A 55182-nucleotide genomic window follows, 5' to 3' on the forward strand; every position below is an offset into this window, starting at 1 on the left:
CGCGGCGCGTCGGTGTGGGCGCTCAGCCAGATCGGCAGCAGCAGGGAGACGGTCTGGTACTGGAAGCCCATGGCGCTGTAGAGCGCGACGAAGGACACGTACGGCCGGTCCGCCAGGACGGACCACCGGCGGTGCTCCGCGGGCCGGGGCAGCGGCGGGTAGTCCGGGACGCCCAGGAGGCCGATCAGCCCGGCACCGGCGAAGCTGGCGGCGTTGGCGAGGATCAGCACGGTGTAGGCGGCGCGGGTGTCGATCTGGATGGCGACGGCCGCGCCCAGGGTCCCCGCGACCACGCCGAGGTTGACGTAGGTGCGCAGCCTGGCCCGGAAAGCGGCCGGGCGCTCACCGCCCGCCCGCGCGACGAGCCCACCGCCCGCCGCGCCGCTCGCCGTGGCGGCCAGCCGGTCCAGTGTGGCGACGAGCGTGAACGCCGCCCAGCCGTCGATCAGGACGAAGGCCGCCATGGTCACGGCCTGCAGTGCCAAGCTCACCAGCCAGACGGTGCGCGGGCCGTGACGGTCCGCCAGGTTGCCCGCCGGTATGCCCGCGGCCAGCCCGCACAGGCCCGCGATCGTCAGCCCCGCGCCGACCTGGACGGCGGGCAGGTGCACCACGAGCGTGAAGTAGAGCATGGCCGCGGTGTTGAACAGGCCGTTGCCGACCCTGCTGACGAAACTCGCCGCGATCAGGGCCCGTTGCGGCCCCGCGGTCGCACCGTCATCGGTCCGCTTTCCTGATCTCCTCATGATCATGCCGATCAGGCTAACAGCGGCGTTCCGCGGCGTCGCCCGGCCCCCGAACGGGCGCCGCTGGAAAAGCACTTGCCCGAACGAGCCGCCGGTGCAAGCATCTGAGCCATGATCAGGAGAATCGAGCCGGCCACCCGCCGGTGAGCGCCGTGCCCGGCCACCCGTCGCCCGACCACCGCCCCGGCCGAGGACTCCGGGTGCACCGAGGCCCAACGCGCCTCCCTCCTCGACCGCGAGGACTGGCACCGCGCCACCTGCGTACTGCCGGAGGAGGGCCACGACCGGGTGCACTGGTTCGCCGGCGGGGCCGTGACGGCGGCCTGACCGGTCGGGCATCATGGCGCGATGCCCGAACTGATCACTCCGACCGTACGGCTGCAGGCCTCGTTCCTGGCCGCGGTGGCCGAGTTCCACGCCGAACCCGGCCAGGCCGTCCCCTGGTTCGTCAAGGATGTCGACCCGGCCGCGCTGACCGACCCCGGTCCGAACGCCTTCGCCGCGTACGTCGCACGCGTCCTCGCCGAGCGGACCAAGGCGGGGATGCGCGTGGACGCCGGGGTGCCGATGACCACCCTGTGGTGGGCCGAGGGTGACCAGTTGCTGGGGCGCCTGGCGATCCGCCACCGCCTCACCCCGAACCTGGAGCGCATCGGCGGCCACATCGGCTACGACGTCCGCCCCGGCGCCCGCCGACGGGGCCACGCGACCGCGATGCTCGCCGCGGCACTGCCGGTGGCCGCCGAACTCGGCATCACCGGCGCACTGCTGACCTGCGACGAGACCAACACGGCCTCCCGCCGCGTGATCGAGGCCAACGGCGGGCGCCTGATCGCCACGGAGGGGAGCAAGCTCCGCTACCTCCTACCGACCACCTGACCCCCGCGCACTCGCGCCCCGCGCCCCGCTCGCCCGTCAGTCCCCGCGGACCGGCCGGAGGATCCGCTCGACGACGGCCGCGGCCTCCGCCGGGTGCTCCGCCAGCCACCGCCCGAGCCGCTCCTCCACGGCCCGTGCCACGCAGGCCCGCACGGCGGTGTTGCCCAGCCGGTCACGGAGGGATCCCTCGAACTCCGGCCGCTCCAGGGTCACCGACACGACCGCCGTCAGGCCCTCGACGACCCGGTCGGCGCCGAGGCCGGCGCAAGCCGCCGTCAGCAGCCGCCGCTCGCGCGCGTAGGCGGTGACCGCCGCCACCACCCCGTCCAGGAAGCCCAGCTGATGGGTGCCGCCGCCAGGCGTGGGGCGGCAGTTGGCGAAGCTCCGGACCAGCTGATCCGGTGAGCGGTGCCACCGCCAGGCCACCTCCGTCCTCCCGGCCATCCCCGGCTCCTCCTGCGTGAAGCCGACGACCTCCGGACCGATCGGCTCGTCACCCCGCTCGTCCAGGGAGTCCAGGAAGGTGACGAAGTCCCGTGCCCCGCCCGGGAACCGGAACCGCTCCGCGCGGGGCTCGCCGGGGTACCGCTGGTCGGTCAGCGAGATGTCCAGGCCCCGGTTGAGGAAGGCGAGTTCGCGGAAGCGTTCCGCCAGAGCCTCGTAGGAGAACTCCGTCGCCCCGAAGTCGACCCGACGAACATCCCCGGACGCTTCCGCACGGCCTCCGGCCATTCGTACACCTGGATCCGCGTGCCCACGTAAGCATTGGTCTCCGCACTCACGATGTCCCCTCCGAAAGTGTCCGTCAGAACTCCCCCAGCCTACGAGATTTCCAGCAAAACACCAGGTCAGAGCGGGTGGGCCGAAGCCGCATCCGGCCGCCTGAGCACCCGTCGGCGGGCGCTGGGCCCAGGTGCCGCGAACCGCCACCGGAGTGCCGTCGCACCGCCGACGACGGCGCGCACGGCACCGTTCCAGGCGGACCCGAGGTCCCCGATTCCGGGAATTTCTGCGTGCGGACCGGGGCTCCGTGCTGTGGCTCCGCGCCGCGGTCCCGCTCAGTCGATCGCGACCGTCTCGGCGCCGTCCTGCGCCGCGCCCTCGCCGACTGAGCCCACCCCGGCCGCGCTCCCCGGCCGCCCGGCGGCGTCTGTTCGGGCCCCCGTAAGCAGCGAAGGCGGGGAGGTCAGAGCCTCCCCGCCACTATCAAGGTACCGCGCCAGGGGGGCCTTGCGGCAAGGCCCCCCTCGGGGCGCACAATCGTCGACCGAGGCCGGAACCTGGCGATTCGCGTCGTTCGCACCGTACGTTGGCCGGTGTCCGAACTGTCGGCCTCGTTCGACACTCACTGGGGGAATGTTCCGATGATCGACGTGATCGTGGTCGGCGGCGGGCCGACCGGCCTGATGCTGGCGATCGAACTGCGGCTGCAGGGCGTCCGGGTGGTGGTCCTGGAGCGGCTGGCCGAGCCGACCCCGGAGTCCCGGGGCCAGGGCCTGCACGTGCGCAGCGTGGAGATGATGGACCAGCGCGGGCTGCTGGACCGGTTCCTCGCGGAGGGCCGGAAGTTCCGGATCGGCGGCTTCTTCGGCCACATCCACAAGCCGTGGCCCGAGACGATGGACACCGCCCACGACTACGGCCTGTCCGTCGAGCAGCCGGTCACCGAGCGGCTGCTCGGCGCGTACGCCGCCGAGCTCGGCGCGGAGGTCCGGCGCGGCCGGGAGGTGGCCGGGCTCGACCAGGACGAGGACGGGGTCTCGGTGGAGCTGGCGGACGGCACCCGGCTGCGCTCGCGTTACCTGGTCGGCTGCGACGGCGGCCGCAGCACGGTGCGCCGCCGGCTGGGCGTCGCCTTCCCCGGCGAGCCGTCCCGGGTCGACACCCTGCTCGCCGAGCTGTCGCTGGCCGAGGACCCGGCGACCGTCGAGGAGGTGGTCGCCCTGGTCCGCCGGACCGAGCTGCGGTTCGGCGCGGTCCCCCGGGGCGAGGGCCTGTACCGGGTGATCGTGCCCGCCCCGGGCGTCGCCGAGGACCGCGCCGACGGCCCGACCCTGGAGGAGTTCCGGCAGCAGCTGCGCGCCGTGGCCGGCACCGACTTCGGGGCGCACTCGCCCCGCTGGCTGTCCCGCTTCGGCGACGCGACCCGGCAGGCCGAGCACTACCGGGTCGGCCGGGCCTTCCTGGCCGGCGACGCGGCGCACATCCACCCGCCCACCGGCGGGCAGGGCCTCAACCTCGGTATCCAGGACGCCTACAACCTCGGCTGGAAGCTCGCCGCGGCCGTCCACGGCCGGGCCCCCGAAGGGCTCCTGGACAGCTACCACGCCGAGCGCCACCCGGTGGGCGCCCGGGTGCTGGCCAACACCCGCGCCCAGATGACGCTGCTGGGCTCCGAGCCCGGTGCGGTCGCGCTGCGGGAACTGCTCTCCACGCTGATGGACTTCGAGGAGGTGAACCGCTACATGACCGAGATGGTCTTCGGCGTCGGCGTCCGCTACGACTTCGGTGAGGGTCCCGAGTTGCTCGGGCGGCGGCTGCGGGACGTCCGGTTGAAGAGCGGCCGCCTGTACGAGCGGATGCACGACGGACGGGCCCTGCTGCTCGACGCCACCGGGGGCGCCCTGTCCGCGACCGGCTGGGCCGGCCGCGTCGACCACGTCACCGACCTCGCCGAGGACTTCGACGCCCCCGGCGCCCTGCTCCGCCCGGACGGGTACGTGGCCTGGCTCGGCGAGGACCAGCGGACGCTGGACGCGGCACTGACCCGCTGGTTCGGCCCCGCCACCGCCTGAGCGGCCCCGGAGGACGCTCACTCGCCCGGCGGCTCCGGAAGGTCCGGCAGGTCCGGCAGGTCCGGCAGGTCCGGCGGCCCCGGGTCGATCCTGAGCAGCGAGTGCTGCACCGTGCCGTCCGGCTGGTACACGGTGCGGTAGAGGTACGGGTGGTCCGAGCCGGGGAGCAGCACGACGCCCTCCTCCACCAGCGGCCGCTGGTCGGCGATGGCCCGGAGCCGGTGGTCGGCGTCGGCCGGGAACTCCGGCTCCGGCGGGCGGCGGTGTCGTCCGGCCACGGCGGCGCTCCGTTCTCTCCTGGTGATTCCGGTCGGCCCCCGGCCCTTCCCGTCCTTCCTGCTCCTTCCCGTCCTCCCGGACCGTGACGCGCCCCGCCCGCCCGGGCAGGCCGGGCGGGCGGGGCGGACGGACTGAGCGGGCGGGGCGGACGGAGCCGACGGGCCGCGAACAGGGCCGGGGTGACTACATCGGGGCGAGCTTGATCATCGCGAACGTCGCGCCCTGCGGGTCGGCGACCACCGTCATCCGCCCGGCCACCATGTCGAAGGGCGGGGCGAGGACGGTGCCGGTGCGCTTGACCACGGCGTCGGCGCAGGAGTCCACGTCGTCCACCGCGAAGTAGCTCAGCCAGTGCGCGGGGGTGCCGGGCGGGTCGTTGGCGAGCAGCGAGACCCCGCCGACGGAGCGGCCGCCGACCTTCTGCTCCCAGTACTGGTCGTTGCCGTCGGCCGGCTCGATCTCGATGCCGAAGGCCTCGCCGTAGAAGGCGCTGGCGCCGGGGACGTCACTGGTGTGGAGCTCGTTCCAGGTCAGCGCGCCGGGCTCGTTGACCACCTGGGCGCCGGAGAACTCGCCCGGCTGCCAGACGCCGAACACCGCACCCTGCGGGTCGGCGGCGATCAGCATCCGGCCCAGCGGGCCGACGTCCATCACCGGGGCCAGCAGGGTGCCGCCCGCCCCGACGATGGCGTCCTGGGTGGCCTGGGCGTCGGTGGTGGCCAGGTAGCTGGTCCACACCGTGGGCGGCTCGGGCATGCCCTCGGGGGACATCGCCGGGCCGATGCCGGCCGCCGCCTTTCCGTTGAGCTCGCAGACGGCGTAGCCGCCGAACTCGGCCGGGCCGGGCTGCCCCTGCCAGCCGAAGAGGTCGCGGTAGAAGTCCAGCGCGGCCTGCTGGTCCTTCGCCATCAGATCGACCCAGCACGGGGTGCCGGTCACGTACGGGGTGGTGACTTCGGGCATGCTCGCTCTTCCTCTTCCTCGTGAGGTCCCCCGCCAGTCACCCTCGCGTCCCGTCCGGGGATCCGCCACCCGACACGCCCCGACCGAGATCGCCGTGCAGGCCCCCAAGCACTACGCCCCCGCCCTCGGGTTCAGCCCCGACGGCGGGAGCCTCGTGATCAGCCAAGCCGCCGGAGACGACGACCCGAGCCGGGTCACCATCCTCGACCCCGACATCGACCGCCTCACCCTCCACCTCTGCGACGTCGCGGGCGCCACCATCACCGAGGCCCAGTGGAAGCAGTACTTCCCCGGCACGCCGTACGACGCGCCGTGGCGTGCCGTGCCGCTGAGACCTGACATCAGGTGACGCGAACCTGGCCGGCTGACCGGCGGCCGAGACGGCAGCGATGGCGGCCATCGCCGAGTACAACCTGAACCGGGCCCTGGAACCGGCCCGCTGAGGGACGGGCCGGCACGCGAAGGGCTCGTCCGCACGTCACACCCCCCGCGTGGCGGAAATCGTCACCTTCGTGTCCTTGCTGCCATCGGGCCGTTCGGCCAGGCTGGAGGGGTGAGCAGTCCACGCATCGTCTTCGCGGTCTTCCCGGAGTTCCAGATCCTCGACCTGACCGGCCCCCACGAGGTCTTCACCCACGCCGGGCGCCTGACCGGCGGCGTCGTCATCGAGACGGTGGCCGCGACGCCCGGTCCGTTGCCCTCCAGCGGCGGTCTCGCCGTCTCCCCGACCCTGACGATCGACGAGTTCGACCGACGCGCCGAACGAGGCGGGCACGGCGCGCACGGCGGCGCCGACGCCCCCGTGGACACCCTCGTGGCGGTCGGCGGGGCGGGCGTGCAGCAGGCCTGCGAGGACCGCCGCTTCGTCGAATGGTTCGCCCGCACCGCCCGTACGGCCCGACGTACCGCCTCGGTCTGCACCGGGGCGTTCCTGCTGGGCGCCGCCGGACTGCTGGACGGGCGGCGCGCGGTCACCCACTGGTCGCGCTGCACCGATCTGGCCGACCAGTACCCGCTGGCCACGGTGGACCCGGATCCGATCTTCGTGCGCGACGGCGAGCTGTGGACCTCCGCCGGGATCACCGCGAGCATGGACCTCGCGCTCGCCATGACGGAGGCCGACCACGGCCCGGAGGTGTCCCGCGCGATCGCCCGTCAGCTGGTGATGTTCGTCCAACGCCCGGGCGGGCAGGCGCAGTTCAGCGCCCAGCTGGCGGCCCAGCGGCCGGAGCGGGCCCCGCTGCGGGAGGTCCTCGACTGGATCTCCGACCACCCCGACGGTGACCTCGGCGTCCCCGCCCTGGCCGCCCGGGCCGCGATGAGCGAGCGGAACTTCACCCGGGTCTTCCGCGCGGAGACCGGCCGCACACCCGCCGCGTACGTGGAGAGCGTCCGGATCGAGGCGGCCAGACGACTGTTGGAGAGCACCGCGGCGACCCTCGACACGGTGGCCCACTCCTGCGGCTTCGGCACCGTCGAGACCCTGCACCGCAGCTTCCGGCGCACCCTGCGCGTCACCCCCGGCGAGTACCGCCGGCACTTCTCCCACTGGTGACGGCACCCGCCACCCGCCACTGAAACGAAAGGCCAGGGATCCCCATGCGCATCGCCGTCCCGCTCTTCGACGCCGTCACCGCCCTCGACGCCGTCGGCCCGTACGAGGTTCTCCGGATGCTCCCCGACGCCGAGGTGGTGTTCGCCGCCGCCACCCCGGGTATCCGCACCGACGGCGCGGGTTCACTCGGCCTGCCGCCGCCGGGGTGTCCTCGGGCATCGACATGGCCCTGCGGCTGGCCGAACTGATCGCCGGACGGGTCCCCGCCGAGGCCTTCCAGCTCGCCATCGAGTACGACCCCCGGCCGCCCTTCGACTCGGGCTCGTACGCCAAGGCCTCCGACGCGGCGAAGGCCTACCTGGCGCACCGCCGGGAGCAGCCGCGGCGCCCGTAGCGGTGCCTACGGCGCGAAGGTGAACTTCGGCCTCGGCTTGAGGCTCTTGAGGCAGAGCAGGTACTTGTCGCTGCCGTGCTTGTAGGTGAAGTAGCTGTCGGCGTCGGGGTACTTCCGGCACTCCGTCTCACCGTCGTTGGAGTCGTCCGCCCGGCCCACGACCCGGGCGTCGGCCTGCGGGTCGGAGCAGGGAACCACCTTGAGGTCCGGGTTCTTGTCGTCCAGACCGGGGATGGCGATCACGTTGCTGTTGTGGACGCAGTCGCCGGCCTTGGCGAACTCGGGGTCGTCCTTCAGGAGCACGAAGAGCAGCGTGGCCAGGACGGCGGGGATGAGCACCCCGACGATCGTGGGCCGCAGGTACACCGGCTTGCCCGGGTCCATCGGCGTGCCGGGGGCGCCGGGCACCGGCTCGGCGAGCTTGTTGATCTTCGAGCGCTGCGGGATGTTGAGCAGCATGACGATCGGATTGATGATCATCGACGGGATGCCCCACCAGCCCTGCCACAGGCTGTCGGAGGTCATCTCCCGGTGCGTGGCGATGCCGCAGTCGCGGCAGTACGGGCCCCGGCGCTTGAGGTAGCGCAGGACGACGATGAAGCCCTGGTGCCCGCGGATCGTGGCGTTCACGGCCGGGACGGAGCCGCAGACGGCGCAGGTGAGCTGCCCCTCGCCGTAACCGGGCGCCGCTCCCTCAACCGGGACGGCGGAGGCGGTCTCCGTGGGCGCAGCGGGTGCAGCGGGAGCAGCGGGAGCAGCGGGAGCAGCAGGCGCAGCAGGCGCAGCGGGTGCAGCGGGTGCGGTGGCTTCGGCGGGCCCGGTGGCGTCGGGCAGCTCGGCAGACTGAGTGGAAATGGTGGATCCCCCGTGGTGATCAAGAAAGTTCGCCGGGGAAACCTATCGCCCCTCGAACACCAAGACCGGGCCATGGGGGCGCCAAGGAACGGAAGGTCACCGAACCGTGATCCCAAATCGGTCGTTCGCCGTCGAATTCCGGCGGCGGCGCCCGCCCCAAGGCCCCCGGCATCCCGGGCTCCCCTGACTCCCCTGACTCCCCTGGCTCAGTGGTACCAGGTGCGGATCTTGGCCGCGGTCTCCCGGACGTCGGCGTTCCCGGCGCGGATCCGGGCAGCCAGTTCGACGGCCTGCTTGGAGTCGGCCGTCACGATGACGCCGGAGGCGCTCAGGTAGGAGGCGGCCACCACGGCGGCGAAGTGCTCGTTGGCGGACTCCAGCGCCGGGACCCGGATCAGCTGGTGCATCAGGGCGGCCGCCCGCTGGTGCACGGCGCCGTAGACCGGCACCTCCATCACCTCGTCGGCGTGCCGGGCCACGGCGGCGGCCAGGGTGCCGTAGTCGGTGACGTCCGGGTCGCTGGGCAGGAACTGGTGCGCGATGTCGAGCAGCCAGACCCGGTCGATCCGCAGGATCACGCGGCGTCCGCCGTGGCGTCGCGGGTGCTGCGCGGGTACGGCCCGAACTCCTCCTCGAACGCGGGCCCCCAGGCCTGGGCGAAGTGGGCGGCGGCGGTCAGGAACCGCTCGCGCCGCTCGTCCGCCTCCTCCGCCAGCACCTTGCGCGCGTAGTCGGGCAGGCTCATCCCGGCGGCCTCCGCGCGCTGCTCCAGGGCCTCGTGCACGGCGTCGTCCAGTCGGACGTTCAACTGCTTCATGGCGGTGAGCGTAGCCCCAGCTACGGATCGCTACAAGGCGGCCTCGGCGCTCCGGCCGCTGCCACGGGACGCCGCCGGGCCGTGTTCGACCCGGACCTCCAGGGCGGGCCAGTGCGCCGCCCACCGGGCCAGCCGCTCCGCGTCGGGGAGGCCCGGCGGGACCAACGCGGCGTCCGGGTGGAAGGTCACGCAGGTGCCGGTGGTGCCGTCGGGCTCGATCGGGTCGAGGCCGGTGACGGGGAGGCCGTGCTGGTAGCGCTGCGTCCAGGCGCCGTTGAGCCGGCGGTTGGTGTGCAGCAGCCGGGTGCTGAGCGCCGCGACCACCGACATGCCCCGGCGCGGGTGCCCGTCCGGGAGCAGCTCCGCGCCGGGGTCGTCGAAGAAGCGCAGGTCCTTGGTCGCCATGACCGGCTTCTTGACCGCCTCGCCGTGCTCGTCGACCCGGGTGTCGGTGCCCCGACCGTCGTCGCGGACCGAGACCGCGCCGTCGGCGTGCAGGGTGACCACGCACCGGCCGGCGCCGCGCGCGGCCGCCTCGTCACCCGGGTACGCGAGCACCTCCAGCACCAGGTGCGCCACCCCGCCCGGCGCCAGGCCGGCCGCCCCCGCGCGGATCCCGGCGAGGTGCTCGACGTCCACGGCGGCCGCCCAGTCGTGAGTGGTGTTGGTCCAGCTGTCCTTCGGGGTCGCGTCCATCCGAGGAGTATGCCCCAGCGCCCAGCGGCCGCCCACCATGGCTGTCAAACACCGGCCGACCCCCAACACGCCTCGCCGGTACGGAAGTTGCCGGACGGCCGCACGGGGGCGTCCGCTCAACCGGTGACGAGCCGTCGGCCGCTGATCTCGGCCGGGCGGATCCGGACCCAGCGGGGCCGGTCGCCGCCGGCCCAGGGGGCGGCGCCGGGCAGCGCGTCGAGGCGGTGCAGTTCGGCCGGGTCGTCGACGTACCGCGCCGTGCCGAGGGCGAGCACGCTCCAGCCGCGCCCCAGGTACTCGTCGATGCGGTCGACCTGGAAGGACACCTGTGCCCCCGACTCCGGCGCGGTGGCGGTGCGTTCACCGGTGCGGTAGGCGAAGGAGGCCTGGTCGACCACGTAGTTGACGGGGTAGACCGCCGGGCCCGGGCGCACCGGCAGGCCGATCCGGCCGATCCCGTGGGTGCCGACCAGCTCCCAGCACTCGGCGTCGGTGAGGTCGAGCAGGCGGGGCCGGGGGCCCGGCCCTTCGTGGCCGGGCGGGGCGTCCGCGCGGCCGGCCACGAGCTCCTCCCGGCTGAGGCCGAGAACGGCGGCGATCCGGACGAAGCCGCCGGGGTCGAAGGCGGGGCCGGCTTCGAGCAGGTGGCGCAGGTACTGCGGGGCCATCGCGGCCCGCTGGGCCAGGGCGTCCTCGGTGAGGCCGAGTTGACCGAGGCGTTCGGCGATCCGACGGGCCACGGCGGTGGGGTCGGGATCAGGGGTGGGATCGGCGGTGGGATCGGGGGCGTCGTTCACGGTGGTGGCTCCTCGGCTCGCCAAGGGGGGTGCCCGGACCGGTGTCCGGGCGGTGACCAGGCCGGATCCATCCAAGCGTCCGGCCCACCCCGAGTCGAGGAACGGCGGCGCCCCGTGCGTGTCGGGGCGCCCCGGGGCGGGCCCACGGAACCCCGACCTTGATCACCCGTCCGCCGCCTGCGATCATCCCTCTGACGCGGACTCAAGTCCGCGTCGCACAACGGGGAACAACGGGGAAGCAAGGAGACACATCCGTGATCGTCGTGACGGGTGCCACCGGTACGGTCGGCTCGAAGATCGTCGTCGGACTGCGCGAACGCGGCCTGGCGGTGCGGGCCCTGGTGCGCGGCGGGTCGGCGGGCCCGGCCGAGTGGGACGCGGGGGTCGAGCGGGTCGCCGCCGACTTCACCGACCCGGCCTCGCTGGACGCCGCCCTGGACGGGGCCGACACCGTCTACCTGCTGGTCGCCGTGCACCCGGAGATGGCCCAGCACGAGCGCAACGTGATCGACGCCGCCGTGCGCACCGGCCGCCGCCCGCGGATCGTGCTGCACGCGGCCGCCGGCGTCGAGTACCGGCCGGAGGGGGTGCGCTTCGTCGGCTCGCACGTCACGGGCCTGGACCACCTCAAGGACTCCGGCCTGCCGTGGACCGTCCTCGGCCCGAACGGCTTCCACCAGAACTTCCTCGGCACGGCCCCGACCGTCAAGGCCGGCCACCTGGCCGTGCCGGGCGGCGAGGGCGCGGTGGCGTACGTGGACGCCCGGGACGTCGCGGCGGCCGCCGTCGAGGTGCTGGCCACCGAGGGCCACGAGGGCGCGGTCTACACCCTGACCGGACCGGCCGCGCTCACCCACGACGAGGTGGCCGAGCAGCTGTCCGCCGTCGCGGGTCACCCGGTCGCCTACGCCGCGCTCACCCCGGAGGTCGCCCTCGACGGCCTGCTGAACATGGGCTGGGACCAGTGGCGGGCCGAGGGCATGGTCGAGCTGTACGGGCTGTACGCGGCCGGGCTGGCCTCGACGGTCAGCCCGGACGTCGAGAAGCTGACCGGCCGTCCGCCCCGCTCCTTCGCCGAGTTCGCCGCCGAGCACGCGGACGCCTTCCGCGCCTGAGCCACCCGCGCCGTTCCCGTCCCCGGGCACCCGGGGACGGGAACGGGGACGGGGACGGACCACCGCCCCCGGCACCACCTCCCCCGGCGCCGCCGCAGATCGTCAACTCACCGTCAAGATCCCTGCACAGCCCTTACCGTGCCGTCCGGCCGGGCGCATACTGTGCTGCGCGCGGCGAGCGCCCGGCGACAGGGCCACACCGGACCCGGCCCGGCCGCACCGCGACGGGGAGCAGGTGGAACTGGCGTGACAGCACTCGTGATCGTCGCCGTGGTCGTCCTCTTCTTGCTGACGACCGGCGTGCGGGTGGTCCAGCAGTACGAGCGTGGTGTGGTGTTCCGGCTCGGCCGGGTGCGCGGGACGGTCCGCGAGCCGGGCCTGACGCTGCTGATCCCGGTGCTCGACAAGATGCGCAAGGTGAACGTCCAGGTGGTCACCATGCCGGTGCCCACCCAGGAGGGCATCACCAAGGACAACGTGTCGGTGAGCGTGGACGCGGTGCTGTACTTCCGCGTGATCGAGCCGATCAGGGCCACCGTGGACGTGCAGAACTACAACTTCGCCATGCTGCAGGTCGCCCAGACCTCGCTGCGCTCGATCATCGGGAAGAGCGAGCTGGACGACCTGCTGTCCGGCCGGGAGAACCTCCACCACGACCTGGAGGTCATGCTGGAGAGCCCCGCGTCGGGCTGGGGCGTGCACATCGACCGGGTGGAGATCAAGGACGTCAGCCTGCCCGACTCGATGAAGCGCTCGATGGCCCGCCAGGCCGAGGCGGACCGCGAGCGCCGGGCCCGTATCATCACCGCGGACGGCGAGTTCCAGGCCGCCGCCAAGCTCGCCGAGGCGGCGGCCACGATGTCCGCGACGCCGGCGGCCCTCCAGCTGCGCATGCTGCAGACGGTGGTCGAGGTGGCGGCGGAGAAGAACTCGACGCTGGTGCTGCCGTTCCCGGTGGAGATGCTGCGGTTCTTCGAGGCCTCCGCGAACCGGCTCACCGAGGGAGCCCCGGCGGCCCCCGCGCCGGCCGTCCCACCGGCCCCCGCACCGGCCGTTCCGCCGCAGGCACGCGACGCCGAACCCGCCGCCCCGGCCGACGGCAGCTGACGTCCGGCCAGCCCGGAAAGTTCCCGGGCCGGCCATAGCTTGGCTCTATGAGGTCATAGATCGACACCGCCTACACCTCCGCGCGACCAGCGGGTTGGCTGCAAGGGTCCAGACCATTCGGCCCGCTCCGTCCACCCGGAGGATTCACCCGCATGACCCGCTCGATCCGAGTCGCCATCGTCGGAGCCGGCCCCGCCGGGATCTACGCCGCCGACGCCCTGCTCAAGTCCGACGCCGCGAAGGCGCCCGGCGTCTCGATCGACCTGTTCGAACGGATGCCGGCCCCGTTCGGCCTGATCCGCTACGGCGTGGCCCCCGACCACCCGCGGATCAAGGGCATCGTCACCGCCCTGCACCAGGTCCTCGACAAGCCCCAGGTCCGCCTGTTCGGCAACGTCGACTACCCGACCGACCTCACCCTGGACGACCTGCACCGCCACTACGACGCCGTGGTCTTCTCCACCGGCGCGATGGCGGACCGCTCGCTCGACCTGCCGGGCATCGACCTGGACGGCTCCTACGGTGCCGCGGACTTCGTGTCCTGGTACGACGGCCACCCGGACGTGCCGCGCACCTGGCCGCTGGAGGCCGAGAAGGTCGCCGTCCTCGGCGTCGGCAACGTCGCCCTGGACGTCGCCCGGATCCTCGCCAAGACCGCCGACGAGCTGCTGCCCACCGAGATCCCCCCGAACGTGTACGAGGGCCTCAAGGGCAACCGCGCCGTCGAGGTCCACGTCTTCGGCCGCCGCGGCCCGGCCCAGGCCAAGTTCAGCCCGATGGAGCTGCGCGAGCTGGACCACTCGCCCACCATCGAGGTCATCGTCAACCCCGAGGACATCGAGTACGACGAGGGCTCGATCGCCGAGCGCCGCGCCGTCAAGCACGTCGACCTGGTCGCCGCCACCGTCGAGAACTGGGCGATCCGCGACGTCGGCGACCGCCCCCACCGGGTCTACCTGCACTTCTTCGAGTCCCCGGTCGAGGTCCTCGGCGAGGACGGCAAGGTCGTCGGCCTGCGCACCGAGCGCACCGAGCTCGACGGCACCGGCAACGTGCGCGGCATCGGCCGGCACACCGACTGGGACGTCCAGTCGGTCTACCGCGCCGTCGGCTACTACTCCGACGAGCTGCCCAAGCTGCCCTTCGACCCGGTCTCCGGCACCGTGCCGCACCAGGCCGGCCGCGTCCTGGACGGCGACGGCTCGCACGTCACCGCCGTCTACGTCACCGGCTGGATCAAGCGCGGCCCGGTCGGCCTGATCGGCCACACCAAGGGCGACGCCAACGAGACCGTCGCCTGCCTGCTGGAGGACCACGCCACCGGCCGGCTGCCCGGGGCCACCGAGCCCGACCCGGCGGCGATCGAGGACCACCTGCGCGCCCGCGGCGTCCGCTACACCACCTGGGACGGCTGGAAGCAGCTCGACGCCCACGAGCGGGAGCTCGGGCAGGCCGAGGACCGCGAGCGCGTCAAGGTCGTCGAGCGCGACGACATGCTGCGCCACAGCGGGGCCTGAGGCACGTCGGCGGTCACCGGCGGACGATCGGCAGCAGCACCTCGTCGACGATCTCCGCCGGGTCCAGCTCCACGGCGCCCCCGCCGCACAGCTTGATCCGGTAGAGCATCAGCGCCGGCACCACGTCGGTGACCAGCGGGCTGACCGCCCCGGGGCGGACCTCGCCCCGGGCGGTGCCCCGGTCGAGGACCTCGGCGATCAGCGCGGTGGTCGGGTCGACCACCCGCTCCTGCACCAGCTCCAGGAAGACCCGGGCCCGCTGGTGGTCGATCTCGCTCATGATGGCGCGGACGGCGGCGCCCAGGTCGCTGAACATCGCGGCGCGCAGCCCGGCCACCACCTCCAGGAGGTCCCCGCGCAGGCTCCCGGTGTCCGGGGCCGGCCGGGCCGGGGGCAGGGCGGCCCGCAGCGCGTCCATCACCAGCTCCTCCTTGGAGGACCACCGCCGGTAGAGGGCGGCCTTGCCGGTCTGCGCGGCGGCGGCCACGCCCTCCATGGTCAGCCGGGCGTAGCCGTCGGTGGTGAGCTGCTGCAGGGCCGCCCCGTAGATGGCGCTCTCCAGCGCCTCCCCGCGCCGACGGACCGGGGTGCCGGCCGCGTGCACGGTCCCGCCCTCGGCGGTTCGGACTTCAGCGGACATCGCTGCACACCTTCCGGGGACTCCCTGTTCACCAGGCCTACGGCCAATGTTAGTGAACGAATCCGTTCCCTCCCAAGCACCGTCCGCGGTTCGGCCCCCGGGACCGGTCTGCGGTCCCGGGGGCCGTCGGGGCACGGGCTCAGCGGTCGGCCCGGTAGGCGTTGAGCTTGCTCAGCGGGCCGTAGCTGCCGTCGGCGTAGACCGGCTGCATCTGCGGGTCGTCATGTGCTTCATGGTGCTCAAGTCCCTCTGCTGGATGGTGCAGTTCGTCCGGCGCCTCGACGAGGCCGCCGACGCCACCAACTGGCGCACCGGCCACCACCGGCCGCACATCCCATGAAGCAATCAGCTGACCCGTATACCTACGGATTCGGTTCGTGCGCCGCCCCTGCTCTGTTGGAGCGACTCCCGGGCCCGTCGCCCGGCCGTCGGCGGGCGATTCCGCTACCAACGAGGGACGCCCCTATCGAAAGGCGGCCCCTTCGTGCCCGTACCCACCACCTTCGACCAGAGCGCGACCGGCTACAGCCTCGCCCACGCCTACTGGCTGGCCAAGGCCGCAGACCTCGCCTACCAGAACGACGCCACCATCGACCGGCAGGCCCGGGACTGGGGCTTCGACACCGTGCGCCACCACCAGACCAGCTTCACCCCGCCGTTCCCGCTCCAGGACACCCAGGCCTACACCATGGCGAGCGACCGCATGATCGTGGTCGCCTTCCGCGGCACCGAACCCAAGGAGATCCGCGACTGGCTCACCGACTCCACCACCCCGCCCTGGCCCGGCCCCGCCGGCACCGGCTACGTCCACTACGGCTTCGGCGAAGCGCTGGAGTCGATCTTCCCCGACGTCCTCAAGACCCTCATCGAACTGCGCACCGACGACCAGACCGTCTGGCTCACCGGCCACAGCCTCGGCGGCGCCCTCGCCATGCTCGCCGCCGCCCGCCTCCACCTGGAGGACCCCCGGCTGACGGCCGACGGCGTGTACACCTTCGGCCAGCCCCGCACCTGCGACCGGCTCCTCACCGCCGCGTACGACCAGGCCTTCCAGGGCCGGAGTTACCGCTTCGTCAACAACAACGACATCGTCCCGCAGCTGCCGCCCGAGCCGGCCTTCACCCACGTCGGCGCCCTGCGCTTCATCGACGCGGCGGGGACCGTCCACGAGGGCGCCAGCGGCCTGATCTCCGGCCTCGCCAACCGGGCCAAGGGCCTGACCTCCGCCGCCTTCGAGCCCACCGGCGAAGGCGCCCGCGACCACTTCCTGCGCAACTACCTGACAGCCCTGGAGAAGAACCTGTGAGCACCCGCCTCGCCAAGACCGCCCTCGCCCTGCTGCTGACCGTCGGCCTCGCCCCGGCCGCCGTACCCGCGCACGCCGTCACGGCCACCCGGGCCCCGGCCGCGCTCCTCCAGCCGCCGCTGCCGCTCGACGCGTTCCCCCTGCAGGTCGCCCGGGCCTGCGACATCTGGCGCGAACTCAGCTGGCCGGCTACCCCTGAACCCGTCAACTACCAGCTGCCGGAAGGCGGTTACATCCGCGGCGGCAACCCGTACGGCAACCGCAGCGGCGACCTGCCGCACGCCACCACCTACCACGAGTACGACGTCAACCCCCGCCTCACCGCCAACACCCACCGGGACGCCGAGCGCCTCGTCCGCGACACGGCGACCCACCGGGTCTACTACAGCGACGACCACTACACCGACTTCCGCGAGATCGACGGCGGCTGCTGACCCGCCGCCCGCCCCGGGCACCCGCCGCCACCGCGACGGGTGCCCGCTTCCGTGTGCGGCGCCCGTACGGGCGGCACGCCGTGCGGGGCGGGCGGGCCCCGGCGAGACTCGGTCGCAGGGCGGGGGCCAGCACCATGAGCAACCCAAAGGAGCGGTCATGCCGGAGCCCGAGCCGCCGGACACGCCCCCGCGGCAGGGCGGCGGCCCCACCCTGCGCGAGGTGCTGCTGCACCGGGGCTACCTCGGGCTGCTGCTGGTCGCGGTGCTGGTCGGCGTCCCGATCTCGCTGGTCGCCTTCGGGTTCGTCGGCCTGGAGCACGAACTCCAGCACTGGATCTGGGAGAGCCTGCCGGACGCCGCCGGGTTCGCCCGGGCGCCCTGGTGGTGGCCGCTGCCCGCGCTGGCGCTGGCCGGGCTGCTGCTCGCCCCGATCGTCACCCGGCTGCCCGGGCGCGGCGGCCACGTGCCGGTGGACGGGCTCGGCGGCGCGCCCAGCCTGCCCCGGGACGTGCCGGGGGTGGTGCTGGCCGCGCTCGTCGGCCTGCCGCTCGGTGCGGTGCTCGGCCCGGAGGCGCCGCTGATGGCGCTGGGCGGCGGGCTCGCGCTGCTCGCCGTCCGGGCGCCCGTCCGGGCCCGGAACCCGCGGGTCGTCCCGGTGCTGGGCACGGCCGGGGCCGCGGCGGCGATCTCGACGATCTTCGGCAGCCCGCTGGTGGCCGCGGTGATGATGATCGAGGCGGCCGGGCTCGGCGGCCCCCAGCTGGTCGCGCTGGTCCTGCCCTGCCTGCTCGCCAGCGGCGTCGGCGCCCTGGTGTTCACCGGCTTCGGGCACTGGACCGGCCTGTCGATCGGCGCGCTCTCGCTGCCGCACGTGCCCGCGACCGGCACCCCCGATCCCGGGGACTTCCTGTGGGGGGTGCCGCTGGCGGTCGCGGTCACGCTGGTCTGCGTGGCCGGGCAGACGCTGGGCCGACGGGTCAAGGCCTTCACGGGCACCGCGACCGCCCCGCGGACGGCGCTGCGCACCGCCGTCCGCACGGTCGGCTGCGCGGTCGCGGTCGGCGCCTGCCTCACCGCGTACGCGCTGCTCACCGGCCGCTCGCCGGAGGAGGCCGCGCTCTCCGGCCAGGCCACCCTGGGCGCGCTCGCTGCCGACCCGGCGGCCTGGCCGATCGGCGCGCTGCTGGCGCTGGTGCTGTGCAAGACGCTCGGCTGGGGCATCGCGCTGGGCAGCCTGCGCGGCGGGCCGATCTTCCCCGCCGTCCTGATCGGCGCCGCCCTAGGCGTGGCCTGCGCGCCGCTGCCGGGCCTGGGCACCGCACCGGCGCTGGCCGCCGGACTGGCCGCCTCCGGCGCGGCCGTGACCAGGCTGCCGGTGACCAGTACGGTGCTGGCCACGATGCTGCTGGGCGGGCAGGCGGCGAACGCGATGCCGCTGCTGATCGTCTCCGCCGTGACGGCCTTCCTCACCGCCGAACTGCTGCGCGGCCGGGCCGGGCCCGCCCCGGGGGCAGCGACCCCGGCACCGGTCGACCCGGCCTGACGTCCCCGTCCGGCGGGCTCGTCAACGTTCGGTGCCGTGGCTACCCCTCCGGGGGACGGAAGGTGAACATTCGCCGATTCCCCGGCCCCGCACCCGGCGCGTGGGCGATAACGGAGGGGCTCCTGGCCGACCCCACCCGAGGAACCGCCCATGCCCATCGCCCAGTACGGCGTGCTCGCCGCCACCGCCGTCGACCGCCGCCGCGAGGGCGCCACCGGCACCCCGCACTACCAGATCCACCTGCGCGACGCCGCCGGCACCGACTACCGCGCGGCCGTCAACGTGCTCTCCCAGCAGGCCCCTTCGAACCTGCTCTACTTCGCCGACGAGAACTTCCGGCACCCGGTGACCGCCCTCCTCCCGGCCGCCGGCAGCGGCTGGACGGCGCTGAACTCCCGCCCGGGCACGGCGAGTCTGGACTTCGTCCGCGGCAAGCTGTTCGACCACGCGGCGATGCACGTACTGCCGCCCGACCTCCCCGGCCCGGACAACGACCTCGCCGACCTGCTCGACCACTACGTGCAGCACGCCATCGCCGACCCGAACGCCGCCCTGTACGTGTTCGGCCAGCGCTTCGGGCCCGAACCCGGCGTCCCCGACAAGGTGTTCGGCTTCCTGCCCGGCAACGGCGTGCACGACGTGCACATGAACCAGGGCAACAGCGGCCAGTTCCGCGGGGACGACGGGGTGTACCAGGACGGCGCCCTGCTGATCCACCTGCCGGACGAGAACCGCTGGGCGGCGGTGTTCCTCGCCTTCCAGTCCCAGTCCTGGCACACCGACGACCGCACCGGCCACGGCCTGCCGGGTTCCGTCCCGCACCCCGGCCGGGCCCCGCAGGACTCCCCCAACAGCCAGGTGTAGCTGCCTCCGCCGGATCAGGTGGTGATCGGCGGATTGGGCCGGGTCAGCCCGCGGTCGTAGGCGAAGATCACGGCCTGCACCCGGTCCCGGGCGCCGATCTTCGCCAGCACCCGGCTGACGTGCGTCTTGACGGTCGATTCGGCCAGCACCAGCCGCTGGGCGATCTCGTTGTTCGTCCAGCCCTGGGCGATGGCCACCAGGATCTCCCGCTCGCGCTCGGTCAGCGCCTCCAGCCTCGGGTCCTCGACGGGCGCCGCGCCGACCGGGCGGACCGGCAGGTGGTGGGCGTAGGCGTCGAGCAGCCGCCGGGTGATCGCCGGGGCCACCACGGCGTCGCCCTCGGCGACGGCGCGGATCCCGGCGAGCAGTTCCTCCGGCCGCGCGTCCTTGAGCAGGAAGCCGCTGGCCCCGGCGCGCAGCGCGGCGTGCGCGTACTCGTCCAGGTCGAAGGTGGTGAGGACCAGGATGCGCGAGCGCCCGCCCTCGGCGACGATCCGGCGGGTGGCCTCGATGCCGTCCATGCCGGGCATCCGGATGTCCATCAGGACGACATCGGGCCGCAGGTCGGCGGCGAGCCGGACGGCCTCGGCGCCGTGCGCGGCCTCGCCGACCACCTCGGTGTCGGGCTGGCTCTCCAGCAGCATCCGGAAGCCGTAGCGCTGCAGTGGCTGGTCGTCCACGATGAGGACGGTGGTCACGGGTGGCCGCCTGTCGGGTCGGGGGTGAGGTCCAGGACGGCCTCCACGGTCCATCCTGCCCCAGGGCCGGGGCCCGCCGTGACGCTCCCGCCGTACAGGGCGGCGCGTTCGCGCATCCCGGCCAGGCCGTGGCCCTCGCCGTCCGGGCGCGCCGGCGGGCGGGTGCCGCCGGGCGGGCCGGCGTCCTGGACGCGCACCCGCAGCCGGGTGGCGTCGACGGTCAGGGTGACGTGCGCCCGGGTGTCCGCTCCGGCGTGCCTGAGGGTGTTGGTGAGGGCCTCCTGGACGATCCGGTAGGCCATCAGCTGGACGCCGCGGTCCAGCCGGTCCGGGTCGCCGGAGACGGTGTACACCACCTGGGGGCCGGCGGCGCGGATCCGGGCGCACAGGCCGTCCACGTCGGCGATGCCGGGCTGGGGGTTGAACTCGGCGGCCTGGTCGGCCTGGTCGCGCAGCACGCCGAGCATCCGGCGCAGCTCGCCGAGCGCCTGGCGGCTGGTCTCGCCGATCAGCTGCAGCGCCTCCCGGCCGCGCTCGGGGTGGGTCTGGGCGGCGTAGGCGCCGCCGTCGGCCAGGGTGACGATCACGGACAGGTTGTGGCCGATGATGTCGTGCATCTCGCGCGCCACCCGGGTGCGTTCGGTGGCGGTGGCCAGCCGGCTGCGCTGGTCGCGCTCGATCTCCAGCCGGGCCGCCCGCTCGCGCAGCCCGGCCAGCTGGGCGCGGCGGATGCGCACCGCGATGCCCAGGGCGACGCCCGCGGTGGCGGCGCTGACCAGGAAGAACAGGGCGTCCCCGACCGGCAGTCCACCGCCGGACACCTCGACCGCGGCCAGCGCCATCGCCCCGACCATCAGCAGGCAGGACCAGGCCAGGTGCCGCAGCCGACCGTGCAGGGCCAGGCTGTAGAGCGCCACCAGCAGGGCCGCGTCGGCGCGCAGGCCCACGCCCAGCGACCACTGCAGGACGAACACCGCCAGGATCACCGCGAAGGCCACCGTGGGCCGGCGGCGGCGCCACAACAGCGGCAGCACCAGACCGGCCTGGAGGAGCAACGTCCACGGCAGCGGCAGTCGGACCAGGTTGAGCCGGTGCTCGTGCGGCCCGATGTCCCCGTGTCCGGCGTCCCCGTGGCCGGGGAACAGGTCGGGCAGGCCGAACATCAGGAACACCACGGCGACCACGGCGGCGTCCAGCACCCACGGGTGGGCGCGGTCCGCCTCGCGCAGCCGCTGGCCGATCCGGGCCAGTCGGGCGAACAGCGGGTGGCCGGACAGCGCGTCGGTGGTCGCGAACGGGCCGGCGGAGGCGGAGTGGTCCTCGCTCACCGGGGGTTCTCCCTGCTGGTCGGGGGCGGACGGACGGAACGGTGCGGCGCCGGTGAAGGACCGGCGCCGCACCGCGAGTCTCCCAGGCGCCGGGGCGCCGAGGCCGGACAGGGCCAAGGCTCAGGCGTCGCTGCGCACCAGCCGGACGGCGGCACCGGCGAGCGCCAGCACCGTCCAGCCGAGGAAGACCAGCAGGCCGGCCGTCGGCGAGAGGGTGGTCGAGTCGTGGTGCAGGGCGAACATCGCCTCACCGGCGTGGCTGGGCAGGTACGGGCTGATGTGGCCCTGCCAGTCCGTGGGGAGCAGCGAGGTCAGGCCGGGGATCAGCATCAGCGAGGCGACCAGCACGGCGATGCCGCCGGCCACCGAGCGCAGCAGGGCGCCGAGGGCCACCCCGATCACGCCGACCAGGCCCAGGTAGAGCCCGGCGCCGAGCAGGCCGCGCACCACGCCGGTGTCGGAGAGGGTCATCGCCGCCCGGGTGCCGGACAGGATGCCGCTGTCGGCGGTGAAGGTGACGAAGACCCCGACGGTGCCGAGCACCAGCGCGATCACGCCGTACACCGCCGCCTTGGACCACAGCACCGGCAGGCGGCGCGGCACGGCGGCCAGGGTGGAGCGGATCATGCCGGTCGAGTACTCGCCGGCCGCGACCAGCACGCCGAGGACGCCGAGCGCCAGCTGGGCGAAGTTGGTGCCGAACAGGGACAGGCTGAGCGCGCCGGCGTCGGCGAAGTCCCGGTCCATCGGGCGGCCGGAGGTGAGCCGCGACTTGAACTGGAAGGCCGCGATCAGGCCGAAGGCGACCAGGAACAGCAGGGCCAGGCCGAGGGTGATCCAGGTGGAGCGCAGCGACCACAGCTTGGCCCACTCGGAGCGCAGCACGCGCGCGGCCGTCACCTTGTAGGCGGGGCCGGCGGGGCGCTGTCCGGCGGGCACGGCCGTCTGGCTGGGGGCGATCGTGGTCATGCCGCGCTCCTCTGGGTGTCGGCGGTGCTCTCGACGGTGGTGGTGCCGTGGTACTCGACGGCGTCCCGGGTCAGCTCCATGAAGGCCTCCTCCAGGGAGACCGTGCGCGGGGTGAGTTCGAACACGGCGATGCCGTGCTCGGCGGCGGTCAGGCCGATCTCGCGGGCCGTCCGCCCGGTGACCAGGAGCTCCTCCGAGCCGGAGCGGCCGGTGATCTCGACGTCCGGTCCGGCGAGCGCCGAGCGCAGCCGGGTCGGGTCGGCGCTGGCGACCTTGACGACGTCGCCGCCGGCCTGCTGGACGAGCTCCTGGACGGTGGTGTCGGCGAGCAGCCGGCCCCGCCCGACGATGATCAGGTGGTCGGCGACCAGCGAGACCTCGCTCATCAGGTGCGAGGAGACGAAAACGGTGCGGCCCTCGGCGGCGAGCGAGGTGAGCAGGTTGCGGATCCAGAGCACGCCCTCGGGGTCGAGCCCGTTGACCGGCTCGTCCAGCATCACCGTGGCCGGGTCGCCCAGCAGGGCGGCCGCGATGCCGAGCCGCTGGCCCATGCCGAGCGAGAACGCCCCGGCGCGCTTGCGGGCCACCGACTGGAGGCCGGTCAGCTCGATGACCTCCTCGACCCGGCGGCGCGGGATGCCGTGGGTGTGGGCCTGGGCCATCAGGTGGTTGAACGCCGAGCGGCCGGGGTGGATCGACTTGGCCTCCAGCAGCGCGCCCACCTCCTGCAGCGGAGCGGCGTGCTCGGCGTACCGGCGGCCGTTGACCCGGACCGACCCGCTGGTGGGCGCGTCCAGTCCGACGATCATCCGCATCGTGGTCGACTTCCCCGCCCCGTTGGGGCCGAGGAACCCGGTCACCGCGCCCGGCCGGACCGTGAAGTCCAGCCCGTCCACGGCGGTCTTCTCCCCGTACCGCTTCGTCAGCTGGTGCGCCTCGATCATCGCTAGCCCTTACGTTCAGGGGCCGGGCCCTCCCGGCCGCCCACGGTTCCACGCTAGGGCCCGGCGGGGCCCGAACCGCGGCACTGCGGACTGATCATCGGACGCCGCGTAGTACCGCGGTACCACACCGTCGCCCTACTCGCGGAAAAGCGGTTTCGCCGACCGCGCCCGCTCGCCGAGGATGGCGGGATGGACGATCGGAGCGTGACCCTGCGTCGGATGACCCCGGCCGAGTACCAGTCGGCCACCGAGATCCGGGAGGCAGAGACCGTCCGGCAGCTCGCCGAGCGGATGCCGGAGGAGCTGGCCCGCGCACACACCCGTCAGGGCACCGCGAGGTTCCTCCCGGACGGCCTGGACACCGCGGGCCACCACCTGGTGGTAGCGGAGGACGGGTCGGGGCGCACCGTCGGCACCGCCTGGATCGGCCCCGACCCGCGCGCCGGGGCCGGTGTCTCCACCTCCGCCTGGCTCTACCACCTCCGCGTCCTCCCCGAGTTCCGCCGCCAGGGCTACGGCGCGGCCGTCCTCGCCGCCGCCGAACGGCTCGCCGTGCGCCTGGGCAGCACCGACCTCGCCCTCAACGTCTTCGGCGGCAACGAGGCGGCCATCGCCCTCTACCGGCGCGGCGGCTACGGCGTCACGGCGATGTACCTGAACAAGTCCCTCCGCGAGTAGCCCGGCGGCCCCTTGCCGTGGCGGACAACTACCCTGTGGCGGGCGGCCGTCGGGCTTGTTCCTGGCCGTCGGAGTCGTTCGGGGCCGGCGGGGTTGCTCGGACCGTACACGGGACGTCAGGGGGAGGCGCGGATGGAGATCTGCGGGGAGTGCGGTGCGCGGGGGTGCCCGGAGCTGTTCCACCGGCTGCTGGCGCTGGACCACTCGCGGGCGGAGCCGTGGGGGCCGTTGCACGCGGTGTCGGTGTCCTGCTTCCTGTTGCAGCATCCGGGCCGACTGCCCGGGGACGGCGGGGCGGGTGCCCGGGGGATGCTGCGGGCGTACCTCGACGGCGGGTTGCCGGCGGTGGAGCGGCTGGTCGGGCGGGCGCGCCGGGCGAACTCACACCGGGTGACGGGCGGGGCTGCCCCGGGCGGGGCGGCACATCCCGCCCAGGAGGCGCCGCGGGGCGGGTTCGCGGTGACGATCGAGCAGGTCGCGGTGGACGGGGCGTTCCCGGCCGAGGGGTTCGCGGAGCGGGTCGGGGTGTGGGCGTCGGTGACGCTCGCGGCCTGGGGATGCGACGGAGCGTAGCCGCGGCGGGACCGGAACGGGACCGTGGCCCCATGCGCATGGGTCAGCCCGGGCGGTGCCATGGAGGGGCGGGTCGACCGGCCTGCGGAACCCTCCCGGAGGACACCATGAACGCCAGATCGGTCAACCCGGTGGCCGTCGCCGCCGGAGCTGCCGGAGTCGTCGTCCTCGCGGCCGTGGTCGTCCGCGCCGCCCGGTGCTGCAGGGCCCGGGCGGAGGGCGAGGCGGCCGGGGAGGAGAAGCGCCGGGGCCACGCTCACAGCCCCGGCCATGGCCCCGGTCATGGTCACGGCCACGGCCACGGCCACGGCCACAAGCCGTGCCCCAATCCGCCGAACTGCTGACCCCGGTCCGGGCGCGCCCGGCGGCTCCCGTCAGCCCGCCGGATTGCGCGGCAGCACCGCGTGCACCCGGGTGCCCTGGCCGAGGCCCGCGACCGGGTGGACGGTGCAACTGCCGCCGATCTCCGCCGCCCGGTCGCTCATCGAGCGGAGCCCCACCCCCGGGTGGCCCGCGTCGCCGCGGCCGGGGCCCCGCCCGTCGTCCTCGACGGTGAGTTCCAGCCGCCCCGGGTCGACCAGGACGGTCACCGTGACGCTGGTCGCCCGGGCGTGCCGCAGCACGTTGTTGAGCGCCTCGGCGGTGATCCGGTAGACGGCGACCTCGACCGCGGCGGGCAGCTCGGGCAGCGGGTCCGGGGCGAACAGGGCGGTGACGGTGAGCCCGTCGCCGCTGAAGGTGTCGGCGAGGCGGCGCAGCGCGCGGCTCAGCCCGTAGTCGCCGAGCGCGGTGGGCCCGAGCCGGTCGGTGATCCGGCGGACCTCGCGGACGGCCGTGGCGAGGTCGTCGGCGACGTCCTCCAGGGCGGCCGCGAAGCGGGCCGGGTCGTCCACGGCGGCCGCGCCCTGGAGGCGCAGCCGCAGCCCGGCCAGCATCGGGCCGAGCCCGTCGTGGATGTCGCGGCGCAGCTGTCGGCGTTCCTCCTCCCGGGCGGCGACGATCTGCTCGCGGCTGGCCCGCAGGTCCTCCATCAGCTGGAGCGAGGCCACGGCGGGCGCGGCCTGGTCGGCGAGGGAGCGCAGGATGTCGCGGTCGCTGTCGTCGAGCGTGCGCTGGCCCGGGCGCGGGGAGACGGTGAGCCGGCCGATCTCGCTGCCGCGGTGGACCAGGGCGAAGCGTTCGCCGTCGTCGGGGTACTCCCCCACGGCGGCGAGCCGGCGTTCACCGCCGCGGGTGGAGACGGTCAGGTCGACGCCGGGCAGCCGCAGTTCGTCGCCGACCGTGGCGCACAGCACGGCGGGCACGTCCTGCGGGTCGACGGTCTGGCTGACCCGCCCGGCGAGGCTGCGCAGCACCTGGTACGGCTGGGCGCGGGCGCCGTAGTACCAGCGGTCGACGATGCCGGAGGCCCAGCGCACGCCCCTGGGCAGGCCACCGGCGAGCAGGAAGACCAGGGCGACCACGCACAGGGCTCCGAAGCCCCGGCCGGGCAGCAGCATGGTGGACAGCAGCCCGGCCAGCAGCACGAAGACGACCGCCAGCCCGGCGGCGACCAGCAGTCCGACCAGGATCCGGCGGGCCGAGCGGTCCAGCCGCCAGGAGCCGTCCCGCACCACCACGACGGCGAGGGTCAGCGTCCACAGCGCGGAGGCGGCCGCGTAGGCGGCGTAGGAGGCGGTGCTCTGGCCGTTGAAGTAGTAGCCGGCCTCGGCGCCGGCCCAGAGCAGGTAGACGGCGATCGCGACCAGCACGTGCTGGCGGCGGCGCCGGGGCACCCGGCGGGCGCGGGCCAGCGGGACGAGCACCACCAGGGCGGTCAGGGCGACCCACACGACCAGTTGGGTGATGTGCAGGGTGCCGTTGAAGTGCCGCAGCCAGTCGGCGACGGTGCTGTCGGCGAGCGGATTGGGGCGGCCGAACACGGTCGGCTGGTAGACGTAGTAGCTCGCCTGGGGCAGCATCCACAGGCCCACCGCGCCGACCGCGAGCCACCAGCGGCGGTCGGTCAGCCGGCCGTACGGGAGCCAGAGCGGCAGCGCCTGCCAGATCGTGCCGCTGACGGTGTAGCCGACCGACTTGAGCACGACCACGGCCCCGACGTAGCGCGGGTCGCTCACCTGCGTCCAGACCGGGGTCTCGGCGGCGAGCGGCAGGATCAGCGCGCCCCCGTACGCCAGCAGCATCCAGCCGAGCTCCAGACCGGGGCGGTGGGCGTGCAGCAGCACCCCGCCCGCGACGGCGGCGAGGCCGTAGCCGAGCACCGCCAGGTGCCGGGTCGGCTCGGCGATCCCCGGCGTGCCCAGGTGGCCCAGCACGTACCCGGCCCACAGACCGCCCGCCGCCAGGCAGACGAGCGCGCACAGCCCCGCCGTCGCCAGCTGCCGCTCCGCCCGCCCGGGCCGGGGCCGCCACCGGACGCTCCCCGCGCTCTCCGCACCCATGACCGACCTCTCTTCGCCCACGACCGGCCGCATGGCAGCAGTCTCGTCCACCCGGTGTCCCGGGCGCATGGGGCAGCGGCCCCGCGGGTGACGGACTGCGGGCGACCGGCGGCCCAGCGTCACGGAAGCGTGGGGGCCGTCGGCCTCGGTCCGGTCGACGGCCCCGACGGGTGGCGGCCCCAGCGGGTGGGGGCCTCAGCGGGTGGCGGCCTCAGCGGCGGCGGTGGACGGTGTCCGGGGCGCCGCAGAGGGCGTCGTCGACCAGCCTGCTCTCCGCCTGCTCGATCCGGCGGACGTCGTCCGGGGTGTCGGCGCGGACGCCCGAGAGCGAGAGCGTGACGCTGCGCCGGCCATCGGCGGTGACGCCGGTCGCGGTGATCCAGCCGGCGTCGCCGCCCTCGTGGCCCCAGTACACCCCGCCGCAGGTCAGCGGGCGGGAGAAGAGTCCCAGTCCGTCCCGGGCGCCCGGCATGAGCGCCTGGAACTCCTCACCGACCGGAACGGTCTGCTGCATCCGGGCGAGTTGGGCGGGCGGCAGCAGTCGTCCGCCCAGCAGGGCCCGGAGGAAGCGGTCGAGGTCGGCGGTGGTGGAGACCAGTCCGGCCTCCCCGTTGATGCCCAGGCCGACCTGCTCGGTGACGTCGACGGGCGGCTCGCCGGGCCGGAAGCTCTGGTACGTCCGGGCGTGCGGCCGGGGCAGCGTGGGGGACGTCCCGGGCCGGAAGGTGTGGGCGAGGCCGAGCGGCCGGACGATCCGGTCCCGCACCTCCTGGTACCAGGCCTGCCCGGTAGCCCGTTCGATGATCATGCCGAGCAGGACGTAACCGGTGTTGCTGTAGCGCCAGTCGGTGCCGGGCCGGAAGTCCGGCGGGTGGCGCAGCGCCCGGTCGACGCTCTGCTCGGGCGTGGAGCCGTCGTAGCGGTGCCGGCGGAAGTCGTCGGCCGAGCTGTAGTCCGGGTAGTCGTCGTGGAGGCCGCTGGTGTGCTGGAGCAGGTCGCGGACGGTGATCGCGCCGCCGTCGTTCCCGTTCCCGGACACCACGCCGGGCAGCCACCGCTCGACCGGGTCGTCCAGGGAGAGCCGGTGCTCGCCGACGAGTTGGAGGACGACGGTGGCCACGAAGGCCTTGGTGGCGCTGGCGATCCGGAAGTGGCCGTCCGGCGACACCGGTTGTCCGGTCGTCACGTCGGCGACGCCGCTGGTGGCGGTCACCGTCCGGCCGTCGGCGGTGACCAGCCGGGCCTGCACCCCCGTCACGCCGAGTGCGGTGAGCGCGGCCGCGTCCCGCCGGAGCAGGCTCCGGTCGTCGTACGGCCGGGCCGTCGCGGCGGCGGGCAGGGTCGTGGCGAGGGCGCCGGCCAGGACGGCAGCCGACACCAGGGTCCGCCGTACGGAACGGCCGCGCCATCGTGCGGCGCCAATCGGTGCTTTCTTCATGGGAGTTGACGCTAGGTCCGGCCGCCGCGCCCGGTCGGTACCCCGAGCCGGTCGGAAAACAGGGTAGTGGGCTGTAGTGCCGGGCCGGTTCGCCGTGATCCAGACTTGGGCGGATGAACCTCCCTGCGGCCGAAAGGCTTTCGGCGACCTGGCGCGCCCTGGGCTACCTGCTGGGCAGCCTGCTCGCCGCCTCGCTCGCCGTGCTCGTGCTGCCCGTCCTCCTCGTACCGGCGGCGGCGCGCGCGTGGGCCGGCCGCCAGCGCCGCCGCGCCGACCGCCTGCTGGGCGCACCCGCCTCCGGCCCCGTCCGGGTCGGCGCCGCGCGCCTGCTCGGGTGGCTCGGCGCCTGGCTCCTGACCGGCCTGACCTTCGGGCTCGTCGCGGTGGTGTGCGCGGGCAACACCCTGACCACCGCCGTCACGGTGCCCCTGTGGTGGGCGCTGCCCGCCGGCACCCGGGCGGGCGGCTTCGCCGCCGGTGCCCCGCTGACCGGGTGGGGTCCGGCGCTGACCCTGGGGACGGCGCAGCTGCTCGCCTTCGCCGCGCTGACCGTCTGGCTGGTCCCCCGGCTGGCCCGCCTGCACGCCCGGACCTGCGTGGCCCTGCTGGCGCCGTCGGCCTCCGAGGAGCTGGCGCAGCGGGTGGAGACGCTGACCGAGACCCGGGCCGGGGCACTCACCGCGCACGGCGCGGAGCTCCGCCGGATCGAACGCGACCTGCACGACGGCACCCAGGCCCGGCTGGTGGCCATCGCGATGCGGCTGGGCGTGGCCCGGGAACTCCTGGACGAGGACCCCGGGACGGTCGCCACCCTGCTGGCGCAGGCCCACCGGACCACCGAGGAGGCCATGGTGGAGCTCCGCGCGGTGATCCGGACGATCTACCCGCCGGTCCTGGCCGACCGCGGCCTCACCGGGGCGCTGTCCGCCCTCGGGGCCGACGCGGCCCTCGACACCACCCTCGACGTCGGCAGCCTCGGCACGCTCCCCGCCGCCGTCGAGGCCGTCGCGTACTTCACGGTCGCCGAGGCGCTCACCAACGCCGCCAAGCACAGCGGCGCCACCCGGACGGCGGTACGGGTCGCCCGTACCGGTGACCGGCTGTCGATCGAGGTCACCGACGACGGGAGCGGCGGCGCCGACGAGAGGCTGGGCACCGGCCTCGCCGGGATCCGTCAGCGCGTCCTGGCGCTCGACGGCACCCTCGACCTCCGGAGCCCGGCCGGCGGCCCGACCACTATCACGGTGGGTGTGCCGTGCGGGTCGTGATCGCCGAGGACAACGTCCTGCTCTCCAGCGGGCTGGAACTCCTGCTCACCGCCAAGGGCTTCCGCGTCGCCGCGATCGTCCAGGACGCCCCGGGCTTCCTCGCCGCCGTCGCCGAGCACCGGCCCGACGTCGCCGTCGTCGACGTCCGGCTGCCGCCCGGCTTCCGCGACGAGGGCATCCACGCCGCCCTCCGGGCCCGCCGGGAGCAGCCCGGCCTGCCCGTGCTCGTCCTCTCCCAGTACGTCGAGCAGCAGTACGCCGGGGAGCTGCTCTCCGACGGGCGCGGCGGCATCGGCTACCTGCTCAAGGACCGGGTGAGCCGGGTCAGCGAGTTCACCGACGCGCTGCGCCGGGTCGCCGCCGGGGACACCGTGATGGACCCGGACGTGATCGGACAGCTCCTCACCCGGCACGCCCGGGACCCGACAGCCGCCCTGACCCCGCGCGAACGCGAGGTCCTCGCGCTGATGGCCGAGGGGCACGACAACACCACGATCGCGACCCGGCTCGTCATCACCGACAACGCCGTCCACAAGCACATCGGCAACATCTTCGCCAAGCTCGGCCTCTCACCCGCCGACAGCGGCCACCGCCGGGTCCTCGCCGTCCTCACCTACCTCAGCCGGCGGAGGGCCGTCGGGCTCCCCTGACGCCCTCCACCCCCGGCCCCAGCCCCACCTCCGGCCCCGGGTCCGGCAGGCCGCCGAGGTGTGCCGGTCCGGGGGCCGGGGAGACGCTGGGAGCAGGCCGAGGACGGAGGAGGCGAGCCCCCATGAGCGACTCGCGCACGACCCACGAGCCGGAACCGCACGGGACCCCCGGCTGAGCCCGCCGTGGGACGCCCCGAACACCGCCACGAACACCGCCACGAACACCGCCCGGAGCCTCGCCCGGAAGCTCGCCCGGCGCGGCGCCCCCGCCCGCTCGGCAGCCGCCCGCCCCGGGTGCCGGTGCGGCGGGCCCGGCCCGCGGCGCCCGTCGAGCACGTGCCGGCCGGGCTGCGCACCGCCGCCGGGTACGTCTGGCGGCTGGGGCTGCTCGGGGTGGGCGCCTACCTGGCCGTCGGGGTGCTCGGCGAGCTGGAGGTGCCGGTCATCGCGCTGTTCGTGGCGCTGGTGATCACCTCGGTGCTGCGCCCGCTGGTCGACCTGCTGGCCCGGACGCTGCCCCGGTCACTGGCCGTGCTGGTGGCGTTCCTGTGCGCGCTCGTGGTCGTCGGCGGGGTGCTGGCGCTGGTCGGGACGAACGTCGCCGACGAGTGGAACCGGATCGGAGACGAGCTGCGCGGCGGCCTCGGCCGGATCGACCACTGGCTCACCGGAGCCCCCTTCCACCTGCGCCCGGGGACGGTCACCGACCTGCGGGCGAAGGTCGGCGCGTTCGTCTCGGCGCACCGCTCGGCGCTGCTGACCACCGCCCTCAGCGGCGCGAGCCGGGCCGTCGAGCTGGTCACCGGGCTGGCCCTCGCGGTGTTCTGCTCGGTGTTCTTCCTGCACTCCGGCGACCGGATGTGGAGCTGGGCGCAGCACCAGCTGCCGGCCCGGGCGCGTCCCGTCTGGGGCCGGGCCGGGCAGGCCGCCTGGCGCACCTTCGCCGGGTACACCCGCGGGGTGCTGATCGTGTCGGCGGTCAACGCGGCACTGGTCGGCCTCGCGCTGGCGCTCCTGCGGGTGCCGCTGGTGCTGCCGCTGATGGTGGTGGAGTTCGTCGCCGCGCTGGTCCCGCTGATCGGCTCCCCGATCGCGCTGGCGATCGCCGCGCTGGTCGCCCTGGCCGCGCGGGGGCCGGTGGTCGCGCTGCTGGTGCTGGCGCTGATCGTGGTGATCGGCCAGATCGAGGGCCATCTGCTGCACCCGCTGGTGCTCGGCTGGTCGGTGCGGATCCACCCGGTGGCGATCGCGCTGTCGGTGATCGGCGGCGCGGTGCTGGCCGGGGTGCTGGGCGCGGTGGTCGCCGTACCGGTGGTGTCGGTGGCCTGGGCGGTGCTCACCGAGCTGCGCGACCACGGGCCGCCGGCGGCGCGCCCGGACGCCGGGGGGAGCCGCCGGTAGAACCGCCCGGGCCTGGGTAGTTGATGGAGGACGGACAACCATCCGTGCACAAGGCGCCCCGCTCCCGGGGCGTCCCGTGCGTCCGGACCCACAAGGAGACCAGCAGCGATGAGCACGCCCGAGGTACGCCCGGCCGACCCCGCCGGCGACGGCGGTGACCACGAGTTCCGCAACTACGTGGAGATCGTCCTCGACGGACTGTCGGACGAACCGGGGCAGGAGGTGCTGGTCAGCGGCGAACGCCGGCTCGGGGCCGCGGAGTTCCGCTCCCTCGTCTACCGGCTCGCCCGCGCCCTGCGCGAGCGGGGCGTGGAGCGCGGCCGCACGGTGACCCTGCTGTGCGGGAACATCCCGGAGACCGTCGCGGTCCGCTACGCGGTCAACCTGTTAGGGGCGCACTTCAACCACCTGTACATCCGGCTGGGCACCGACGTCCAGGCCCGGATCATGGCCGACGTCGAGACCTACGCCTTCATCGTCGACCCGCGCCTCGCCGAGCGCGGCGCGGCCCTCGCGGCGGCGGTGCCGGTCAAGCACGTCCTCGTGCTCGGCGAGGGCGGTGACGCGGCGCCGGAGTTGGGCGAGGACCTCCTCGCGCTGGCCGAGGGCCGGTCGGACGCGCCGCTGGCCAGTGCCGCCCAGCCGGAGGACCTGTGCTTCATCCGCCACTCCGGCGGCACCACCGGCCACCCCAAGGGCATCCGCAGCAGCTTCGCCCGCATGCAGGGCAACTGGCTCGCCGCGCTGATCACCGGGGAGCGGCGGCGGGACCTGGTGTGCACACCGCTGTCGCACGCGGCCGGCTTCATCGCCGACGGCACCCTCGCCAGCGGCGGCACCGTCGTCCTCCACTACGCCTTCGACCCCGGCGAGGTGCTGGCCACCCTCGCCCGCGAACGCATCACCGACGTCTTCCTGCTGCCCCCGCTGCTCTACCAGGTGCTGGACCACCCCGACGCGGCGGCCACCGACATCTCCGCCCTCCGGCAGATCACCTACGGGGGCACGCCCTCCTCGCCGGTGCGCATGGCCGAGGCGGTCCGCCGCTTCGGCCGGGTCTTCCAGCAGGCCTACGGCCAGTTCGAGGCCGGGATCGTCAGCGTGCTGCCCGCCGACGAGCACGACCCCGACCGCCCCGACCTGCTGCGCACGGCCGGCCGTCCGGTCGACGGCGTCGAGGTGGAGATCCGCGACGAGGCCGGCGCCGCGCTCCCGGTCGGCGAGGTCGGGGAGATCTGCGTCCGGTCCGAGAACGCGATGGAGGGCTACTGGAAGAACCCGGAGCTCACCGCCGAGGTGCTGCGGGACGGCTGGGTGCACACCGGCGACCTCGGCCGGCTCGACGAGCACGGCTACCTCGCCGTCGTCGACCGGATCAAGGACATGATCGCCGTCGTCGGCGGCCACGTGTACACCACGGAGCTGGAGGACTTCCTGCACACCCACCCGGGCGTGCGGCAGTGCGCCGTCTACGGGGTGCGCGGCGAGGGCGGCCACGAACGCATCCACGTCACCGTGGTGCCCGTCCCCGGGGTGGTCGTGACGGCGCGGGAGCTGCGGGCCGCGGTGCTCGACGGCCGCGGCGAGATGTACGTGCCCGACGTCGTCGACTTCACGGACGCGCTGCCGCTCACCGACACCGGCAAGCCGGACAAGAAGGAGCTCCGGAGCCGGGCCACGCCCGCGGCCTCGTAGCCGCCCCTGACCGCCGGTGCCGGGGCGGCCCGGCACCGGCGGGGTGAGACTGGTCGGGGGGACGGAGGCGAGCGGCCACGGCGTCGCCCGCCCGGCGGCATAGGTTTGTCCTCCGTCCCCGTACGCACCGCCCGAGGAGACCCCCATGGCCGACCACTCCCCCGACCACTCCCCCGAGCACCTGCTCGCCGCCATCGAGCTCGGCGCCTCCGCCCGGGCGCACGGCAACCACCCCTTCGGCGCGCTGCTCACCGGCCCCGACGGGAAGGTCCTGCTGACCGCCGAGAACACCGTCCTGACCGACCACGACGTGACCGCCCACGCGGAGATCAACCTGGTCCGGCAGGCCTCCCGCACCCTGGCCCCGCACCAGCTCGCCGACGCCGTGCTGTACTCCAGCACCGAGCCGTGCGCGATGTGCGCCGGGGCGATCCACTGGAGCGGCATCCGCCGGGTCGTCTACGCGCTCGCCGCGACCGAACTGAACGCGATCGCGGGCGTGGACCCGGACGAGCCGGTGCTCGACCTGCCGTGCCGCGCGGTCTTCGCGGCCGGCGGCAGCACGGTGGAGGCGTCGGGGCCGTTCCTCTTCGAGGAGGCCTCCGCGGTGCACGTCGGCTACTGGGGGTAGCGGCGGCCACGCTCCCCACCCACCCGGGAGGACCGGACATGACCGCACGGATCGCCTACCGGCGGATCTACGAGGAACCCTCGCCGCAGGACGGCCGACGGGTCCTGGTGGACCGGATCTGGCCGCGCGGCATGACGAAGGCGGACGCCCGCCTGGACGAGTGGCTGCGCGACGTCGCCCCGTCGACGGAACTGCGCACGTGGTACGGCCACGACCCGGAGCGCTTCGCCGAGTTCCGCCGCCGCTACCTCGCCGAGCTGCGCGACGCCGGGCACCGGGAGGCCGCCGGCCACCTGCGGGAACTCGCCGCCCAGGACGCGCTCACCCTGCTGACCGCCACGAGGGACGTCGACCACAGCCAGGCCGCCGTGCTGGCCGGATGGCTGGCGGAGCCCGTGCCCTGAGCTGCGCCCTGGCCCGCGCCCTGACCTGCGCCCTGACCCCCGCCCCCGGTCAGCGGTGCGCCTCGATGAAGCCGCTCACCGTCCGCACGTACTCGGCCGGGTGGGTGACGTGCGGGGTGTGGCCGGCCCCGGTCAGGGCCCGGACCTGCGCCCGGGGCAGCGCCCGCGCCAGCCGGGCGACGATCGCGGGGAACCAGGGCGGGCTCTCGGTGCCCACGGTGAGCAGGGACGGGCCCGGGTACGCGGACAGCCCGGCGAGGTCGAGCAGCGGCCAGCCCGGGTCCTGCTGTTCGTCGAGGAAGGTGGGGGCGTTGGTGAGGAGGGTGTCCCGGACCTCCAGCGGCAGCCGCTCCCAGGTCCCCGGCCCGAAGGCGACCTCGTCCACGAACTGCCGCGCGCCCTCGCGGGTCTCGCCCGCGCGCAGGTGCGCCAGCACGGAGTCGATCCGCCGCTCCACCGCCCGCATCACGGGCAGCAGGTCCGGCTCCGGGGGCACGATCGCCATCAGCGGCGGCTCGTGGGCGATGAGCGTACGGAACAGTTCGGGGCGGCGGACGGCCAGGCCCAGGGCCGTCGAGGCGCCGAAGGAGTTGCCCGCGATGTGCGCCGGCGCCAGGTCGAGGGCCTGCACGAGGGCGGCGAGGTCGTCCTCGTCGTCCGTCCGGGAGCCGGGCCCGGGCGGGCGTTCGCTCCGGCTGTGCCCGCGCCGGTCGTAGACCAGGACGCGGTAGTGCTCGGCGAGGGGCGGCCGGACGAGGTCCCAGTGGGTGTGGTCGGCCCAGGAGCCGTGCACCAGGACGAGCGGATCGCCCACGCCCGTCAGCTCGTAGTGGAGGTCGACGCCGTTCGCCCGGACCTTCGGCATGGTCCCGCTCCTCACCGCTGGGATCCGCCCCCGCTCCATTCAGTCATCGCGCCGCGGCAACGGCAACCAGGTGGCCACGGCTCATCCGGGTGAGGGCCCGCGAGCCGGGGCGGCGGGCGGGCCCGCGGGTGCGACCGTCGGTCGCATGCCCGTCCTGCTCCCCCTGCTCGTGGTGTGCGCCGCCGTCGCGTCGGCGGTCGGACCGGCGCCGGGCGCCGCCCCGGCGGCCTTCGACACCGCGCCCGCGCGGGCCGCGCTCGGGCGGCTGCTGCCGGGGCGTGCCGCCCAGTTCGAGCTGACCGCCGGGGCGCGGTCGGCGGACGGCGCCGACGCCTTCACCGTGTCCGGCACGGCGGGCGCGATCCGGGTGCGGGGCACCTCCCCGGCCACCCTGCTGGCGGGCGTCGGCTGGTACCTGCGCACCGTCGCCCACGCCGACATCGGCCTCCCGGGCGACAGCACCGCGACGCTCCCGCCGGTGCTGCCGCCGGTGCCCGCCGCCCACACCGGCTCCGCCGTCGTCCCGCACCGCTACGCGCTCAACGACACCGACGCCGGCTACTCCGGGGCCTACCGCGGCTTCGCCGAGTACCAGCACGAGATCGACGTGCTCGCGCTGCACGGCTTCGACGAGGTGCTGGTCACCGTCGGCGCCGAGCAGCCCTACCACCGGGCGCTCCAGCGGTTCGGCTACTCCTCGGCCGACCTGCGCGCCTGGATCCCGGCGCCCGCGCACCAGCCGTGGTGGCTGCTGCAGAACATGTCCGGCTTCGGCGGCCCGGTCTCCGAGCAGCTGGTCGCCGCCCGTACCGCCGTCGGCCGCCGGGTCTGCGACCAGCTGCGGGCACTCGGCATGACCCCGGTCCTGCCCGGCTACTTCGGCACCGTCCCGGCCGACTTCGCCGCGCGCAACCCCGGCGCCGCCGTCGTGCCCCAGGGCACCTGGACGGCCTTCGCCCGGGACTCCTGGCTCGACCCGACCGACCCGCTGTTCGCCCGCGTCGCCGAGGCCTACTACACCGCCCAGCGCGAGGCGTTCGGCGACAGCGCGATGTACAAGATGGACCCCCTGCACGAGGGCGGCACCGCGGGCGGCGTCGACGTCCCCGCCGCGGCCGGCGCGATCCAGCGCGCGCTGCTCACCGCCCACCCCGGCGCGGTCTGGGCCGTCCTCGGTTGGGAGCACAATCCCACGGCCGCGCTGCTCGCCGGGGTGGACCGGCGCCGGATGCTGATCGTCGACGGCCTCTCCGACCGCTACGACGGCCTGGACCGCGAGGCCGACTGGAACGGCACCCCGTACGCCTTCGGCACCATCCCCAACTTCGGCGGCAAGACCACCTTCGGCGCCAACACCGGCGTCTGGACCAGCCGCTTCCACCGGTGGCGCACCGCGCCCGGCAGCGCGCTGAGCGGCATCGCCTTCATGCCCGAGGGCACCGGCGGCGACCCGGCGGCGCTCGCGCTCTTCGCCGACCTCGCCTGGTCGCCCGCCGAGATCGACCGGGCCGCCTGGTTCACCGCGTACGCGACCGCCCGCTACGGCGGCGCCGACACCGGTGCGGCGGCGGCCTGGACACAGCTGCGCGACGGCCCCTACGGCATGCCGTCCGACGGTTGGAGCGAGCCGCAGGACGGGCTGTTCACGGCGCGCCCCTCGCTGACCGCCGCCACCTCCGGGTCCTGGTCTCCGCCGAGGTCACGCTTCGACCCGGCGACGGTGCGCGCGGCCCTGGACGGCCTGCTGCGGGCCGCACCGGAGCGGCGCGCCACCGACGCCTACCGCTTCGACCTGGTCAACCTCGCCCGGCAGGCCCTCGCCGACGAGAGCCGCCGCCTGCTGCCGCTGATCGAAAGGGCCTACACGGAAGGGGACTTGGGGAAGTTCCGCTCGCTGGTGGGCCGGTGGACCGCCGCCGAGGCCGAGCTGGAACGGGTGACGGCGACGGACTCCCGCTTCCTGGTCGGCAGTTGGCTCGCCCGGGTGCCGGACTGGGCCGCGACCCCCGCCGAACGGGACCGACTCCGGTACGACGCCCGCTCGCTCCTCACCACCTGGGGCGGCACCCGCGCCGAGTCGGAGGACGGCGGCCTGCACGACTACGCCGCCCGCGAGTGGTCCGGCCTCGTCTCGGGCCTCTACGCGAAGCGCTGGGCGGCCTACTTCGCCTCCCTGGACGACGCCCTGACCCACCGCACCCGGCCGGCGCCGGTCGACTTCTTCGCCCTGGACGACGCCTGGGCGCACTCCACCGCCCCCGATCCGACCGCCCCGGTCGGCGACCCGGTCGAGGCCGCGGCCGCCGTCGCCGCCCACCACCCCATGGTTGGCCCAAGTCGGCTCCCGGCCCCGGCGCCTGCGGGTACCGTGCGGCCACGGGCAACGGCCGGGAGCGAGGGGCGGGAATGAGCGGGAGCGCACCGACACCGAACCCTCCGGCCGGGCCGGACCAGCTTGACCGGCCTGACCGCAGGCGGGTGCTGCGGCTCGCCGCCGCGCCCCTGGCCGCGTCGCTGGCGACGGCGCTCGGGGCATGCGGCGGGCCGGCCGCCGGACCGTCCCCGGACCCGTCGGCCTCCACCGGGTCGCCGACGCCCCGGCCGAGCAGCGCGAGCCCCACCCCGGCCGGCCCGGCCGACTGGGCCGCGCTGGCCAAGGATCTCGGCGGCGCCGTCATCGGCCCGCAGGACGCCCGCTACCAGGACGCGAGCCGGCTCTACCAGCCGCAGTTCGACGACCTCCACCCCGCCGGGATCGTCTACCCGGCCTCCGCCCAGGACGTCGCCACCTGCCTGGCCTTCGCCCGTCGGCACGCCGTCCCGGTCGCGGTGCGCAGCGGCGGCCACAGCTACGCGGGCTGGTCCTCGGGCAGCGGGATGGTGCTGGACGTCGGCGCGATGGCGGGGGTCAGCGGATCGGGTGGCCCGGCGACGGGCGGCTCCGGGACGGGCGGCTCGGCAACGGTCGGTGCAGGCGCGCGGCTGATCGACGTGTACGCCGGGCTGGCGGCCGACGGCGTGACCGTCCCGGCCGGTTCCTGCCCGAGCGTCGGCGTGGCCGGGCTGGCCCTGGGCGGCGGCATCGGCGTCACCTGCCGGGCGTACGGGCTGACCTGCGACAACCTGACCGGCGCGGAGGTCGTGACGGCGGACGGACGGATCCGGCAGGTGGCGGCGGGCGCCGACGCCGACCTGTTCTGGGCGCTGCGCGGCGGTGGCGGCGGCAACTTCGGCGTGGTCACCTCCTTCACCTTCCGCACCCACCCGGCGGTGAGCTGCGCGTACGCCTTCCTCTCCTGGCCGTGGTCGGCCGCCGGGTCGGTGGTCGCGGCCTGGCAGGCCTGGGTGGCCGGCGCACCGGACCAGCTCTGGGCGAACCTGCACCTGGACACCTGGCCGGACGGCAGGCTGCGCCTCACCAGCACCGTCAACCTGCTCGGTTCGCAGGGCGAACTCGCCGACCTGGTCGACCGCTTGGCCGTCGCGCCGGCCACCGCCTCGCTGCACACCGCGCCGTTCCTGGACACCATGAAGGAGATGGGCGGGGTGGCCGGCTGGTCGGAGGCCGCCGCCCACCTGCCGGGCAGCCTGCCGGGCCGGAACCCCGACGGCCGGCTGACCAGGGTGTCGTACGCGGCCCGGTCCGACTTCTACACCCGGCCGATCGGCGCGGCCGGGATCGCGGCCCTGGTGGCCGCCGTGGACCGGTACGCGCGGACCGCGCCGCAGGGCGGCAGCGCCTCGGTCGCCTTCGACGCGCTGGACGGCGCCGTCGGCCGGGTGGCCCCCGGGGACACCGCCTTCGTCCACCGCGGCGCCCTGTTCGCGGCCCAGTACATCGCCAACTATCCGGCCCCCGGGGCCGGTTCGGGGCCCGGGGGCGAGCAGTCCCAGGCCTGGCTGGAGGACGTCTGGAGCGCCATGCGCCCGTACGCGAGCGGCGAGGCGTACCAGAACTACCCCGACCCGCGGCTGACCGACTGGGCGCGGGCGTACTACGGCGGCAACCTCGACCGGCTGCGGCGGGTGAAGCGCGCCTACGACCCGGACGGCCTCTTCACCTTCCCCCAGGCCGTCACCCCGGCGTGACCCGGCCGCGCCCCGGGCGGACCGTGGCGAGCAGCACCAGGGCGGCGGCCTGGACGGCGGCCACGGTGACGACCAGCGCCGGGACGGACACCGCGGAGAGCGCGCCGGTGAGCGCCCCGCCGGCCAGCGTGGCGAGACCGACCACGGCGGCGAACACCCCGTAGGCGGTCGCCCGGCGCGGCGCGGGGACGAGGTCGGCGACCACCGCCCGCAGGGTCGACTCCTGGACGCCCAGCGCGGCACCCCACAGCAGCGCGCCGGCCACGGCGGGCGCCACCGCGTCGGCGAAGCCCAGCGGGGGCACGGCCGCGGCCAGCACGGGCAGCGCCACCAGGGTGCGCGGGCCGATCCGGTCGTACAGCCAGCCGGTGACCAGGCTCGCCAGCGCGCCGGCGAGCATCGTCCCGGCGTACAGCACCGGTACGGCGGAGGCGGTGAGCAGGTGGTGCCGGACGAGGTGGAAGGAGAGCACGCCGTAGGTGGTGAAGCCGGTCATGGTGGCCGCGGTGAACGCCGCGTACGCCCAGAAGGCGCGGGGCAGCGGTCGGCGGACGGGCGCTGGGGACGGGGACGGGGCTGAGGCTGAGGCCAAGGCTTGGGCTGGGGCCGGAGCCTGGGTCGCCCGGGGTCGGGCGGGCGGCGCCGACTCGTAGCGGGACGGGTCGGGCACCCGGGAACGCAGCCACCACAGCAGGCCGAGGGCCGCCACGCCCGGGGCGGCCAGCACGCCGAGCGCGGGCCCGTAGCCGCCGGTGGCCGCGAGCACGGCGGCCACGGTGAGCGGGCCGATCACCGCGCCGACCTGGTCGAGAGCCTCGTGGACGGCGAAGCCCCGGCCCCGGCCGGTGGCGGCGGTGGCGTGCGAGAGCAGGGTGTCCTTGGCCGGTGAGCGGACCGCCTTGCCGACCCGCTCGGCGATCACCAGGGTGCAGGCCGCCCCCAGCGAGCCCGCCACGCCGAGCAGCGGCACGGCGGCGACGGTGAGCGCGTAGCCGCCGATCGCCAGCGCCCAGAACCGGCCGGTGCGGTCGGCGAGCGGCCCGGACAGCAGGCGCGGGACCAGCGCCGCCGCCTCCCCCGCGCCGGTCACCACGCCGACCAGCGTCGCCGAGGCGCCGAGCGAGGCCAGCAGCGGGCCGGTGACGGAGCGGGCGCCCTCGTAGACGAAGTCCGCGAGCAGGCTGACGATGCCGAACCACACCACGAACCGCCACGGCCGCATGCCCGCGCCGTCGCCGTCGCCGTCGCTGTCCCTGTCGCCTGCCTGTTCGGCCGCCCGCCGGGCCGCTGGATCAGTGCCCACAACGCCTCCACGATCGCCACGAGGACCGGCGCAGGGCTCCGCGCGGCTCAGCCGAAGCCGTGCCCGCGGGGCGCCGTGACGTCAAGAGTGTCCCGCAGCATCGCGAGCGCCGCGCCGAGCGGGCTGGACCGGCCGCCGCTCACCGTGATGTCCCCGGCCTCGGGGCAGCCGTAGACGACCGCCTTCTCCGGGCCGGTCAGCGCGTACAGCGGGTCGCCCGGCGCGGTCCGCTCCAGGCGGACCTCGACCGCCAGCGGGCGGTCCGCGCTCGCACTCGCCACCGCCCGCAGCCGGCGCCCCTCGGCGGCCGCGGCCAGCGCCGCCGCGCCCGTCCCGGCGTCCACCGCCTGCGTGTCGACGTGCACGGTCGACGGGTCCCAGCCCCAGAGCAGGGCCGCGAGCAGCCGCACCTTGGTGGCGGCGTCGGCGCCCGAGAGGTCGGCCGAGGGATCGGCCTCGGCGATGCCGAGCCGCTGGGCCTCGCCGACCGCCCGGTCGAGGGAGTCGCCCGCGGCCAGGCGGTCGAGCACGAAGGTGGCCGTCCCGTTGGGGCAGGCCCGGACCATCCGGCAGCCGAGGCCCCGCACCCCCGTGCGCGCCAGGTCGGCCGCCGGGAGGGCTGCTCCGGTGGCCCCGGAGATCCTGATCAGGCTGCCGCCGGACCGGGCGGCCGCGCCGAGTTCACGCCAGTGGCCGAGCAGGTGGCTCTTGGTGGCGGTGACGACGTGGACACCGCGGCCGAGCGCCAGGACGGCCTCATCGGCGGCCTGTTGCCGCAGCTGTGGGGAGGACGGCAGCGCCTGGACCAGCACCCGCGCACCGGTCCGGTCGAGGGTCCGCGCCAGCGGGCCCGGCGGCGCCCACTCGGCCCGGGGCGGGACCGGGCCGCCGTCCCGCAACTCCACCTCCGCCGACCCGACCCGGACGGCCGCCAGCCTCGGCCGGACGCCGTGGTCGCGGGCGAGCTCGTCCGCGTGCGTCAGCAACCGCTCGGCGACGGCGCGGCCGACCGGGCCGAAGCCCGAGAGGACGACCGCCGGGTCGTCGCCCGGGCGCACGGCCGTCGGGTCGTCGCCCGGCGCGGCCGGGGGCACGGGCCCGGCAAAGGGTGAGGACATCCGGGCAGGATACCCCCGGGGCCGTCGGGCACTCGGCACCCTTCCCGGCCGGGCCGGCGCGCAGCCGCACCCGCCGTCCGGGTGGCGCCGACTCTCGGCTTCGGCACCGGCGGTGAGCATCCGTCCGCCGCCCGCCTCGGACCGGGACCCGGACTCGGACCAGGTGGAACCATCCCACCGGGTCCGGCCCGGTGGCCGAGCAGGGTGTCCCGGGGTTGCATGGGGTGACCGAGCCCCGAGACCGTGGAGGTCACCGTGTACGAGATGTGGGCCGAGCACGACCCGGCGGTGTCGCCGCCCGCCGTGGTGTGGCACGTGGTCGCGAAGGACGACGCGTCGGCGTCGCTGTGCGGGCGGTTCCTGGAGCCGTCCCAGCGCGTGCTGCCGCCCGGCGACGGCTCGCCGGTGCCGGACCGGTACTGCGACCCCTGCCTGGTGACCGTCCGTGAGGCGATCGCGGCCGGCGGGCGCTGAGGTCGGCGGGCGCTGACGGTCGGAGCGGAGCGCCGGGCGGGGGGCCTGGGGCTCGGGGACGGTGGTAGGCGGCCGGGGCGGCAGGGTCGGCGGCGGCCGAATGCCGTCAAGCCCGCACGAATCGGAACCCGTGACGAACCCGCAGGTCGGAGCGGTGATCCGGAGCCGCTGACCCTGGTGCGCGGGCCGTCCGGGGACCGCTACCATCTCCACTCGTCGCACACCCGTTCACCATGCAACAACCGCGCGCCGCTCCTGTCGTCGCGCCCAGGGGGAGGACCATCGCATGGGCGCGCCCCAGCGTTCTGCTGCCATGAGCACGTCAACAAGAGCCGCCACGGCCGTGGCCCTGCTCATCGGCTTCTACCTGCTCGCCCTCGGCATCGTCGCGGGCCTGATCGCCCTCGACGTCGCCCTCTACCAGGCCTCCGGCCAGTTCCGCCCGGGGCTGATCAAGCTCTGGGCGCTGAGCGCCGCCGTCGCCTACCCCGTCGTCCGGGTGGTGTTCCTGACCCGGCGTCGCAAGGACGACGGCGAACTGCCCGGCGTGCTCCTCACCCGCGAGCGGCAGCCCGAGATCTGGGCGATGGTCGACCGGATCTCCGAGCGCACCGGCGTCCGCGGCCCGGCCGAGATCCGCCTCGTGCCCGAGGTCAACGCGGGCGTCATGGAGGAGAGCCGGCTGCTCGGCCTCGTCCCCGGCAAGCGCCACCTGGTGATCGGCGCCCCGCTGCTGATCGGCCTCACCGAGGGCGAGCTGGAGTCCGTGCTGGCGCACGAGTTCGGCCACTACAGCAACCGGGACGTCCGGCTCGCCGCCGTCACCGTCGCCGGCCGCCGCGCCGTCCTGCACACCATCGGCGGACTGCACCACCGCGCCGACCAGCACCAGGCCCAGGAGGCCGTCAAGCTCGCCGCCAAGGCCGAGAAGCGACTGGCCAAGGGCCGCAAGCCCTCCGCGGAACAGGCCGGCGGCGGCGTGGACCGAGTGCTCGCCAAGCTGTTCACCGGCTACGCCAAGCTCTACTTCCGGGTCTCCGAAGCGGTCGGCCGCCGCCAGGAGTACGCGGCCGACCAGGTCGCCGCCCAGCTCGCGGGCCGGGACGCCACCGCCGCCGCCCTGCGCCGGATCCCGGCGCTCGAGGCCGCCCAGAACTTCTACCTCAACCGCTACGCCACCATCGGCTGGGACGCCGGACTGCTCCCGCCGCCCGGCCAGGTCTACGGCGGCCTCCAGCACCTGCTGAGCGACCCGAAGCGCCGCGCCGAACTCGCCGAGCACGCCCTCGAGCTGCCCGAGGAGCAGCCCGACCCGTACGACTCGCACCCGCCGATCCACCTGCGGGTCGCCGCGATCGAGGCGCTGCCCGACGACGGCCGCGGCTCCGGCGCCGCCGGCCCCGCCCTGGCGCTGCTGCACGACTCGGAGCGGGTGCTCGCCGAGCTGGAGGTCGTCTCGCTCGTCCCGGAGGCCTCCGGCAAGCACCGGGCCGACTGGCCCGAACTGGTCCGCACGGCCATGCTGGCGCGCGCCCGCGAGGCCGCCGAGGACGCCCGCCGGGCGCTCACCGGGCTCGGCCTGCCGCCCACCGCCCACGGGCTGCTCGACGGCATCGATGCCGGCCGCGCCTGGGAGTTCACCGACCGGCTGCCCAAGAGCGAACAGGCCGCCGCGGCCACCGGCCGGGCCGCCCGGGAGTTCGCCCGACCGGCGCTGCGCGAGGAACTGGCGCACGCCACCGTCGTCGCGCTGGCCGAGGCCGGGCTCGCCGGCTGGGAGCTCTCCTGGGGCGGGCCGGCCGAACTCCGGCTGCCGGACGGCTTCGCGGACGGTTTCGACGCGGCCCTGGACGCCGCCTGCGCGGACGACCCGGACACCGCCCCGCTGCGGGCGCTGCTCGCGGGGGCCGGGCTGCCGACCGCCGCCGCTGTGTGATCGGTGTGATCGGTCGGATCGATCACACCGATCCGACCGGTCGTCGCCGCACCCGTCCGCGCCCGGACCCGTCCGCACCCGTCCGCACCCGTCCACGCCCACACCGCACCACCGGAGGAACACCCTTTGCTCGGCATCATCGTGCTGTCCGTCGTCGGCCTCGCCCTGCTGTTCCCGGTCGTCATGACCCGGCTGGCCAAGCGCAAGCTGGCCCAGCTCGAACGGGCCAAGGCCACCATCGCCCGGCACGAGACACGACAGGCGGAGGAGGCCCGGGCGAAGAACACCATCGTCCCGGCCGACCACGGGCTGCTGCTCGGCAGCGAACTGCTCCTGGACGACCGGCCCGAGGACGAGGAGGCCGCCGTCCTCGCCGCCGCCAAGGCCGGTGACTGGCGGACCGCCGCCGGCTACCTCGCCGCCGGCGCCACCGCCGACGTCCGCTGGCGGCGGCAGCGCCAACTGGCCGAACTGGCAGCCGAGGACGACGCGTGGCTGCGCGCCTGGCGCGCCGAGCGGCCGCAGGACCCGGCCGCCGCACTGCTGCACGCGGACGCCCTGGTCTACCTGGCCTGGAACATCCGCAGCGGCGCCCGCGCGACCGAGGTCAGCCGCGAGCAGTTCGCGGGCTTCCACCGCGTCCTGACCGAGGCCGAGGAGGCCGCCGTCGCGGCCGCCGCGCTCGCCCCCGAGGACGACCCCAACCCGTGGGTCGCGCAGATCCCCATCGCCATGGGCCTCGGCTGGTCCAACGACCGCTTCCGGCAGCTGTGGGCCGAGTTGGTCGCACGCGACCCGCAGCACTGGGCGGCGCACACCCGGGCGCTGCAGTACTGGTGCGCCAAGTGGCGCGGCAGCCACGAGCTGATGCACGGGTTCATCGACGGGGCGATCGCCGCCGCCCCGGCCGGCAGCCTGCTCGCCCCGATCAAGCTGGAGGCCTACTTCGAGCAGTTCGCCAAGGACGGCGAGAAGCTCACCGCCTGGCAGCGCCCCGAGGTCGGCGCCGCCCTGGACGCCGCACTCGCCGACCTCGCGGCGGCCGACCCCGGCCACCCCCGGATCCGGTACGCCCACGGCTGGCTCGCGTACGCGCTGACCCGGGCCGGGCGGCCGACCGAGGCGCTGGCCCAGTTCCAGGCCCTGGGCCGGTACATCCCGCAGCCGTTCACCAACTTCAACGACCCTCGGCAGTCCTTCATCGACCTGCGGGTCGCCGCCGTCCAGGGCGCGGTCGCGGCGGCGGAGCAGCAGCCGGCCTGACCGGGCGCTCCCGCCGGGCTACCGGCCCGGCGGGAGCGGCTCCGTCCGGGTACTCCCCTCCGTCCGGCTACTCCCCTCCGGCGGCTCACTACGCCGGAGTCAGGGGCCGGAGTCAGGGGGCCGGGAACCGGGTGACGCTGGTGACCCGGCAGCTGACCTTGTCCTTCACCGCGGTCGCCCCGAGCGCCTTGAGCGAGGCGGTCTGACCCGCGGCCAGGTTGTCGGTCGCGGCGGGGGCCTCCGCCACCCGGGTGCCGGAGGCGTCCACGAACTCCACCTGGATGAGGTAGTTCGACGACTTGTCGGTGTGGTTGGTGACCTTGAGGGCCGCCGACGGCCAGTGGATCGCGCTGTCCACCTCGCACGCCGAGATCTCGACGTCCTTGGTCGCGTCACCCCCGGCCCCGACCGGGGCGGCGGTCGGGGCGGCGGTCGCCGGCGCCGCCTGGGTACCGCCCGGCGCCGGGCCGGCCACCGTCGTGGCCGGGACGGGTGCACCCGTACTCGTGGTCGTGGTGACCGGAGTCGGGTCGCAGGCGGCGACGCCTAGTACGGCGGTGGCGGCGGCGAGCAGGGCGAGGGCGGTGCGTCGCATGGTCCCCCCTGGGACGTGGTGCGGACAGTGCGGGAACCGTATCGACGCGTGCGGGCCGTTGTGGGCCGTGTGGCGCTTCCGTGACCGCTCCGGAACGCACCCGCCGCTCTCCACCCGCACCGTTCAGCTCACCAACCACCGCCGCACACCCCGCAGTTCACTTTCCATCAGCGCGACTCGACACCACCACCCACCACCCGAAGGGGAACCCATGCGGCACCACCGCGCCCTGATCGCCTGCACCGTCCTGTCGGCGGTACTGATCACCGGCTGCGGCTCCGCCACCCGAGCCGCCGAGAGCCGCCCCACGACCACTCCGGCAACCGCCGCCACCACCTCCGCCTCATCCGCCTCATCCGCCACCTCGCCGACGGCCACCGCAGCCGCGAGTGCCGGGACGGCGCCCGCCGACCTGCCCGACGGATACGACGCGACCCGGGACGCCGAGGCCGATGTGAAGGCCGCCCTGGCCCGGTCCGCCGGGGACCAGCGCCCGGTCCTGCTCGACTTCGGGGCCAACTGGTGCCCCGACTGCAAGGTGCTGGACAAGCTGTTCCGCTCCCCGCAGGTCACCCCGCTGCTGCGGGACGACTACCGGGTCGTCGCGGTGGACGTCGGCCGCTTCGACCACAACCTCAACCTCGCCGCCCGGTACGTCGACCTCCGGAGCAGCGGCATCCCCGCCCTGGTGGTGCTCTCCCCCGACGGCACCCTGCGCACCGCCAGCAACGACGGGGCCTTCTCCAACGCCCGCGCCATGAGCGCCGGCACGGTCGCCACCTTCCTCAAGCGCTGGGCGCAGGCATGACGGTGACCCGACGGGCGCCCGGCGCGGTCGCCGCACTCCTGGTCCTCGGGGCGGCCGGCTGCGCCGCCGACCCGGCCCCGGCCGCCGCCCCCATCGCCGGCTACCGTGGCGGCGGGGTCAGCGTCTCCCTCCGGCTCGCCCCCGGCGACGACGGCCACCTGGTCCTCGCCGCCACCTTCACCCCCGACGAGGCGGGCTTCCACCTCTACAGCGTCGACCTGCCCGCCGGCGGCATCGACGGCCTCGGCCTGCCCACCCGGCTGGCCGTGCGCGGCGGGCTGACGCCGGACGGCGCCGTCCGGGCCGACCGCCCGCTGCGCACCGTCAGCCCCCTGGACCTCGGGGTGCAGCTGCCCGTCTACCCGGACGGCGCGGTCACCGTCGCCCTCCCGGTCCGCCGGACCGCGACCGGGCCGAGCGAAGCCGTCGTCAGCTTCGGCGCGTGCAGCGAACAGCGCTGCCTGATCCCCGTCACCGACCAGGTCGTCCCGCTCGGCGCGGTCGGCTGACGAACCGATCGCCGACCCGTCGCACCGCCCGCATCCGGCGCGGTCGACCTCGTGCGCGTCAGTCCGGCAGCCAGTGCAGCTCGTGCGCCAGGGTTCTGGCGGCGGTACGGATGCGGCGGTGCAGCGGCGACTGCTCGCGCGGGAGAACCAGGTGGAACGTCAAGCCGGGCGCGCCCCGCAGCGGTCGCCAGGTGAGGCCGGCCGGTTGTGCCGTGGCCGCGGCTTCTCCGGCCGGGGCGAGGGTGGCCCCGTCGCGCAGGTCGCGCTGGGACATGTCGAAGGAGACGGCGAGCGTGTGGAACCGGGGGTGCGGTCGGGTGTCCCGGAACACCTCGGACAGCTGATCGTGGACCACGGGGTTGGCCTCCCGGTCCGGGAGTCGCAGCGGATACGCGGCCGCGTCGGCGATCTCGATCTCCGGGTGTTCGGCCAGCGGATGGTGCTGCGCCAGCTGGACCCCGATGCGCGCACGCCGCAGCACCAACCGGCGTACGCCACGGCCCGGTTGTTCACCGCGGGTGATCCCGGCATCGATGCGGCCGTCGGCGACCGCGGGGGAGATCTCCGGTGTCGCCATCGGGACCGCGCGGACGTCGAGTCCAGGGTTGTCGCGCATCAGCCTGTCCACCAGGGCCGGTGTCGTCTCGGCCCCGGTGCTGAGGCTGTATCCGAGGCGCAGCGTGCCCAGTTCACCGGCCGCCGCGCTCCGGGCGGTGTCCCACGCCCGGTCCAGCGCCGCCAGCGCGGGCGGCGCGGACTCCGCCAGCACCGCACCGGCCGTGGTCAGTACGACGCTGCGCGTGCTGCGGACCAGCAGGGCCGTACCGAGTTCCGCCTCCAACCGGCGCATCCGGGCGCTGAGTGCGGGCTGGGCGATGCCGATCCGTGCGGCCGCGCGGGTGAAGTTCAACTCCTTTGCCAGCACCAGGAAGTAGCGCAGGCTCACGGTATCCGGCGCCACGTGCCCTCCCCGCCGATTGATAACGATCCGTTCTGAGCCTAGCCCGTACCGGTCTTTCCCTCGGCCGCACGTCAAGCCCTAGCCTGCGCATGCCGGGATCGATCGGTCCGGGTGCCTATTCGGAGTCGGACGTCTCCGGCCGAACACAGGAGGTTTCCATGGCCAAGGGCTACTGGGTCAGTGTCTACCCCGCCCTTTCCGACCCTGAGGGGCTGACCGCCTACGACGAGTTGGCCGGTCCGGCTGTCCGGGCCGGGGGCGGGCGCCTCCTGTCCCGTGGCAGTCGAGTCGTCGCCCGCGAGGCCGGAATCACCCAACGCGTCGTGCTGATCGAGTTCGACAGCTTCGAACAGGCCGTCGCGGCCTACGAGAGCGCGGCGTACCGGAAGGCGCTGGTGGCCCTCCCGGACGGCTTCGAGCGCGACTTCCGCATCACCGAAGGCCTCGACTGACCGGCGGGCCCGGGCCGGGCCGGGAACCACCGGGGCGCGACCGGCGCCTGACCCGCCGTCCCTCCTTCGTCCCATCCCCGAGGGACGCTGGATCCCCGCCGTTCCCCGGCCTACGGTGACGCCATGAGCGATCACCGGGAAGCGCCCGTCATGCCCGTCCAGGCCTTCGAACCCCCGTACTACCTGGCCGTGTTCACCGCCGTACGGACGGCCGACCAGGACGGCTACCGGGAGACGAACGCCCGCCTGGAGGAGCTGGTGCGGTCCGTCCCCGGCTACCTGGGGATGGACTACGCCCAGTCCCCCGGCGGGCCGGCCATCACCGTCGCCTACTTCCGCGACGCCGAGGACCTCGCTCGGTGGCGCACCGACGCCGAGCACCGAGCGGCGCAGCAGCGCGGCCGGGCCCAGTGGTACCAGAGCTACTCGCTGCACGTGGCCAAGGTCGAGCACAGCCACGGGTTCACCCGCGCGGAGGGGTGATAGCGAAGCAGTGACAGCTGTCATGCCGGATCGGTGACGGAGCGACCTGCCGCGCGGGGGCCGGGGTCGGCCAGGCTGATGCTGCAAGGAACGGACGAGAAGGCGGGCGGGGCGAGGATGCGCGGCATGAGGGTGTTGGTGGCCGGGGCCGGGATCGGGGGGCTCTGCCTAGCGCAGGGGTTGGTCCGGGCCGGGATCGACGTGCGGGTGTTCGAGCGGGAGGGCGCGGCGGACAGCCGGTACCAGGGGTTCCGGATCGGGCTGGACGAGCCCGGACTGGCCGCGCTGCGGGAGTGCCTGCCGCCCAGGCTGCACGGCCTGCTGGCGGCGGTGACCGGACCGCTCGCCGGCGAACGGCGTGTGGTGGACGAGCAGTTGACGGAGCTGCGGCGGCTCGGCCCGACCAGCGGGGGCACCGCCGCCGACCGGCACGTGCTGCGGCAGCTGCTGCTGGCGGGGCTCGGGGACCGGGTGGAGTTCGGGCGGGCGGTCGTCGGGTACCGGGAGCGGGCGGACGGCCGGGTGGAGGCACGGTTCGCGGACGGCACCGGCGTGCTGGGCGACCTGCTGGTCGGGGCGGACGGCGTGGGCTCGGCCATACGGCGGCAGCTGCTGCCCGGGGCCGAGGTCGCCACCGTACCGGGCGGCGCGCTGCTGGGACGCACCCCGATGACCGAGCGGCTCGCCGCGCTCGTACCGGGCGCCGGCACCCTGGTCCAGGGGCCCGGGGCGAGCCTGCTGATCGGCCGGATGGAGTTCCGCCGCCCGCCCCGGCTCGCGGCGGCCGAACTGGCACCGGAGGTGGAACTGCCGGACACCGGAAGCTACCTGCGCTGGGTGGTGATGCTGCCCGAGCCGCTCGGGGGCCCCGCACCGACGGACTGGGCGCAGGTGCGCGACCGACTGCTCGTCCTGGTCCGCGACTGGCACCCCGACCTGGTCGAGCTGGTCCGGCGGTCCGACGTCGGCAACAGCTCACCGCTGACGTTCCGCTACTCCGAGCCGGTACCCCACTGGGGCACCGGGCCGGTCACCCTGCTCGGCGACGCCATCCACCCCATGCCGCCCAGCGCCGGCCAGGGCGCCAACCTCGCGTTCCGCGACGCCGCCCTGCTCTGCCGCTCGCTCACCGCCGTCCACCGCGGCGAGGCCGAACTGCCCTCCGCCGTCCAGGAGTACGAACTGCGGATGCTCGACCGGGGCTTCACCGCGGTCGCCGCCGGACTGGCCCGACTCCCGGACTTCACCCCGGCACGCTAGGCACCGCCTACGGGCGGCCCCGTTCGGCGATGGCTCCGGCGACCGCGGCCAGGTGGTGGGAGGTCTCCCAGGCACGGCGCTGGCCGGGGTTGCCGGGGCCGGTCACGAGGTCGAGGGCACGGCGGCGGATCTCCTCTCCGCCCCAGGAGGCGTCGGGGCGGGTGATCCCAGACGCCGGCCCGGGTGAGCTGACGGCACAGCCGGAGGGCTTCCAGACCCGTCGCGTCGACCGCCCGGACGACGTGCCAGTGGCGGCCGCCGGTGTAGCGCAGGTTGGCGGGCGCGGCCCGGACCTCGGCGGGTTCCGGCGGGTCGGGGTGGGTGACGCCGTGGTCGCCGAAGTCGGGCGGCGGGCCGGCCGCCCCGCGGGCGACGTGCTCCCAGAGGTCCAGCTCGTGACGGCGCAGGGCGGTCAGGACGTACGGCCGGACCCGGCGCAGACTCGGCGGGAACGCCCCCGCTGCCAGCGCGATGTGGCGCCAGGGGTGTGCGCGGGCCCAGCCGAGGACGGCGAGCGCGCGTGGCACCAGGGCGGTGACCGCGTCGGGGCCGGGCAGGTAGCCGGCGTCGAGCAGCAGGTCGGTGTCCTGCGGGGTGAGCGCCACGGCGGCCAGGACGGCGCGCACGTCCTCGGTCAGGTCACCCGGACTGCCGGGGAGGTGGTGCAGGTCGATCCGGAGGCAGCCGCCGGCGCCGTGGGCCCGCTGGGCCCGGCGGATCTCGTCGAGGGAGCCGACCGGGTCGGTGGTGCGGAAGGCGGGGATGAGCGTCTGGAGCCACTGCTCGAAATGTTCGCTGAGCCACCGCATGGCGTGGCCGCGGTAGCCGGTCCCGACCGCGCCCTGCTGCCAGAGTTGACCGCAGTCGACGGTGACGGTCAGCTGGGCGGGGAGGTGGTCGCCCGCGTGGCGGGCGAAGGTCTGCACGACATCGGCCAGGCGCCGGTCGGGGTGGACTTCGAGCAACGGGCGAATGCGCGCCTGCACTTGGGCGCCGATATGGCTCAGGGCGATGAACTCGCCCGCCTTGCCGCGCAGGATCGGTACGTACTCCATCGGCCCCCCGCTGACGGTCGTGCGTGCACGGTGCGTCGCTGTCGCTCCGTCAGTGTGCGGTGCACGCCGCCGCCCCACCAGGGCGCGTACCGGGCGCACTCGCCCCCGGTACGCGCCTCGGTGCGCCCTGCGTCAGCGTGCGAGGAGGCGGTCGCCGTCCTGGGTGCGGAGGAGGTCGCAGAGGGCGCGCAGGCCGGATTCGGCCTGCGCGATCTGGGGGTCGGTGATCTGGACGGAGGGTTCGATCCGCAGGGTGGTCGACGCGCTGGCGGTCGGGAAGACCCGCAGGGCGTGGGTGTGGAGGAGGTAGCCGGCGGCGGCGTAGCCGAGGACGCCGGCCCGGGAGAGTTCGCGCAGGGCCGGGGAGGTGGAGTCGCTCTGGTCGTGCAGCTCCAGGCCGAGCATCAGGCCGCAGCCGCGGACGTCGGCGACGACGTCCTTGAAGTCGTCGCGGATGCCCTCCAGTCGGGCCAGGATCCGTTCGCCGCGTTCGGCGGCCTGCCGGTAGCGGGCGCCGCCGTCGGCCTCCAGCAGGTCCAGGGTGCGGGCGGCGATCAGGGTGGAGAAGGCGTCCTTGGCGAAGGTGGAGCTGTGCAGCAGCTCGAAACCGGGCCGGTGGCGGCGGTGGTGCACCAGCATGACCGCGGCCTTGGCGAGGCCGCCGCCGAGGCTCTTGGCGAGCACGTAGTAGTCGCCGCGCAGCCCGATGGCGGAGCTCGCCAGGAAGCTGCCGGTGCGGCCCATGCCGCTCTGCACCTCGTCCACCACGATCGGGCAGTCCGCCTCGGCGCAGATCCGCTGGAGCTCGCGCGCGTACCCGGCGGTGAGCGGCCGGACCCCGCCCTCGCCCTGGACGGGTTCCAGCACCAGGGCGCACAGCCGGGGCAGCCGGTGCTCGACCAGGTCCACGGTGCCGTCGGAGACGGTGAGGCCCAGTGCCGCCCGGTGTTCCTCGGCGATCGCCGCGGCGAGGGCGGCCGGGTCCTCGGCGGGGACGAACCGGCAGGGGGCGGCCAGGGCCCGGAAGGGCTCCCGGACGACCGGGTTGTGGGTGAGCTGGACGCTGCCGACAAGCTTGCCGTGGAAGCCGCCGGTCAGGGCGAGCAGCACGGGCGGCTCCTCGGCCCGCACCCGGTTGGCGGCGGTGAGGGCGGTGGCCAGGGACTCGAAGTCCTGGCCGTCGGCGAGCTGCCGGGCGGCCGCGGAGAGGACGGCGCCGTCCCGGACGGCCCGGCGGGCCCGGTCGATCTCCTCGTCGATCCGGGCGAGCAGCTCGGCCGCCTTGAGCCCGCGGTCGAGTTCGGCGTGCTTGACGGCGGCCTCGACCGCCTCGGCGCCGCTGTTGGCGAAGACGGCGGTGTACGGGCCCGGGTCGCCGGTGTCGCGGTGGATGATCTCGTTGAGCCGCCGGGCGACGGTCTCGGCGTACGGGTGCAGTGAGAACTGGGCGTGCACCGGCACCCGCGCGCTCAGCAACTCCTGGGCGAGGGCGAGGATCTCGGGGTGGTTGTGGCCGAGGATCGTCGCGCCGAAGCCGCCGACGAGGTCGAGCACGGGGAGTTCGCGGCCGTCGTCGCCGCGCCGGTAGAGGGTGTCGCCCTCGGCGCGGACGTACTCGACGGCCAGGCCCAGGGACTCCAGTTGGGCGCGGAGGAAGGGTTCGGCCAGACCGGTGGTGGTCATCGCGGTGCCTTTCTGGCGGTGCCGGTCAGAGCCGGGTGTCGATGAAGCGGAGGAGGTCGTCGTCGTCGGCGGCGGCGATTTCGTCGGCCAGTTCCCTGGCCAGTTCCCTGGTCGGTTCCTTGGCCGGTTCCTTGGCCCGTCGCTCGGTCGGGACGCTCGCCGTCGGAGCGGCGGCGGGCTCGAGCCGCTGGAGCAGGGTGCGCAGCCGGGCGGTGAGGTCCGCGCGGGACTCCTCGTCCACGGCCGTGAGGGTGCGTTCCAGGGTGTCCAGGGCGGCGGCCGCCTGCCGGTGTTCCCGGACGGAGCCGAGCAGTCGGCCCAGCTGCTCGGCGACGGCGGCCGGGCTGGGGTGGTCGTAGACCAGGGTGGCGGGGAGCCGGGCGCCGGTGAGCCGGGCCAGCCGGTCGCGCAGTTCGAGCGCCATCAGGGAGTCGAAGCCCGCGTACTCGAAGGGTTCCTCGGCCGGGATCCGCTCGTCCGCCCCGAGCACCTCGGCGGCCTCGGCCCGGACCAGGTCGAGCAGGGCGGCGGGGTCGGCGGCGACCAGCCGGACGGCCTGCGGTTCGGGAGCCGCGGTACCGGGCGCGGGGTCGGCGGTGCCCCGGGTGGGATCTGCGGTACCGGCTTCGGCGAGGTCGCGCAGCATCGCGGGAACCGGGTGCCGGACGGCGCCGGGGTCCAGGGCGAGCGGGACGAGGACGGCCCGGCCGTCGGCGAGGCCCGCGTCGAACAGTCGCAGCCCCTCGGCGGGGTGGAGCGGCCGGACGCCGGTGCGGGCCAGCCGGGCCCGGCCGGCCCGGCCCAGGGCGGCGGCCATGCCGTCGGGCGCGTCCCAGGACCCCCAGGCCAGCGACACCGCGGGCAGGCCGGCGGCCCGGCGGCGGGTCGCGAGGCCGTCCAGGAAGGCGTTGGCGGCCGCGTACCCGGCCTGGCCCGCGGTGCCCAGGACACCGGCGGCGGAGGAGCAGAGCACGAGCGCGACGGGTGCGGGGAGCTCGCGGGTGGCCCGGTCGAACCAGACGGCGGCGTCGGCCTTGGGGCGCAGCACGGTGTCGAGCCGCTCCGGGGTCTGGGAAGCGACCACCGCGTCGTCCAGCACCCCGGCGGCGTGCACGACGACGGTGAGCGGCGCCTCGGCGGGCACGCCCGCGACCAGGGCGCGGACCTGCTCCCGGTCGGCGACGTCGCACCGGACGGCCTCCGCGTGGGCTCCCAACTCCGCCAGCTCGCCGCAGAGTTCGGCGGCCCCGGGGGCATCCGCGCCGCGCCGGGAGGCGAGCAGGACGCGGCGCAGGCCGTGGCCGGTCACCAGGTGGCGGGCGATCAGCCGGCCGAGCAGGCCGGTGCCGCCGGTGACGATCGCGGTACCGGCCGGGTCCAGCACCGGGCCGTCCGTCGGCGCGGGGGTGCGGGCGGCCAGGCGGGGCACCCGGACGGCCGGGCCGCGGAGGGCGAACTGCGGCTCGTCCGCGGCGGCCGCCGCGCCCAGGGCGGCCGCGACCGCGCGGGCGCAGTCCTCCGGGGTCGCGTCGGCGGGCAGGTCGAGGTCGGCGAGCACCAGGCGGCCGGGGTGCTCGGTCTGGGCCGAGCGGACCAGGCCGCACACGGCGGCCTCGGCCGGGTCGACGGGTTCACCGTCCTCGGTCGCCACGCCGTGGCGGGTGGCGACGACCAGGCGGCGGCCCTCGTACCGGGGGTCGGCGAGGAAGTGCTGGACGGCCGTCAGAGCGCGGGCGGTCGCGCGCCGGACCCGTACGGTGTCCTCGGCGGGGGCTTCGGCGTCGGTGACGTCGGCGGGCGGGAGCAGCAGCCAGCCGGACGCGTCCGGGGGCGGCGCCGCCGGGTCCGCGAGCGGTGTCACCGGGACGGGCGCCGCGCCGCGCGCGGGCACGTCCCGCCAGGCGAGGC

56 protein-coding genes (2 of these 56 running past the window's edge) are annotated in these 55182 nt (G+C 75.2%); 32 read left to right on the forward strand and 24 right to left on the reverse strand.

All coding sequences use genetic code 11. From position 1 onward, the window contains the following. Positions 1 to 752, reverse strand: partial view of an MFS transporter gene (locus ACFV8H_RS15540; RefSeq protein ID WP_380399941.1) — the 5' portion only. 526 nt of this gene lie to the left of the window's left edge; only the first 752 of its 1278 coding nucleotides appear in the window; it begins with the start codon at positions 750 to 752; its stop codon lies beyond the left edge, outside the window. 342 nt (positions 753 to 1094) lie between these two features. Between ACFV8H_RS15540 and ACFV8H_RS15545 the strand changes: the two genes are divergently transcribed. Further along, positions 1095 to 1625: a GNAT family N-acetyltransferase gene (locus tag ACFV8H_RS15545; protein WP_380399942.1), complete on the forward strand. Its 531-nt coding sequence runs from the start codon at positions 1095 to 1097 to the stop codon at positions 1623 to 1625. A gap of 36 nt (positions 1626 to 1661) precedes the next feature. On the opposite strand, the gene ACFV8H_RS15550 is transcribed toward ACFV8H_RS15545, so the two are convergent. Continuing rightward, complete coding sequence (locus ACFV8H_RS15550; protein WP_380399944.1) at positions 1662 to 2357, reverse strand: hypothetical protein; 696 nt, start codon at positions 2355 to 2357, stop codon at positions 1662 to 1664. A 632-nt stretch (positions 2358 to 2989) separates the two neighbouring features. Between ACFV8H_RS15550 and rox the strand changes: the two genes are divergently transcribed. Continuing rightward, on the forward strand, positions 2990 to 4420 hold the full coding sequence (gene rox, locus ACFV8H_RS15555) for a rifampin monooxygenase (protein ID WP_380399946.1): 1431 nt from the start codon (positions 2990 to 2992) through the stop codon (positions 4418 to 4420). Positions 4421 to 4437: 17 nt separating this feature from the next. Here rox and ACFV8H_RS15560 read toward each other — a convergent pair whose 3' ends face one another. Both ACFV8H_RS15560 and ACFV8H_RS15565 read right to left on the reverse strand, forming a co-directional pair. Next, on the reverse strand, positions 4438 to 4698 hold the full coding sequence (locus ACFV8H_RS15560; RefSeq protein WP_380399948.1) for a hypothetical protein: 261 nt from the start codon (positions 4696 to 4698) through the stop codon (positions 4438 to 4440). 184 nt (positions 4699 to 4882) lie between these two features. Further along, entirely contained in the window at positions 4883 to 5662 is a 780-nt protein-coding gene (locus tag ACFV8H_RS15565) for a VOC family protein (protein ID WP_380399950.1), read from the reverse strand. 94 nt (positions 5663 to 5756) lie between these two features. Here ACFV8H_RS15565 and ACFV8H_RS15570 point away from each other — a divergent pair, with 94 nt between their 5' ends. The 4 genes from ACFV8H_RS15570 (at position 5757) to ACFV8H_RS15585 (ending at position 7611) form a co-directional block, all read left to right on the forward strand. After that, positions 5757 to 6011, forward strand: coding sequence for a hypothetical protein (locus ACFV8H_RS15570; RefSeq protein WP_380399952.1), 255 nt, complete (start codon positions 5757 to 5759; stop codon positions 6009 to 6011). Between the two features lie 204 nt (positions 6012 to 6215). Further along, positions 6216 to 7217: a GlxA family transcriptional regulator gene (locus tag ACFV8H_RS15575; RefSeq protein WP_380399953.1), complete on the forward strand. Its 1002-nt coding sequence runs from the start codon at positions 6216 to 6218 to the stop codon at positions 7215 to 7217. A 44-nt stretch (positions 7218 to 7261) separates the two neighbouring features. After that, the gene (locus tag ACFV8H_RS15580) at positions 7262 to 7465 is read left to right on the forward strand and encodes a hypothetical protein (RefSeq protein ID WP_380399955.1); all 204 of its coding nucleotides are present in this window, start codon (positions 7262 to 7264) and stop codon (positions 7463 to 7465) included. Then, the gene (locus ACFV8H_RS15585) at positions 7441 to 7611 is read left to right on the forward strand and encodes a hypothetical protein (RefSeq protein ID WP_380399956.1); all 171 of its coding nucleotides are present in this window, start codon (positions 7441 to 7443) and stop codon (positions 7609 to 7611) included. Before ACFV8H_RS15580 ends, ACFV8H_RS15585 begins: the two co-directional genes overlap by 25 nt. A 6-nt stretch (positions 7612 to 7617) precedes the next feature. Here ACFV8H_RS15585 and ACFV8H_RS15590 read toward each other — a convergent pair whose 3' ends face one another. The 5 genes from ACFV8H_RS15590 to ACFV8H_RS15610 all read right to left on the reverse strand — a co-directional run bounded on the left by ACFV8H_RS15590 (position 7618) and on the right by ACFV8H_RS15610 (position 10776). Then, positions 7618 to 8241: a hypothetical protein gene (locus ACFV8H_RS15590; protein ID WP_380399958.1), complete on the reverse strand. Its 624-nt coding sequence runs from the start codon at positions 8239 to 8241 to the stop codon at positions 7618 to 7620. A 431-nt stretch (positions 8242 to 8672) separates the two neighbouring features. Beyond that, the gene (locus ACFV8H_RS15595) at positions 8673 to 9044 is read right to left on the reverse strand and encodes a fic family toxin-antitoxin system, toxin component (protein ID WP_380399960.1); all 372 of its coding nucleotides are present in this window, start codon (positions 9042 to 9044) and stop codon (positions 8673 to 8675) included. Then, positions 9041 to 9283 carry a plasmid mobilization protein gene (locus ACFV8H_RS15600; RefSeq protein WP_350508867.1) on the reverse strand — a complete coding sequence of 81 codons (243 nt, stop codon included), beginning with the start codon at positions 9281 to 9283 and terminating at the stop codon, positions 9041 to 9043. The genes ACFV8H_RS15595 and ACFV8H_RS15600 overlap by 4 nt, the downstream gene beginning before the upstream one ends. 30 nt (positions 9284 to 9313) lie before the next feature. Continuing rightward, complete coding sequence (locus ACFV8H_RS15605) at positions 9314 to 9979, reverse strand: ATP-binding protein (protein ID WP_380399962.1); 666 nt, start codon at positions 9977 to 9979, stop codon at positions 9314 to 9316. Between the two features lie 116 nt (positions 9980 to 10095). Continuing rightward, positions 10096 to 10776, reverse strand: a complete 681-nt coding sequence (locus ACFV8H_RS15610; RefSeq protein ID WP_380399964.1) for a helix-turn-helix domain-containing protein — start codon at positions 10774 to 10776, stop codon at positions 10096 to 10098. Between the two features lie 254 nt (positions 10777 to 11030). Between ACFV8H_RS15610 and ACFV8H_RS15615 the strand changes: the two genes are divergently transcribed. From ACFV8H_RS15615 to ACFV8H_RS15625, 3 genes are all read left to right on the forward strand, one after another. Continuing rightward, a complete protein-coding gene (locus tag ACFV8H_RS15615) occupies positions 11031 to 11891 on the forward strand; it encodes an NAD(P)H-binding protein (protein WP_380399966.1) in 861 nt (286 codons plus the stop codon). 246 nt (positions 11892 to 12137) lie between these two features. After that, positions 12138 to 12998 carry a slipin family protein gene (locus tag ACFV8H_RS15620; protein ID WP_380399967.1) on the forward strand — a complete coding sequence of 287 codons (861 nt, stop codon included), beginning with the start codon at positions 12138 to 12140 and terminating at the stop codon, positions 12996 to 12998. Positions 12999 to 13150: 152 nt separating this feature from the next. Further along, entirely contained in the window at positions 13151 to 14515 is a 1365-nt protein-coding gene (locus ACFV8H_RS15625; RefSeq protein ID WP_380399969.1) for an FAD-dependent oxidoreductase, read from the forward strand. Positions 14516 to 14528: 13 nt separating this feature from the next. Here the strand turns inward: ACFV8H_RS15625 and ACFV8H_RS15630 are convergent, their stop codons facing one another. Further along, positions 14529 to 15155, reverse strand: a complete 627-nt coding sequence (locus tag ACFV8H_RS15630; RefSeq protein WP_380399971.1) for a TetR-like C-terminal domain-containing protein — start codon at positions 15153 to 15155, stop codon at positions 14529 to 14531. Positions 15156 to 15639: 484 nt separating this feature from the next. Between ACFV8H_RS15630 and ACFV8H_RS15635 the strand changes: the two genes are divergently transcribed. The 4 genes from ACFV8H_RS15635 (at position 15640) to ACFV8H_RS15650 (ending at position 19302) form a co-directional block, all read left to right on the forward strand. Beyond that, complete coding sequence (locus ACFV8H_RS15635) at positions 15640 to 16461, forward strand: lipase family protein (RefSeq protein WP_380399973.1); 822 nt, start codon at positions 15640 to 15642, stop codon at positions 16459 to 16461. After that, entirely contained in the window at positions 16458 to 16895 is a 438-nt protein-coding gene (locus ACFV8H_RS15640; protein WP_380399975.1) for a ribonuclease domain-containing protein, read from the forward strand. Before ACFV8H_RS15635 ends, ACFV8H_RS15640 begins: the two co-directional genes overlap by 4 nt. A gap of 157 nt (positions 16896 to 17052) precedes the next feature. Continuing rightward, positions 17053 to 18438: a chloride channel protein gene (locus ACFV8H_RS15645; protein ID WP_380399977.1), complete on the forward strand. Its 1386-nt coding sequence runs from the start codon at positions 17053 to 17055 to the stop codon at positions 18436 to 18438. 150 nt (positions 18439 to 18588) lie between these two features. Then, positions 18589 to 19302: a DUF2278 family protein gene (locus ACFV8H_RS15650; RefSeq protein ID WP_380399979.1), complete on the forward strand. Its 714-nt coding sequence runs from the start codon at positions 18589 to 18591 to the stop codon at positions 19300 to 19302. Positions 19303 to 19316: 14 nt separating this feature from the next. Here ACFV8H_RS15650 and ACFV8H_RS15655 read toward each other — a convergent pair whose 3' ends face one another. The 4 genes from ACFV8H_RS15655 to ACFV8H_RS15670 all read right to left on the reverse strand — a co-directional run bounded on the left by ACFV8H_RS15655 (position 19317) and on the right by ACFV8H_RS15670 (position 23241). Beyond that, positions 19317 to 20000, reverse strand: a complete 684-nt coding sequence (locus tag ACFV8H_RS15655; protein ID WP_380399981.1) for a response regulator — start codon at positions 19998 to 20000, stop codon at positions 19317 to 19319. After that, complete coding sequence (locus ACFV8H_RS15660; protein WP_380399983.1) at positions 19997 to 21328, reverse strand: histidine kinase; 1332 nt, start codon at positions 21326 to 21328, stop codon at positions 19997 to 19999. Before ACFV8H_RS15660 ends, ACFV8H_RS15655 begins: the two co-directional genes overlap by 4 nt. 120 nt (positions 21329 to 21448) lie before the next feature. After that, positions 21449 to 22297, reverse strand: coding sequence for an ABC transporter permease (locus ACFV8H_RS15665; protein ID WP_380399984.1), 849 nt, complete (start codon positions 22295 to 22297; stop codon positions 21449 to 21451). After that, positions 22294 to 23241, reverse strand: coding sequence for an ATP-binding cassette domain-containing protein (locus tag ACFV8H_RS15670; protein ID WP_380399986.1), 948 nt, complete (start codon positions 23239 to 23241; stop codon positions 22294 to 22296). The genes ACFV8H_RS15665 and ACFV8H_RS15670 overlap by 4 nt, the downstream gene beginning before the upstream one ends. A gap of 189 nt (positions 23242 to 23430) precedes the next feature. On the opposite strand from ACFV8H_RS15670, the gene ACFV8H_RS15675 reads away from it, so the two are divergent. The 3 genes from ACFV8H_RS15675 to ACFV8H_RS15685 all read left to right on the forward strand — a co-directional run bounded on the left by ACFV8H_RS15675 (position 23431) and on the right by ACFV8H_RS15685 (position 24836). Next, the gene (locus ACFV8H_RS15675) at positions 23431 to 23919 is read left to right on the forward strand and encodes a GNAT family N-acetyltransferase (RefSeq protein ID WP_380399988.1); all 489 of its coding nucleotides are present in this window, start codon (positions 23431 to 23433) and stop codon (positions 23917 to 23919) included. A 132-nt stretch (positions 23920 to 24051) separates the two neighbouring features. Beyond that, on the forward strand, positions 24052 to 24492 hold the full coding sequence (locus tag ACFV8H_RS15680; RefSeq protein WP_380399990.1) for a DUF5946 family protein: 441 nt from the start codon (positions 24052 to 24054) through the stop codon (positions 24490 to 24492). A gap of 107 nt (positions 24493 to 24599) precedes the next feature. Then, complete coding sequence (locus ACFV8H_RS15685) at positions 24600 to 24836, forward strand: hypothetical protein (protein WP_380399992.1); 237 nt, start codon at positions 24600 to 24602, stop codon at positions 24834 to 24836. 30 nt (positions 24837 to 24866) lie between these two features. Here the strand turns inward: ACFV8H_RS15685 and ACFV8H_RS15690 are convergent, their stop codons facing one another. Both ACFV8H_RS15690 and ACFV8H_RS15695 read right to left on the reverse strand, forming a co-directional pair. Next, the gene (locus ACFV8H_RS15690) at positions 24867 to 26933 is read right to left on the reverse strand and encodes a sensor histidine kinase (RefSeq protein ID WP_380399994.1); all 2067 of its coding nucleotides are present in this window, start codon (positions 26931 to 26933) and stop codon (positions 24867 to 24869) included. Positions 26934 to 27144: 211 nt separating this feature from the next. Next, positions 27145 to 28371 carry a serine hydrolase domain-containing protein gene (locus ACFV8H_RS15695; protein ID WP_380399996.1) on the reverse strand — a complete coding sequence of 409 codons (1227 nt, stop codon included), beginning with the start codon at positions 28369 to 28371 and terminating at the stop codon, positions 27145 to 27147. Positions 28372 to 28484: 113 nt separating this feature from the next. Here ACFV8H_RS15695 and ACFV8H_RS15700 point away from each other — a divergent pair, with 113 nt between their 5' ends. From ACFV8H_RS15700 to ACFV8H_RS15725, 6 genes are all read left to right on the forward strand, one after another. After that, entirely contained in the window at positions 28485 to 29639 is a 1155-nt protein-coding gene (locus tag ACFV8H_RS15700) for a sensor histidine kinase (protein WP_380399998.1), read from the forward strand. Next, entirely contained in the window at positions 29627 to 30289 is a 663-nt protein-coding gene (locus ACFV8H_RS15705) for a LuxR C-terminal-related transcriptional regulator (RefSeq protein WP_380400000.1), read from the forward strand. The genes ACFV8H_RS15700 and ACFV8H_RS15705 overlap by 13 nt, the downstream gene beginning before the upstream one ends. 183 nt (positions 30290 to 30472) lie before the next feature. Further along, positions 30473 to 31690, forward strand: a complete 1218-nt coding sequence (locus ACFV8H_RS15710) for an AI-2E family transporter (protein ID WP_380400002.1) — start codon at positions 30473 to 30475, stop codon at positions 31688 to 31690. 108 nt (positions 31691 to 31798) lie between these two features. Beyond that, entirely contained in the window at positions 31799 to 33385 is a 1587-nt protein-coding gene (locus tag ACFV8H_RS15715; RefSeq protein ID WP_380400004.1) for an AMP-binding protein, read from the forward strand. Between the two features lie 145 nt (positions 33386 to 33530). Then, positions 33531 to 34016: a nucleoside deaminase gene (locus ACFV8H_RS15720; protein ID WP_380400006.1), complete on the forward strand. Its 486-nt coding sequence runs from the start codon at positions 33531 to 33533 to the stop codon at positions 34014 to 34016. Between the two features lie 38 nt (positions 34017 to 34054). After that, positions 34055 to 34420, forward strand: coding sequence for a DUF488 domain-containing protein (locus tag ACFV8H_RS15725; protein WP_380400008.1), 366 nt, complete (start codon positions 34055 to 34057; stop codon positions 34418 to 34420). Positions 34421 to 34469: 49 nt separating this feature from the next. On the opposite strand, the gene ACFV8H_RS15730 is transcribed toward ACFV8H_RS15725, so the two are convergent. Further along, complete coding sequence (locus tag ACFV8H_RS15730; protein ID WP_380400010.1) at positions 34470 to 35285, reverse strand: alpha/beta fold hydrolase; 816 nt, start codon at positions 35283 to 35285, stop codon at positions 34470 to 34472. A 145-nt stretch (positions 35286 to 35430) separates the two neighbouring features. Here ACFV8H_RS15730 and ACFV8H_RS15735 point away from each other — a divergent pair, with 145 nt between their 5' ends. Both ACFV8H_RS15735 and ACFV8H_RS15740 read left to right on the forward strand, forming a co-directional pair. Further along, on the forward strand, positions 35431 to 37695 hold the full coding sequence (locus tag ACFV8H_RS15735) for an alpha-N-acetylglucosaminidase (RefSeq protein ID WP_380400012.1): 2265 nt from the start codon (positions 35431 to 35433) through the stop codon (positions 37693 to 37695). A 68-nt stretch (positions 37696 to 37763) separates the two neighbouring features. Beyond that, positions 37764 to 39374: an FAD-binding oxidoreductase gene (locus ACFV8H_RS15740; RefSeq protein ID WP_380400014.1), complete on the forward strand. Its 1611-nt coding sequence runs from the start codon at positions 37764 to 37766 to the stop codon at positions 39372 to 39374. Here the strand turns inward: ACFV8H_RS15740 and ACFV8H_RS15745 are convergent. Both ACFV8H_RS15745 and ACFV8H_RS15750 read right to left on the reverse strand, forming a co-directional pair. Then, positions 39361 to 40677 carry an MFS transporter gene (locus ACFV8H_RS15745; RefSeq protein WP_380400016.1) on the reverse strand — a complete coding sequence of 439 codons (1317 nt, stop codon included), beginning with the start codon at positions 40675 to 40677 and terminating at the stop codon, positions 39361 to 39363. The genes ACFV8H_RS15740 and ACFV8H_RS15745 overlap by 14 nt on opposite strands. A gap of 47 nt (positions 40678 to 40724) precedes the next feature. Further along, entirely contained in the window at positions 40725 to 41795 is a 1071-nt protein-coding gene (locus ACFV8H_RS15750; protein WP_380400018.1) for a homoserine dehydrogenase, read from the reverse strand. Positions 41796 to 42038: 243 nt separating this feature from the next. Between ACFV8H_RS15750 and ACFV8H_RS15755 the strand changes: the two genes are divergently transcribed. The 3 genes from ACFV8H_RS15755 (at position 42039) to ACFV8H_RS15765 (ending at position 45468) form a co-directional block, all read left to right on the forward strand. Next, on the forward strand, positions 42039 to 42269 hold the full coding sequence (locus ACFV8H_RS15755; protein ID WP_380400019.1) for a hypothetical protein: 231 nt from the start codon (positions 42039 to 42041) through the stop codon (positions 42267 to 42269). A gap of 313 nt (positions 42270 to 42582) precedes the next feature. Then, positions 42583 to 44205 carry a M48 family metalloprotease gene (locus ACFV8H_RS15760; protein WP_380400021.1) on the forward strand — a complete coding sequence of 541 codons (1623 nt, stop codon included), beginning with the start codon at positions 42583 to 42585 and terminating at the stop codon, positions 44203 to 44205. Positions 44206 to 44331: 126 nt separating this feature from the next. Next, on the forward strand, positions 44332 to 45468 hold the full coding sequence (locus tag ACFV8H_RS15765) for a hypothetical protein (RefSeq protein ID WP_380400023.1): 1137 nt from the start codon (positions 44332 to 44334) through the stop codon (positions 45466 to 45468). A 112-nt stretch (positions 45469 to 45580) separates the two neighbouring features. Here the strand turns inward: ACFV8H_RS15765 and ACFV8H_RS15770 are convergent, their stop codons facing one another. Beyond that, complete coding sequence (locus tag ACFV8H_RS15770; protein ID WP_380400024.1) at positions 45581 to 46063, reverse strand: FxLYD domain-containing protein; 483 nt, start codon at positions 46061 to 46063, stop codon at positions 45581 to 45583. 211 nt (positions 46064 to 46274) lie between these two features. Here ACFV8H_RS15770 and ACFV8H_RS15775 point away from each other — a divergent pair, with 211 nt between their 5' ends. Beyond that, the gene (locus tag ACFV8H_RS15775) at positions 46275 to 46871 is read left to right on the forward strand and encodes a thioredoxin family protein (RefSeq protein WP_380400026.1); all 597 of its coding nucleotides are present in this window, start codon (positions 46275 to 46277) and stop codon (positions 46869 to 46871) included. Further along, positions 46868 to 47380, forward strand: coding sequence for a hypothetical protein (locus tag ACFV8H_RS15780; protein WP_380400028.1), 513 nt, complete (start codon positions 46868 to 46870; stop codon positions 47378 to 47380). Before ACFV8H_RS15775 ends, ACFV8H_RS15780 begins: the two co-directional genes overlap by 4 nt. Before the next feature lie 58 nt (positions 47381 to 47438). Here the strand turns inward: ACFV8H_RS15780 and ACFV8H_RS15785 are convergent, their stop codons facing one another. Then, entirely contained in the window at positions 47439 to 48341 is a 903-nt protein-coding gene (locus ACFV8H_RS15785) for a LysR family transcriptional regulator (RefSeq protein ID WP_380400030.1), read from the reverse strand. A 158-nt stretch (positions 48342 to 48499) separates the two neighbouring features. Here ACFV8H_RS15785 and ACFV8H_RS15790 point away from each other — a divergent pair, with 158 nt between their 5' ends. The 3 genes from ACFV8H_RS15790 (at position 48500) to ACFV8H_RS15800 (ending at position 50536) form a co-directional block, all read left to right on the forward strand. Continuing rightward, positions 48500 to 48793 carry a DUF1330 domain-containing protein gene (locus ACFV8H_RS15790; RefSeq protein WP_380400032.1) on the forward strand — a complete coding sequence of 98 codons (294 nt, stop codon included), beginning with the start codon at positions 48500 to 48502 and terminating at the stop codon, positions 48791 to 48793. Between the two features lie 123 nt (positions 48794 to 48916). Then, positions 48917 to 49276 carry an antibiotic biosynthesis monooxygenase family protein gene (locus ACFV8H_RS15795; RefSeq protein ID WP_380400034.1) on the forward strand — a complete coding sequence of 120 codons (360 nt, stop codon included), beginning with the start codon at positions 48917 to 48919 and terminating at the stop codon, positions 49274 to 49276. Between the two features lie 126 nt (positions 49277 to 49402). Then, a complete protein-coding gene (locus ACFV8H_RS15800) occupies positions 49403 to 50536 on the forward strand; it encodes an FAD-dependent oxidoreductase (protein ID WP_380400036.1) in 1134 nt (377 codons plus the stop codon). Here ACFV8H_RS15800 and ACFV8H_RS15805 read toward each other — a convergent pair. The 3 genes from ACFV8H_RS15805 to ACFV8H_RS15815 all read right to left on the reverse strand — a co-directional run. After that, positions 50533 to 51591, reverse strand: a complete 1059-nt coding sequence (locus ACFV8H_RS15805; protein ID WP_380400038.1) for a hypothetical protein — start codon at positions 51589 to 51591, stop codon at positions 50533 to 50535. The two genes, ACFV8H_RS15800 and ACFV8H_RS15805, sit on opposite strands and share 4 nt — an antisense overlap. Positions 51592 to 51723: 132 nt before the next feature. Beyond that, on the reverse strand, positions 51724 to 53274 hold the full coding sequence (locus ACFV8H_RS15810; protein ID WP_380400040.1) for an aspartate aminotransferase family protein: 1551 nt from the start codon (positions 53272 to 53274) through the stop codon (positions 51724 to 51726). A gap of 25 nt (positions 53275 to 53299) precedes the next feature. After that, on the reverse strand, positions 53300 to 55182 hold the final stretch of the coding sequence (locus ACFV8H_RS15815; protein WP_380400042.1) for an SDR family NAD(P)-dependent oxidoreductase. 4669 nt of this gene lie beyond the right edge of the window; only the last 1883 of its 6552 coding nucleotides appear in the window; the start codon falls outside the window, past its right edge — the gene reads right to left on this strand; the stop codon is at positions 53300 to 53302.

Source organism: Kitasatospora sp. NPDC059827 (assembly GCF_042731675.1).
Taxonomy (GTDB): domain Bacteria; phylum Actinomycetota; class Actinomycetes; order Streptomycetales; family Streptomycetaceae; genus Kitasatospora.

Coding starts and splice junctions, on each gene's coding strand:
- rox (WP_380399946.1), top strand. CDS start 2,990: ATGATCGACGTGATCGTGGTCGGCGGCGGGCCGACCGGCCTGATGCTG.
- ACFV8H_RS15810 (WP_380400040.1), bottom strand. CDS start 53,274: ATGACCACCACCGGTCTGGCCGAACCCTTCCTCCGCGCCCAACTGGAG.
- ACFV8H_RS15650 (WP_380399979.1), top strand. CDS start 18,589: ATGCCCATCGCCCAGTACGGCGTGCTCGCCGCCACCGCCGTCGACCGC.
- ACFV8H_RS15585 (WP_380399956.1), top strand. CDS start 7,441: ATGGCCCTGCGGCTGGCCGAACTGATCGCCGGACGGGTCCCCGCCGAG.
- ACFV8H_RS15645 (WP_380399977.1), top strand. CDS start 17,053: ATGCCGGAGCCCGAGCCGCCGGACACGCCCCCGCGGCAGGGCGGCGGC.
- ACFV8H_RS15685 (WP_380399992.1), top strand. CDS start 24,600: ATGAACGCCAGATCGGTCAACCCGGTGGCCGTCGCCGCCGGAGCTGCC.
- ACFV8H_RS15750 (WP_380400018.1), bottom strand. CDS start 41,795: ATGTCCTCACCCTTTGCCGGGCCCGTGCCCCCGGCCGCGCCGGGCGAC.
- ACFV8H_RS15780 (WP_380400028.1), top strand. CDS start 46,868: ATGACGGTGACCCGACGGGCGCCCGGCGCGGTCGCCGCACTCCTGGTC.
- ACFV8H_RS15730 (WP_380400010.1), bottom strand. CDS start 35,285: ATGCCGAAGGTCCGGGCGAACGGCGTCGACCTCCACTACGAGCTGACG.
- ACFV8H_RS15545 (WP_380399942.1), top strand. CDS start 1,095: ATGCCCGAACTGATCACTCCGACCGTACGGCTGCAGGCCTCGTTCCTG.
- ACFV8H_RS15800 (WP_380400036.1), top strand. CDS start 49,403: ATGAGGGTGTTGGTGGCCGGGGCCGGGATCGGGGGGCTCTGCCTAGCG.
- ACFV8H_RS15550 (WP_380399944.1), bottom strand. CDS start 2,357: ATGGCCGGAGGCCGTGCGGAAGCGTCCGGGGATGTTCGTCGGGTCGAC.
- ACFV8H_RS15715 (WP_380400004.1), top strand. CDS start 31,799: ATGAGCACGCCCGAGGTACGCCCGGCCGACCCCGCCGGCGACGGCGGT.
- ACFV8H_RS15630 (WP_380399971.1), bottom strand. CDS start 15,155: ATGTCCGCTGAAGTCCGAACCGCCGAGGGCGGGACCGTGCACGCGGCC.
- ACFV8H_RS15700 (WP_380399998.1), top strand. CDS start 28,485: ATGAACCTCCCTGCGGCCGAAAGGCTTTCGGCGACCTGGCGCGCCCTG.
- ACFV8H_RS15720 (WP_380400006.1), top strand. CDS start 33,531: ATGGCCGACCACTCCCCCGACCACTCCCCCGAGCACCTGCTCGCCGCC.
- ACFV8H_RS15565 (WP_380399950.1), bottom strand. CDS start 5,662: ATGCCCGAAGTCACCACCCCGTACGTGACCGGCACCCCGTGCTGGGTC.
- ACFV8H_RS15795 (WP_380400034.1), top strand. CDS start 48,917: ATGAGCGATCACCGGGAAGCGCCCGTCATGCCCGTCCAGGCCTTCGAA.
- ACFV8H_RS15605 (WP_380399962.1), bottom strand. CDS start 9,979: ATGGACGCGACCCCGAAGGACAGCTGGACCAACACCACTCACGACTGG.
- ACFV8H_RS15735 (WP_380400012.1), top strand. CDS start 35,431: ATGCCCGTCCTGCTCCCCCTGCTCGTGGTGTGCGCCGCCGTCGCGTCG.
- ACFV8H_RS15695 (WP_380399996.1), bottom strand. CDS start 28,371: ATGAAGAAAGCACCGATTGGCGCCGCACGATGGCGCGGCCGTTCCGTA.
- ACFV8H_RS15665 (WP_380399984.1), bottom strand. CDS start 22,297: ATGACCACGATCGCCCCCAGCCAGACGGCCGTGCCCGCCGGACAGCGC.
- ACFV8H_RS15760 (WP_380400021.1), top strand. CDS start 42,583: ATGAGCACGTCAACAAGAGCCGCCACGGCCGTGGCCCTGCTCATCGGC.
- ACFV8H_RS15625 (WP_380399969.1), top strand. CDS start 13,151: ATGACCCGCTCGATCCGAGTCGCCATCGTCGGAGCCGGCCCCGCCGGG.
- ACFV8H_RS15775 (WP_380400026.1), top strand. CDS start 46,275: ATGCGGCACCACCGCGCCCTGATCGCCTGCACCGTCCTGTCGGCGGTA.
- ACFV8H_RS15725 (WP_380400008.1), top strand. CDS start 34,055: ATGACCGCACGGATCGCCTACCGGCGGATCTACGAGGAACCCTCGCCG.
- ACFV8H_RS15690 (WP_380399994.1), bottom strand. CDS start 26,933: ATGGGTGCGGAGAGCGCGGGGAGCGTCCGGTGGCGGCCCCGGCCCGGG.
- ACFV8H_RS15805 (WP_380400038.1), bottom strand. CDS start 51,591: ATGGAGTACGTACCGATCCTGCGCGGCAAGGCGGGCGAGTTCATCGCC.
- ACFV8H_RS15600 (WP_350508867.1), bottom strand. CDS start 9,283: ATGAAGCAGTTGAACGTCCGACTGGACGACGCCGTGCACGAGGCCCTG.
- ACFV8H_RS15790 (WP_380400032.1), top strand. CDS start 48,500: ATGGCCAAGGGCTACTGGGTCAGTGTCTACCCCGCCCTTTCCGACCCT.
- ACFV8H_RS15770 (WP_380400024.1), bottom strand. CDS start 46,063: ATGCGACGCACCGCCCTCGCCCTGCTCGCCGCCGCCACCGCCGTACTA.
- ACFV8H_RS15675 (WP_380399988.1), top strand. CDS start 23,431: ATGGACGATCGGAGCGTGACCCTGCGTCGGATGACCCCGGCCGAGTAC.
- ACFV8H_RS15680 (WP_380399990.1), top strand. CDS start 24,052: ATGGAGATCTGCGGGGAGTGCGGTGCGCGGGGGTGCCCGGAGCTGTTC.
- ACFV8H_RS15670 (WP_380399986.1), bottom strand. CDS start 23,241: ATGATCGAGGCGCACCAGCTGACGAAGCGGTACGGGGAGAAGACCGCC.
- ACFV8H_RS15580 (WP_380399955.1), top strand. CDS start 7,262: ATGCGCATCGCCGTCCCGCTCTTCGACGCCGTCACCGCCCTCGACGCC.